The organism is Kitasatospora sp. NPDC058190 (assembly GCF_042883685.1).
In the GTDB taxonomy this organism is placed as follows: Bacteria; Actinomycetota; Actinomycetes; order Streptomycetales; family Streptomycetaceae; genus Kitasatospora.
The window spans coordinates 1-54,500 of sequence record NZ_JBHVVI010000062.1; the positions used below are offsets into that span (position 1 = coordinate 1).

Here is a 54,500-nt window from a genome sequence, read left to right on the forward strand (position 1 = left end):
TTTTTTTAATACCCCCCCGGCGGGCCGCGGGGGCGGGGGGGGTTTTCCTCCCCCCCCCGGGCCCCCCGGGCCCCCCCCCCCCCCCGGCGGGGGGGGGGGGGGGGCCCCCCCCCCCCCCCCCCCACGCCCGCCTCACGCGTAGACGTACTCCGGCTGCCACTGGTCCCGGGGCCGCTGGTGCAACTCCACGTAGACCCTGGCGATGGTCGCCGGGTCGAACCGCTCGTCGCCCGGGCGGATGAAGCCGCCGACGGTGACCGTGGTGACGTGCACGCCCGCGTCGCGCTGCTCCTCGTGCAGGGCGTGTGCGTAGGCGCGCAGCGCCGCCTTGCCGGCCGAGAGGGTGGTGTAGTCGGGGGACGGCGCGAGTGCGAAGCCGCCACCCGTGATCAGGACGGTCCCGCGACCGCCGCGGAAAGCCGGGATCACGTGACCGGCCGCGACCGTCGCGCCGATGACGTTGACCGCGAGACTGGCCGCCCAGCCCTCCGGGCTGACCGCGGTGGGGGTGTCGGGGTGGGCGTAGGCGGCGTTGTAGACGAGCACCTCCGGGGCGCTCAGGTCGGCGACGGCGGCGTCCAGCGCGGAACGCAGCTGCGCCGGGTCCGCCGCATCGGCCTGGTAGGCGTGCGCGGTGTGGCCCTCCTCGTGGAGCCGTGCGGCCAGCTCCTTCAACGTGGGGTCGGTCCGGCCGATCAGCGCGACCGCGTGACCGGCCTCGGCGAAGGCGCGGGCCACGGCCATGCCCAGGCCGGGGCCGGCACCGATGATGAGGGCACTGCCCTTGTCGGTCATGAACGCTCTCTCTCAACTCTCGGGGACGGGCACGCGGGCGGAGGCGGAGGCGGCGGCGAGCCAGGCCGCCTCCTGGCCGGGTTCCGGCATGATCCGGCCGCCTTCGAAAATGTAGCGCGACGGCACGTCACGGACGATGACGGCCACCCGCGCGACCGGACGGTCCGTCACTTCGGCGACCGACTCCGCGATGCGGACGAGCAGTCGCTGCTTGTCCGTGTCGGAACGGCCTTCCCGGATGTGACCGATGACCATCACGGCGTCCGTCGCCGGCTCCGCGGCCACGAAGTGGTCGCCGGGTGCGACGGCGTCGAAGGAGGTGTGGACGAACTCGGCCGGTGCCGCGGTCACCTCGACGTGGATCTTGGTGATCGCCTCGGCGATCCGGCGCTTGTCCTCCCGGCTCAGGCTGTCGGCCGGGGCGCTGACCTGGTAGACCGGCACGGCTGCCTCACTCCTTCGCGCTCTTGAAACCGTAGGCCTCCCAGTTGTCCAGGACGTGCTGCTGGAGCTCCGGCGACCAGTTGTGGGCGAAGTCCGAGGCCACCGGCCGCTGGTCGGCCGGGAAGCGGTCGGCGAGCAGGCAGTTGTAGACGACCTTGGTGGCGTGGTAGCTCAGCCGCTCGTGCTCGTCGAGATAGACCGGAATGATGTTCTGCGGCTGGGCGGGGAAGTGCGCCTCGCCGTGCTCCGGGTGCGAGCGGCTGGCGAACGCCCAGATGATCTGACCGGCATCGGCGATGTCGAAGTCGTGCTCGACCAGGAGCAGTTTGGGCACGCCGAAGGCGAGCTTGCCCGCGCCGAACACCACCTCGCCGACCCGCTGGGCCATGTCCTTGGAGTCCAGGCCGGAGTCCTCGTGCCAGGACGGCTTCAGCGCGACGACCCACCAGTGCGCCGCCGACTCCAGCACGCCCCAGCAGGCCGACACCGGCACCCCCGCCTCGCGCAGCACGTGCGTCATCTCGGCCGCGTGCGGCAGGCCCCAACCGGTGTGGTCCTCCTCGACCGGCGCGCCGGCGACGGCGACCGGCAGGATCGCCTCGTCGCGGTAGGTCACGGCGGTGACGTGCAGCACGGGCTTGGGGGAGTGGCTGCCGCGGTCCAGGTAGCCCGGGTACTCGCCCATGGGGCCCTCCTCGACCAGGTCGGTGCGGGAGACGTAGCCCTCGATGACGATCTCGGCGGTGGCGGGCACCAGCAGGTCCACGGTCTCGGCCGGCACCAGTTCCAGCGGCTCGCCGAAGTAGGCGCCGAGGAAGTGCGACTCGTCGTCGCCTTCCGGCAGCGGCATGCCGCCGACGTAGGGCAGGCCGGGCTCGACGCCGAGCGCGACCGCGACCGGCATGTCCTCGTCCTGTTCGGTCCACTGCGCGCGGATCATCCCCAGGTGCTGGGGCGGCGGGATCAGGCAGGCCAGGCGGTTGTGGTCGACCAGCATCATGCGGTTGATCGACCAGTTGGTCCACGACCCGTCCGGCGTCCTCGCGATGTTCATCCCGAAGGACTGGATGTAGCGGCCGCCGTCGCCGTCGTGGATCAGCGGGGTGGGGAACTTCAGCAGGTCGATCGCGTCGCCCGTCATGACGTTCTGTTTGCAGGGCGCGGCGGCCCGTTCCACCACCACCGGCGGGATCGGCTCGCGCTGCCGCGCGTCGGCCAGCGCGGTGACGATCTCGGCACCCTTGGCGTCCGCCGGGAGGCCGAGGGCCAGTGCGATGCGGCTGTAGGCGAGGCCGGGCTGGGCGGACAGCCCGCCGGGCGCCGACAGCACGCGGAAGCCCTTCTCGATGCCGGTGACGGAGTTGAAGAGCGGGGCCGGGGCCCGCAGTTCGTAGGTGCGACGGGCCACCGCGCCGAGTTCGAGCCGCCAGTCGACCTCCTTGTCGATCGGCTGGAGTTCGCCGATCGCGTCCAGGGCGTCGATGAAGGCGCGAAGGCTTTTGAGGTGATTCACGACAGTCCTCCTCGTTCGTGCCTCTGACGCTAGACACGCCCGATATCGTGGCGCTAACGCCGGTGCATCGCCGGAATCCGGTGTCTGTTCGCGCTGCCGGCCGTGCTCGTCGAGCGCTCAGCGGATGTCGTCCTGCCTGCCCGGGTGTCCGGCGGCCGTGAGGGGTTCCCGGGCTTCACGGGCGCTCTCCCGGTGGTCACCTCGGCGATCGGCGCACTGGCCCAGGACGCGGTGGACCTCGCCGAGATGCGCCGAGGCCCCCGCGGCGCGGAACATCCGGAGGGCACGCCCCAGTTGGAAGCGGGCGGTCTGATACTCACCGACCGAGGTCAGGGTGCGGCCGATCAGCAGGTAGCAGTAGCCCTGCGCGGTCAGATCGCCCAAGGGTTTGGCGGCGGCCAACGCGGCCCGCGCCTGCCGCAGCTCCTCGGGCTGGCCGCCGCGCAGCGCCAGTCCGCAGGACTGCGCGGCGGCCAGGCGCCACGCGTAGGAGTTCAGGCCACGCGCTGCCGCCTGGGCGATCAGGGTGGAGAGCACCTGCTGCTCGTCGGTCAGCCAGGCCAGGGCGGTGTCACGGTCGGCGAAACCCGTCGGCCTGAGGCCCGCGGGGAGCGGGACGTGGTCGGGCTCGACGTCCGTCGGCCGGGCGCTGCACCTGCGGTCGGCGACCAGGGCCCAGCGCAGGTAGTAGTCGTAGAGCCGGTGGCCCGCGGCCCGCTGTTCGCGCGCGTCGGTCTCGTCGTCCACCAGCTCGACGGCGAACGCCCGGAGCAGGCTGTGCATCGTGTACCGGCCGGGGGCGCTCTCGGTCAGCAGACTCATCGCCGCCAACTCGTCCACCAGCGGCGCCGCTTCGGCCAGCGGGAGGTCCGCGAGCGCCGCCGCCGCGGCCGCCGTCAGCTCCGTTCCCGGATGCAGGCCGAGGAACCGGAAGACGCGCGCGGCCGGCTCCGTGAGCCCGACGTACGACCAGGACAGCACGCTGCGCACGGTGCTGGCCTCGTCCCCGGCGCTCAGCGCGTTGAGCGCGCCGCGGTCCAACTGGTCGGCGAGCGTGGACAGCGGCGCCGCGGACACGGCGGCGCGCGCCGCCACGACGGACAGCGCCAACGGCAGGTGCGCGCAGCGCTCCGCGATGACCTCGATCGCCTGCCCCTGCCCGGACGTCCGCCGGGTCCCGAGCCTGCGCACGAGCAGTTCGTGCGCGGCGTCCGCGCTGAGCGGGGTCAGCACCAGCGCCTCGGCGCCTTCCAGTGCCACCAGGCTGCCCAGCGACCTTCGGCTGGTCACCAGCGCGCGGCAGTCCTTGCCGGACGGCAGCAGCGGCCGGACCTGGGCCGCGTCGCGCACGTTGTCGAAGACCACCAGCAGCCGCTTGTTCGCGATCAGTCCCCGGTAGAGCGCCACCCGGCCCTCGGGCGTGGCGGGAAGACGGGTTGCGGGGACGCCCAGGAAGTCGAGCAACGCGCGGACGGCGCCGTCCGTCGCGACGGGTCTGCCCTCGGCGGTGAAGCCGTTCAGGTCCAGATACATCTGCCCGTCGGGAAACCGCTCGGCGATGCTGTGTGCCCAGGCCAGGGCAAGGGTCGTCTTGCCGACGCCGGCAGGCCCGACCACGGTGGCGACGCGCACGCCGGCACCGAGGTCCAGCGCGTCGGTCGCGAGCCGGCCGTACCCGCCACGGGCATCCCGCGGAGCGGCTGCCGCTTCCGGCGGCGGTGCGGGTGCGGCCAGCAGCCGGGTGAGCTCCCGAAGCTCCTGTTCACGACCGACGACCAGCCGCGGCGGGCGCGGCAGCTGCGACAGCGGGAACCCGACGAACCGGCCGTCCGGCGTGTCGCCCTGCACCGCGTCCGTCAGGTCGTCCCGCGAAGGTGCGACGCTCGCCGCTTCAGCCTCCGTCGCGGCCCGGGCCGTTGCCGTCGCGGCAACCCGCGCTCGGGACGGCGCCCGTCCGGTCCGCGTCGCCGCCGCGGCCTCGGCCCGGACCACGGCTCGGCCACCGGGGTGGGTCAGGGCGCGCGCCCGGTGCCACACCGCCATCAGCTCGGACAGCGGGGCGTCCCGCAGGACCAGTCCGTGCAGTTCCCGCAGGCACTGCGAGGGGTCGGCCCCGATTCCGTCCCGCAGCGCCCGCCGGGCCCTGCCGTAGCAGCTGAGTGCCTCGGCGCGGCGCCCGGTGCCGTACAGGGCCACCATGGCGCGTTCGTACATCGGTTCCAGCAGCGGGTGCGCGGCCGTGAGGTCCGTCAGCCGCGGCAAGGCCCGGTCGAAGTGGGTACCGCTCAGCAGCGCGTCCAGCCGGAGCTCCTCCAGACGCAACTGGAGCGTGTCGAACGAGGGCACCCAGTCGGCCTGGAGGCGTTCGCACGGCACGTCCTCCAGGGGCTCACCGCGCCACAGGGCGAGGGCCGCGTCCGCGTGCCGCTCGCCGGAGCGCCAGTCCTCATCGCGGAGCGCCTGCCGGGCCCGGGTCTCCAGCGCCGCGGCGTGCAGGTGGTCGAGCTCGGCGTCGTCGCGGACCTCCAGCCGGTAGCCGCCGGCCGTGGTCTGCAGACGGTCGGCGACCTCCAGCAGGTTCCGGCGCAGCCGGGCCACGTAGTTGAGGATCGCCGGCTTGGCGTTCACCGGCTTGCGGTCCGGCCAGACCGCCTCCATCAGGGCACCGGTCGAGACGGTGAGGTTGGCGCGCAGTGCCAGGCAGGCCAGGAGGGTGCGCTGCTTGGGTGCGGCAACGACGAGGCGGTCTCCGCCGCCCGTCTCGACCTCAAGCGGCCCCAACACGCCCACTCGCATTTCAGGCCCTCCCCCGACCATCACGCACCACAGTAACTCGTTTTCCGTAAGCGGTGCGTGATCTTGTATCAGGTCTCGGCGGTCCCGGCGGGAGTGGTCGTCGTGGCAGCTCCGGGACCGGTTCCCCGGCGCCGGCGCGGCGCCGGTCGCTCGTAGGGCTGTGTGTGCGACCTGCCGTAGCCGAGGTTCTGCCGAGCCGTGGCAGGCCGGCTCGACCGGTACCGGTGGGACACCGCCGCACCAGGTGCGAGCTCGGCGGCGGGATCGGCCGACGCGCCGAACCGGTGCGGTGAACACCGGACGCTCAGGTCCGGTCACGCACAGGTCCGCCTCGATTCGCAGGGCGCGGGCCGGAGCGATGGTGATCCGGAAGTGTCCGGCCCGCGCCATGGGGCGCCCCACGGGTCGGCACTCCGCCTCTCACCTGCACCGACCCGCCCGCTCATCCGGGCCGACCCGCCGCCGATCCGTTCGGAACGCGGACCGGCGGTCGAGCCCGATCCGTTTGGCGTTGACAATGGGATTTGTCCCCATTGTTCCGGAGCAAGGCTGGGACCGGTTTGGTCGACCTGCGGAGAAGTCCTGATGTGCCCGAGCGGCTTTCCCGCCCGAGGCGCAGCGGGCAAGGACGCCAAGAACACGGTCGGCCGCGTGCGGGAAGGCCGAGGCGGCTGTTCAAGGGCCTGCTGAGCCTGCGCAGCCTCACCGGCCCGGTGTTCCTCCTGCAACTGGTGGTGATGCTGCTGATCGTCGTCGCCACGCTGGTGACTCTCGTGGTCGGGGCCCGGCGCGACGCCACGGCGGATGCCCAGAGCCGGACGCTCGCCGCGGCGCAGGCGTTCGCGCACTCTCCGGGGATCCTGACGGCACTGAGCGGCCCCGACCCGACCGCGGCCCTGCAGCCGTCCGCCGAGGCGGCCCGGAAGGCCGCCGGCGTGGATGCCATCATCGTCTACGGGTTGGACGGGATCACGCTCACCCACAGCGACCCGAACCAGATCGGGAAGCACGTCATCGGCCCCTACGCGCAGGCGGCGACCGGCAAGCCCTTCACCATGACCTTCCACGGATCGCTGGGCCTCTCCGTGATCTCGGCGGTACCCGTCAAGGCCGCCGACGGCTCCGTCGTCGCCATCGTCTCCTCCCCGGTCACGGTCGAGAAGGTGCGGCACAAGGTGAACCAGCAGCTGCCGGTCCTGTTCGGCGGTGCCACGGTGGCTCTCGCCATCGGCGCGTGCGGGGCGAGCCTGGTGAGCCGCCGGCTGCAGCGGCAGACCCACGGCCTGGGCCCGGCCGAGATGACCAGGATGTACGAGCACCACGACGCCGTGCTGCACGCCGTCCGGGAGGGCGTGCTGATCCTCGGCGAGGACGGCCGCCTGCTGCTGGCCAACGACGAGGCCTCCCGGTTGCTCGGCCTGCCCGCCGACTGCGAAGGCCGTCCGATCACCGAGCTGGGCCTGGGCCACCCGGTCGCCGAGCTGCTGGCCTCGGGGCGCGTGGTCACCGACGCCGTGGTCGGCTCCGGCGACCCCCTGCTCTCGGTGAACACCCGGGCCACCGACCGCGACGGGGGACCACCCGGGCGGGTCGCGACCCTGCGCGACTCCACCGAGCTGCGCGCCCTGTCCGACAAGGCCGAGGCGGCCAACGAGCGCCTCAAGGTGCTGTACGAAGCCAGCAGGACGATCGGCACCACACTCGACGTGGTGCGCTCCGCCCAGGAACTCGCCGAGGCGGCCGTCCCGAGCTTCGCCGACCACGTCACCGTCGACCTCGCGGAGCCCGTCCTGCACGGCGACGAGCCCACCGGCACCCGGATCCTCCACCTGCGGCGCGCCGGGCTGAGCGGCGTCCACCAGGACACGCCGTTCCGTGCCGTCGGTGCGACCGTTCCGGTCGTTCCCACCGCCCTGCTCGGCCGCAGCCTGCAGCACGGCCAGTCCGTGCTCGAGGCGGATCTGACCAACTCCGCCGTCTGGCACGACGACGTCCCGGACCGGGCCCGGCGCACGGTCGAGCACGGCATCCACTCGCTGCTGAGCGTGCCGCTGCTCGCCCGGGGCCAGATCCTCGGCGTGGCCGTCTTCTGGCGCGCGGCCTCACCGAAGCCCTTCGACGAGGACGACCTCTCGCTGGCCGAGGAGTTGGTCGCCCGGGCCGCGGTCTGCATCGACAACGCCCGCCGGTACACCCGCGAGCACCGGATGGCCGTCACCCTCCAGCACAGCCTGCTACCCGGCGGACTGCCCCAGCAGAGCGCCCTGGACGTCGCCTACCGCTACCTGCCCGCCGAGGCCGGCGTGGGCGGCGACTGGTTCGACGTGATCCCGCTGCCCGGCGCCCGGGTCGCCCTGGTGGTGGGCGACGTGGTCGGCCACGGCCTGCACGCCGCCGCCACCATGGGCCAGCTGCGCACCGCCGTGCACAACTTCTCCTCCCTCGACCTGCCCCCGGACGAACTGCTCGGCCACCTGGACGACCTGGTCAACCAGATCGACCAGGACCGGGCGGCCAAGGACGACGACGCCATCACCGGCGCGACCTGCCTGTACGCCGTCTACGACCCGGTCACCCTGCGCTGCACCATGGCCCGGGCCGGGCACCTGCTGCCGGCCCTGGTCCACCCGGACGGCTCGGTGGAGTTCCCCGAATTGCCCGCCGGGCCGCCGCTCGGCCTGGTCGGCCTGCCGTTCGAGAGCGCCGAACTACGGCTGCGGGAGGGCACCCGGCTGGTCTTCTACACCGACGGGCTGGTCGAGGACCGCTCCCGGGACATCGACGTCGGCCTCGAACTGCTGCGCTCCACCCTCGGCCAGGGCGACCGCAGCCCCGACGACACCTGCGAGGCGGTGCTGAACGCCCTGCTGCCGGCCAACCCGACCGACGACATCGCCCTGCTGGTCGCCCGGACCAGGGCGCTGCCCGCCGACCGGGTCGCCTCCTGGGACGTCCCGGCCGACCCGGCCGCCGTCGCCCGGGTCCGGGCCGGCGTCGCGGAACGGCTCACCGAGTGGGGGCTGGACGAGATGTCCTTCGCCACCGAACTGATCGTCAGCGAGCTGGTCACCAACGCCATCCGGTACGGCATCGGTCCGATCCGGTTCCGGCTAATCCGTGACCGCGCACTCATCTGCGAGGTCTCCGACGGCAGCAGCACCTCCCCGCACCTGCGGTACGCGGCCAGCACCGACGAGGGCGGGCGCGGGCTGTTCCTGGTGGCCCAGCTCTCCGAGCGCTGGGGCACCCGCTACACCCCCAACGGCAAGGTCATCTGGGCCGAACAGCACCTCCGCGCGAGCGCCACCCCGGCAGTGGAAGGTCCCGGCGGGATCCCGCCCGTGACCACCGAAGGACGTCTGGAGTCATCGTGACCGCATCTCGTGCCCGAGCGGCGACCGTCTCCGGCTGGCTGGTCCTCCTGGCCGTCGGCCTGGGCGCGTGCGGCCACACACCGCCCGCCGCACCCAAGAACCCGTCGGTGGCCACCTCCGCGCAGGACGTGGGCGGCATGGACGCACTGACCGCCGCGGCGAAGAAGGAGGGCACGCTCAGAGCGATCGCGCTCCCCCGTGACTGGGCCGACTACGGCGGCCTGATCGACGGCTTCGAGAAGAAGTACGGGATCACGATCACGGTCGACAATCCTCTGGGCCACAGCCAGGACGAGCTCGACGCCATCAAGAACGGGACACGGCAGAGCGCCCCCGACGTCATCGACGTGGGGGACACGTTCGCCCGGGCAGCAGGCCGGCAGAACCTGCTCGCGCCGTACAAGGTCGCCCAGTTCAGCTCGATCCCGAGCAATCAGAAGGACCCGCAGGGCCGTTGGTCCAACAACTACGGGGGCTACATCTCCATCGGCTGCGACGCGAACCGCGTCGGGGTCTGCCCCCAGACCTTCGCCGATCTGCTGAAACCCGCCTACCGGGGCAAGGTCGCGCTCGAGGGCGACCCCACCCGCTCCGGGACCGGATTCGCCAGCGTGTACGCGGCGGCCCTGGCGAACGGCGGATCGTTCGACAACATCCAGCCCGGCCTCGACTTCTTCGCCAAGCTCAAACGGGCGGGCAACCTCATCCCGGTCGATGCCACCTCGGCCACGGTCGCGAGCGGCCAGACGCCCATCAGCATCAACTGGGACTTCGTCAACCTCAACTACACCGGCCAGCTCCGCGGCCAAGGCGTCAACTGGCAGGTCTCGATCCCCTTCGACGGCAGCTTCTCCCAGTACTACGCGGAGGCGATCAACAAGAACGCCCCACACCCGGCGGCCGCCCGCCTGTGGCAGGAGTACCTCTTCAGCACCGAGGGCCAGAACCTCCGGCTCGACGGCTACGCCCGCCCGGTGCTGCTCGACGCGATGAAGAACGACGGCACCCTTGACGAGGCCGCCGCCGCAAGGCTGCCGACGGTCGAGGGAACGCCCGAGTTCCCGACGGACGCGCAGACCGAGAAGGCGCAGCAGACGGTCGCCGTGGGCTGGGCGAAGGCCGTCGCGAAGGGCTGACGCCGGGGGCGTGTCCAGTCGACGGCGTTCGTGAAAGGCCGCACACCGAGCCACCTCTCCACAGGTGGGCGGCCCCGGGCTTCCCCGGGCCGCCCACCTCGGTGGGTCCACGATCGGCCGGCCGGAATGTGCCGCTCGACCTCGCCGCCGCCTCGGGCCACCACGGCGCTCGGGTCTCGATGGCCCCGAGCCTTGCGGGTGTTACGAGACGGTCCATTCCTGGTTGGTCTTGCCGGGACCGCAGGGCCACTGGTCGACCGACGCCCCGTCGGTCGTCGAGGCTCCGACGACGTCGAGGCACTCCTTGCTGTTCACCGACACCAGCTGGACGGTGTTCGTCCCGGGGACGGGAACGACGGTCCATTCCTGGTTGGTCCTGCCGGCCCCGCACGGCCACTGGTCGACCGCGGCGCCGTCGGCGGTGGACGCCCCGGCCACGTCCAGGCACTCGCCGCTGTTCACGCTGCGCACCAGCTGCTGGGCGGGTGCGGCGAGTGGGGCGACCGTGGTGTTGGCGAAGTCCGCGTGCTGGAAGCCGTCGACGGCCAGGCCCATCTGCCCGGTGCCGTGGCTGGCGTCGGCGACCGAGGCGACCTGGGTGTGGTCGATGGACGCGGTGATGGTCTGGCCCTGCATGGCCAGCGTGAGGTTGTGCCAGGTGCCGGCGCCCGCCCCGGAGTAGCGGCCGCCGGCCAGGACGGTGACGGCGGCGGAGCGGTTCTCGGTGAACAGGCTCCAGGCTCCGGTGTCGTCGATCTTCAGGTGGTATGCCGAGCGGTCGTGGTCGACGTGGTCGATCCGGCCGAGCAACTCGGCGGAGGTGCCGGCCTGTTCGAGGTCGACGTCGGTGCTCGCCTGGTAGTGGGTCCAGGACGGGTCGCCCATCAATGTCGCCGGGGTGTAGTTCATGTCGGGGTGCCACGGGACGGCCGCCTGGGTGATGACCTGGCGCAGGCACATCGGGGTGGTCGTCCCGGCTGGGCAGGGCGCGGTCTCGAAGGCGCCGGCCCAGTCGTGGAAGTAGCGCGCGGTGGCGCCGGCGGGGTAGCCGCTGAGGTCGGCCTTGTAGGGCAGCGGGAAGGTCGCGGCCGCGGGCGGGGTGGCGGCGCCCTTGCCCTGGCCGGTGGTGGTGGTCAGGGTGTAGACGTAGCCGGGTTGCAGGGTCAGCGAGTAGCCGCCGTGGACCGGTGTGACGTCCTGGGTGTGCACGAACCACCTGGCCGGGTCGGTGGAGTTCATGTCAGTGGCCCAGACGTGCACCGTGCCGGTGGACAGGCCGCCGGCGACCTTGAGGTCGACGGTCTGGGCGGCGGTGGCGTCGGTGGTCTCGACGACGGTGCTGTAGTCGTGGCCGGACTTGAGCGTGACGTAGCTCCCGCTGTGCGGGTCACCGTTGGCGCCGGTTCCGGTCAGGTAGCCGCTGGCGCCGTCCAGATAGTGCGAGCCCGGCTTGGCGAACTGGGTGGTGTGCGCCATCACCCAGATGTCGCGGCCCACCGTGTAGTTTCCGGTCCAGGGCTGGTCGGCGCCCATCAACCCCGAGCCTGCGAACGGCAGTTCCGAGGGCCAGGAGCTGACCAGCGCCCACTTGATGTCGGAGGTCATCCTGGCGTCGACGTACTCGCGGTTGATGTTCCGGGCCAGGGCGCTCGGGTTGGGGGCGTCGCTGTCGTTGTCGTCCTCGGAGGCCCAGAGCGGCTTGTTCAGCCCGATCGCGGTGCTGCTGCCGGGGCAGCCGGTGTAGGCCGGGGTCGAGTGCCAGCAGGTGCCGTGCAGGCCGATCACACCGACGGCCTTGGCGAAGGCGGGGTCGCTCGCCATGTCGGTGGCCACCGACCAGTTCTCGTCGTCGTTGTCGGAGGCCACCAGCGTGGTGCCCTTGTAGCCGTGCTGGTCCAGGGAGGTACGCAGGTTCTCGAACCAGGTCTTGTCGTAACCGCGCTCGTTCCAACCGCCGAGGTAGCCGACGTTGAGCCCGTGGCTCTTGGCACACCCCAGCCAGGACTGGATGTAGTCGATGTTGTCCTGCGACCAGATGCCGCCGTTCAGCCAGCCCGGCGCGGCCCACTCGAGACCGTAGAACTTGATGGCGGGGTTGCGGGCCTGAGCCTGCTCCATGAGCCACCACTCGTAGCCCCGGTCGCAGTCGAGGTCGGTGGCGCTGCGCATGTGGGAGGGCTCGGGGCCGTCACTGGAGTTGGCGTCGCCGCCGATCTCCACCTTCAGCGTCTGCAGCGCGGCGCCGTAGCCGGGCTTGAAGAGGTAGTCCAGCACCTGACTGCGCTGGGGCTCGGGGTAGTCGACCAGCAGCCGCGAGGTGGCCCCGCCGCCGCTGATCGCACCGAGTCCGTCGAACGTGCGCCCCGACGCGGTGCCGTCGATGGTGATGGTCTGCGCCGCGGCCGCCGAGGCGGTCGGCGCCGGTGTGGCCGCGAGGGCGGTGGCTGTGCCCAGACAAAGGGCAGCGAGTGCGGTGATCCCTCTGCGCGGTGCGCGAGGAGGCCGGCTCATCGGGGGAGCTCCTGTCCGGTGACCTCGGAAGCCACCTGTGGGGGGAGTGGGGGTGGGGACAGCCGGCAGGCGGCAGGGCCTGTGCGGGTGGACCGTATGACGTCCTGCCGCTCCGCCGGCGAGGGTGTGCCGGAGTGGGCACGCCGGGTCGCGTCGGATCTGGTGGTGCTAGGGCAGCTTCCACTGCTGGTTGGTGGCGCTGTGGCAGTCCCAGATCTCCAGCCGGGTGCCGTTGGTGAGGACGGCGGCCGGGTCGTCGAGGCAGCGGCCGGACTGGGTGCTCTTCAGGGTGCCGTCGGGCTGGGGCGTCCACTGCTGGTTGGTGCCGCCGTTGCAGTCCCAGAGCTCGACCGGGGTGCCGTTGACCGTGCCCTGGCCGGTGACGTCGAGGCACTTGCCGTTGTGGGTGAGGGTGCCGTTGGACCAGGTCCAGGTCTGCGCGGCGCCGCCGTTGCAGTCCCAGAGCTGCACCGCGGTGCCGCTGACGCCGGAATCGGCGTTGTCGTCGACGCACTTGCCGGGCAGGGCGGAGGTGATCGGTCCGGTGTGGGTGGAAGGGGTTCCGGGGGTGAGGGCGAAGTTGTCGAACTGGTCGGTCTGGTAGCCGGTCACGCCGAGGCCGGCCTGGCCGTTGGTGAAGCCGGCGTCGGTGGCGCTGCCCACGGTGCGGCCGTCGATGCTCGCGGTGAGCGTGGTGTCCTGCATCGACAGCGCGACGGTGTGCCAGCTGCCGGTGCCCGGCGCGGTGATGGTGCCGCTGGCGAGGGTGGTGAAGTTCCAGCTGGTGTCGCTCTTGTCGATGGACCAGGCGCCGGTGTCGCTGACCCGCAGGTGGTAGGCGTTGAGGCCGTTGTCGTTGCGGCCCTGCTGGTTGACCCGGCCGAGCAGTTCGACGGTGCTGGACCGCTCGAAGAGGGTGTCGGCGGTGACGGTGTAGTTGGACCAGCTGCCGTCGCCCATCATCGTGTACGGGGCGTTGTAGGGCTCGTCGGTCCAGCGGATCGGCGTGGTCGGGGCCATCTGGCGCAGGCAGGTGCCCGTGCGTCCGCCGCCGCAGGGGACGGTCTGGAAGGCGCCGTTCATGTCGGTGAAGTACTTCGGGGAGGTGGTGGTGGCCGGGGTCTCGAAGCCGTCCTTGTAGGGCAGCTCGAGCGGGGCGGCGGCCGGCGCGGCGGCGGTGCCCTTGCCCTGGCCGGTGGTGGTGGTCACCGTGTAGACGTGGCCGGGCCGGAGGGTGAGGGTGTAGGTGCCGTGGGCCGGGGTGAGGTCCTGGGTGTGGACGAACCAGCCGGCCGGGTCGGTGGAGTTGAGGTCGGTGTCCCAGACGTGGACCCGGCCGGTGGACAGGCCGCCGGTGACGGTGAAGCTCGCGGTCTGGGCGGCGGTGGCGTCCATGGTCTCGATGACGGTGCTGTAGTCGTCGCCGTTCGGCGACTTCAGCGTGACGTAGCTGCCGTTGGCGCGCGCGCCGCCGAGGTAGCCGCCGGCGGAGTCGATGTAGCGCCAGCCCGGCTTGGCGAACTGGGTGGTGTGCGCGGTGACCCAGGTGGTCTTGCCGATGGTGTAGTTGCCGGACCAGGGCTGGTTGGCGATCGACATGCCGTCGGTGGAGAAGTACAGGTTGGGGTAGAGCGCGGCGATGACCGGCCAGTTGATGAAGGAGGTCATCTTGCCGTCGAGGTAGTCGCGGTTGATCGCGCGCGCCACCGACGCCGCGCCCCCGTTGGCGTCCTCGGAGCCGTTCTCGCTCGCCCACAGCGGCTTGCCCAGGGACTGGGCGTTCGTGGTGCTGGGGCAGGAGTTGAAGGCGCCGAGGTAGCCGCACGGGTAGTGGACGCCGACGATGTCGACCGCGTTCTTGAACGCCGGGTCGGTGGCCATGGCGTCGGCCACGTTCCAGCCGTCGTCGGCGGCGACGACCTTGGTGCGGTAGCCCTTCGCCACCAGGGTGCTCTTGAGGTTCTCGTACCAGGTCTTGTCGAAGCCGCGCTCGTTCCACCCGCCGAGGTAGTCGACGGTCAGGTGGTGCTGGGTGGCACAACCCATCCAGTCCATCAGGTAGTTGATGGTGTCCTGGGACCAGAAGTCGCCGGAGCCGTGGTCGATCCAGCCGGGGGCGCCCCAGGAGAGGCCGTAGAACTTGATGTCGGGGTTGCGGGCCTTGGCCTGCTCGGCCAGCCACCACTCGTAGCCCTGGTTGCAGTCGACGGTGCCGGCGGTGTGCTCGATGCTGGGCTCGGCGCCGTCGGTGGAGTTGGTGTCGCCGCCGATCTCCAGCTTCAGCACCTGCAGTGAGGCGCCGTAGCCGGGTTTGAACAGGTAGTCGAGCAGCTGGCTGCGCTGTGGCTCCGGATAGTCGACCAGCAGGCGGGAGTTGCCGCCGCCGCCGGAGATGGCGCCGACGCCGTCGAAGGCGAGGCCCGGTTTGGTGCCGTCGACGGTGATGGCCGTGGTGGGCGTGGCAGGGGCGGCCTGGGCGACCGGTGGCGTGGCCAGGCCGCCGAGCGCGCCCAGCAGCGCCAGGGCTGCGCTCAAGGCGGTGCGGCATGTTGACGACAGGCGTCTGCGACCCATGGGGGGACTCCAGGGGGGACGGTGGGGGTTTCTGTTTGGTGCTGCTCAATATGGAGACGAGATGAGCAATAGTCAACAAGTTCTAACAGAAACCCACGTCCGGCCCGTTCGACGGCGAGGATGTGTCACCGGACACCCGGGGCGCGGCGCGGACCCCCGGATGTCCGGCGGCAGCCGCTGCGGCTGCCGGGCAGGGCTACTTGACGGAGCCGGCGGTGAGTCCGGACACGACGTGGCGTTCGATCACCGCGAAGAGCACGACGACCGGCACGATGGCCACCAGCGAGGCGGCGAACACGTAGTTCCACTGCACGCTGTAGGCGCCGATCATGTTGTTGATGCCGACGGTGAGCGGTTGCCGGTCGGGCGAGTTGGTCAGGGTCAGGCCCATGATGAACTCGTTCCAGGCCGAGATGAAGGTGAAGATCACGGCGGTGACCACGCCCGGCAGAGCGAGCGGCAGGGTGACGCGGAACAGCGCGCCGATCCGGCTGTTGCCGTCGATCATCGCGGCTTCCTCCAGCTCCATCGGGATGGAGCCGATGTAGGCGCTGAGGATCCAGATCGCGAAGGCCAGGTTGAACGCGGCGTTCGCGAGCACCAGGACGATGGGGGTGTCCAGCAGGTCGAGCGCGTAGAACTCGCGGTAGAGGCCGACCTGGAGGGCGGTGGGCTGGAACATCTGCGTGACCAGCACGAGCAGCAGGAACGCCTTGCGGCCGCGGAAGCGGACCCGGGCGGTGTAGTACGCGGCGGGCAGGGCGACCAACAGCACCAGGAGTGTCGAGCCGCCCGCCACCAGCAGGGTGATCTGGAGGTTCTGGCCGAGCGTGGTGTCGGTCCAGACCTTGGTGAACGAGGACCAGTCGAAGTGCGTCGGCAGGTAGGAGTTGTCGCGCAGCTGGTCGGCGGGACGTCCGCCGGTGATCAGCATCTCGACGTACGGCAGCAGGAAGAGCGCGGCGAGCGCCCAGGCCAGCGTGGTGAACAGGACGGTGCGGGCGCGCGGACGGCGGGCCGTCGGCGGCAACTGAAGGGTGGTCATCAGCTCTCCTCCCCGTTCCAGCGGCTGACCCTGAGGAAGACGATCACCATGAGGATCACGACGGCGAAGTTGACCACGGACATGGCGGCGGACTCGGCGACGTCGTAGCCGCGCAGCATGTACATGAACACGGTGGTGGTGGCGGTGTCGGCGTTGGGGCCGCCCTGGGTCATGCCCCAGATGACCGGGAAGGAGTTGAAGACGTTGATCAGGTTGATCACCAGGCCGACCAGGAAGGCGGGGCGCAGCAGCGGCAGGGTGATCTTGCGGTAGGTCTGCCAGGGGGTGGCGCCGTCGACCCGGGCGGCCTCGTAGACCTCGGCGGGGACGGTCTGGAGGCCGGCGAGCAGGGTGTAGGTGGTGAACGGCAGCGAGACGAAGACGGCGACGAGGACCAGCCAGGGCTTGGCGTGGGCGGCGTCTCCCAGCCAGGCCTGGGGGTGGTCGATCAGGCCGAGGTCGAGCAGCAGCCGGTTGAACACGCCTGCGACCTGGTCGAGCATCCAGCGGAAGCCGATCGCGGTCATCAGCACGGAGGCGGCCCAGGGGGCGATGAGCGCCCAGCGGGTGACTCGGCGGCCGGGGAAGTTCTGGTTGAACAGCTGGGCCAGGGCGAGCGAGATCAGCATGGTCAGGCCGACGACGGCGACCGTCCACACGGCGGTCCAGGTGAGGACTCCGGGCAGCCGGGGGTCACTGAAGAGCTTGTGGTACTTGACCAGTCCGGCCGGGCCGTGGTCCGTGCCCGTGGTGTCGATCTTGCGCAGCGAGGTGCTGACCATTTCGATGACGGGCCACACGACCACGCCCAGGATGAGCACGACGGCCGGGGCCAGCCAGGGCAGTGCCCCGAGTCGGGAGAAGAGGGAACGGCGCCTGGCAGGCGGGCCCGCGGGTGCGGCCGGGGGGCCCGCCTTCGGCGCGGCCGGCCGGGAGGGGGCACCCGGCCGGCCGTCTGTGGTGCTGCGAGATGACACGGTGTGGATTCCTTACGCCGTCGCGCCGGTCACTCGCCGGCCTGCTGGGCGGCCTGCTGGAGTGCGTCGAGGGTCTTCTTCGGGTCGCTGACCGCGCTGCCGATCTGGGTCTTGACCTGCGCGGAGACGGCGGGCCAGGTCGGGTCGCTGAGCGGGTAGAAGGTGGCGGTGGGCAGGATCTGCAGGAACGGCGTCAGCGCCTTCTCGTCCGGGTCGGCCTGGAGCGCGGTGAGCGCGGACTGGGTGACCGGCATCAGGCTGTACTCCTTGTCGAACTTCACCGTGTTGTCCTTGCTGTAGGCGAAGTCGAGGAAGGCCTTGATCTGGTCCTTGTGGCCGCCCTTCTTGAAGGCCATCACCCAGTCGGCGACGCCGAGCGTGGCCTTGCCGGTGCCGTCCTTGCTGGGCATCGCAGTCCAGGTGACGTCCATGGTCTTGACATCGTTCAGCTGGGTGGGGATGCCGTTGAGCATGCCGACCTTGCCCGACGCGAAGTCCTTCGCGAGGTCCGTGCGGTTGACGGAGGCGGGGCTCTGCTCGGTCAGGCCCGCGTCCGCCCAGCTCTTGAGTTGGGTGAAGGTGTCGATGTTGGCCTGCGAGTTGATGGTGTACTTGCCCTTGTCGTCCTGGTAGCCGCCGTGGTTCTCCAGCATCCAGATGAACGACTCGCCCTGGGCCTCCTCCTTGCCCAGCGGCACACCGAGCGGGATCTCGACGCCGGCGTTCTTCAGCGCGGTGGCGGCGGCGGTGAGGTCGGCCCAGGTCCTGGGCGGGTTGGCCGGGTCGAGGCCGGCCTTCTTGAAGAGCGCGTTGTTGATCAGGAACATCCGGGCGCTGGAGACGAACGGTATGCCGTACTGGGTGCCGTCCTGTTCGCCGGCGTGCGCCATCGAGGGGACGAAGTCGCCTGCGGTGCTGCTGGAGAGGACGTCCTGGGCGGGGTAGAGCTGGCCGTTCTTGGCGAAGTCGGCGTAGCCGCCGGTCTGCAGGATGTCCGGCTGGTTGCCGTTCTGCACCATCGTCTTGACCTGGGTGTCGAGGTCGTTCCAGTTGATGACCTGGAGGTCGACCTTGATCTTCGGGTTCTGCTGCTCGAAGGCGGAGATCACGCCCTGCCAGTACGCCTGACTCGGGTTCTGTCCGTTGGAGCCGTAGTCGGCCGCGACGAACTTGATCGTGGTGACGCCGTCGGCGGAGGTCGAGCCGGAGTTCGACCCCTTGCTGCACCCCGACAGGGCGAGCGTTCCGGCCACGGTGGCCGCCGACAGGGTGAGAAGACGCCGCTTCATCTCTGATACCGCCTTTGCAGCTGGGGCCGACCCCGAGGAGGCCCTGGTGGGGGATGGTGCGTTTTGCGCGAAGATGCGATTTTTGGTCGATATTTCGTCAATATCGCGCATCGGTTTCACCAGAGTGTGCACCGTCGGCATCCTGGCAGGCCAGGCGTGTTACCGAAGCGTTGCAGTCGAGACGTGGGCGGTGTGAGGGCCGGGTCCGCATCTTGACGCGCGCTGCTTGGCCGCCCGAAGCTGCTCCGCACGTGACTGAAGCTGCTTGATTCACCAAACATCAGAGCATCTTCAGTCAGAGTGGAAGGAACCCCCACCTGTGACCAGACAATCCCTGTCGTCGCACAAGGCCATGTCGCTCGTCGCGGCGACCGCCGTCCTGGCGGGCGCCGCGCTCGGCGCCACGCCCGCAGCCGCCAACGACGGTGTCGGCGCGCCGTCCGCCAACTACACCGCGTCGGCCGCGCCCAACGGCCCGATCGGTGCGCTGCCCCCGATGGGCTTCAACAACTGGACCCGCGCCCAGTGCACGCCGCAGGCCCCGCTCGACGGCTCCGCCCCGTCGACGTACTCGTTCCAGCAGTACATGGAGGACAACGCCAAGGCGCTCTCCGACACCGGCCTGATCGGGGCCGGCTACAAGACCGTCACCGTCGACGACTGCTGGATGTACCGCAACAGCGCCGGTTACCTGCACGGCGCGCTCAACTGGGGCGGCGCCACCGACGTCCGCAACACCGCCCAGCAGCCCGGCTTCGACTACGAGCTGACGGGCTACGGGAACTACCTGCACAGTCTCGGCGCCAAGTTCGGCATCTACGAGACCTCCGGCACCCACACCTGCTCCACGTACCCGCCGACCGCGCCCAACCTGCCCAACGGCAGCGAGTACCACGAGCAGAACGACGCCGACTCCTTCGTCTACTGGGGCGTCGACGAGCTCAAGTACGACAACTGCGGCCAGCAGGAGCCGGTCCGGACGCTGGACACCCGGATGTCCGGTGACCTCGCCACGGCCGTGGCGAACGCCAACCAGGCGGGCAGGCCGACGCCGAACGTGATGTTCGACATCTCCGCCCCGGCCGGCTACGGCAACGGCCCGGCCAAGTTCGCCGAGATGGAGTGGGTGCGCTCGCTCGGCCAGTTGTGGCGGGTCGGTCCGGACATCTGGAACTACGGCGACGGCTTGAATCCGTGGAACCAGCAGATCCGACCCGGCGGCTACAACATCGGCGCCTACCAGAGCTTCGACTACGGCGTCGAGATGAGCCGCTACCAGGGCCCGGGCAACTGGAACGACGCCGACATGCTGATGATCGGCGACAACGGCATGACCACCGCCGAGGAGCGCAGCCAGATGTCGCTGTTCTCCGCGCTGGCGGCACCGCTGGTGATCTCCACCGACGCCCGCAAGTTCGAGCCCGCCTACCTCGCCGCCCACCCGGCCGAGGCCCCGCACCTGAAGGCGTCGATCGGCATCCTCGGCAACTCCGAGGTCATCGCCGTCGACCAGGACCCGCTGGGTGCCGGCGGCTACCGGGTGGCCGGTGGCGGCGCGAACGCGGACGGCACACCGGCCGCGGACAGCGGCATCGACGTCGTGGTCAAGCCGCTCGCGGACGGCAGCCGCGCGGTCGTGGTGCTCAACAAGGGCGCTTCGAGCGCCGATTACACGGTGAACCTGAACTCCCTGGGCTTCAACACCACCGGCGGCCGGTACACCGTCCGCGACCTGTGGGCGCACCGCACCAGCACCTCGGCCGGAACCGTCGGGCTCACCGTCGGCCCGCACGACAGCGCGATGTTCAAGATCACTCCGCCCAGCGGTGCCACCGTCACCCCGCGCGGCCAGATCACCGTCTCGCGTGACGACTGGGGCAAGGCGTCGCTCTGCCTGGACAACTACGCCTCCGGCACCACCGCGGGCAACCCGGTCGACGTCTACCCCTGCACGGGCAACGGCAACCAGCAGTGGCAGCTGAACGCCGACGGCTCCGTCCGGCTCCTCCAGGCGGGCGCCGCCAACCTCTGCCTGACCGCACAGAGCGGCAGCACCACCGGGGCGCTCAACGGGAAGCAGGGCCAGTGGGTCGGCGTCGCGGCCTGCGGCTCGGCCCCTGGCCGGCAGAGCTGGACCTACAACCGTGACGGCAACCTGAAGCTCGCCGGAACCAGCTCCTGCCTGGACGTCTACGGCGGCACCACGACGGCGTCCGGCACCCCCGTCGACCTGTACCCCTGCGGCGCGGCACCGAACGCGATCCAGACCAACCAGACCTGGGCCGCACCGTTCAACACCCCGCCAGGGGCTTGACGGACGACGTGGTTCCGGCCGTGCGGGCGGGTTCGGCGGACCCCACCCGCACGGCCCACCCCGCCGCGGACCCGGCCGTCAGACGCAGTGGACGTCCACCCCGCGGGCGGCGAAGCGCTCGACGAGCTCGTCCGGCGCCTCGGCGTCGGTGACCAGCACGGCGATCGCGTCCGTGTCGCAGACCCGCGCGAACGCGCGCCGGCCCAGCTTGGTGGAGTCGGCCACCACGATCACCCGCTCCGCCCGTTCGGCCATCGCGCGGTTGGCGTTCGCCTCGCTCTCGTCGTGGGTGGCCGCGCCGAACCGGGGGTCGACGGCGTTGACGCCGAGGATCACGCAGTCCAGTGAGATCGCCTGCAACATCATGGTCGCCAACGGGCCGATCAGCTCATAGGACTGGGGCCGTGCCACGCCGCCCGTGACCACGGTCTTCACGTACGGGCGCACCGCCAGCTCGTTGGCGATGTTGATCGCGTTGGTGACGACGGTCAGTGCCGTCTGGCCGCCGTACCCGGCCAGATCGGTGCGGACGGCGAGCTCGCGGGCCACCTCGGAGGTGGTGGTGCCGCCGTTGATGCCGACCACCGAGCCGGACGGGACGAGTGCGGCGGCGGCTTTGGCGATGCGCTGCTTCTCGCCGGCCTGGCGCGCGGTCTTGTAGCGGAGCGGCAGATCGTACGCGACTCCGCTCAGCACCGCGCCACCACGCGTGCGGGTCAGGACCTGCTGGCGGGCGAGCTCGTCCATGTCCCGTCGCACGGTGGCCGCGGAGACGTTCAGCAGCTCGGCCGCCGTCGCCACGTCGATCCGGCCCCGGTCGCCCAGGATCTCGAGCAGGCGGGACCACCGCTCGTGCGGGCCCATCATCACTCCCTCACCTCGGATGTTTCGAACACGAGCCCATCGCTGCCGATCACCGGTGAGCGGCGGGCTGACGCTTCCGGTGACCAGTATTGCTCATAGATGACGTATTGAGCTATGAATAGATCAGTTTCAAGCATTCGCTTGCAGTCCTGAGCGGACGCCCGGGGCGGGCCGATGCCCGAGTGCCGCCCCGAGCCCCTACCGAGGAGAGCCCTGAATGAGCCACGTCGAGCAGGAGATCGCCAGTCAGCCGGAGTGCTGGCGCCGGGCCCTGGAACTGGAGCCCGCGGGTCTCCCGGAGAAGGCCGAGCGGGTGGCCGTGATCGGCTGCGGCACCTCGCTGTACATCGCGCAGGCGTACGCGTCGTTGCGTGAGGCGGCCGGGCTGGGGGAGACCGACGCGTTCGCGGCCTCGGAGTTCCCGGCCGCGCGCGGCTACGACCGGCTGGTCGCGATCAGCCGGTCCGGGACGACGACCGAGGTGCTCGCCGCCCTCGCTCGTGCCGGGCACATTCCGAGCGTGGCGCTGACCGGTGATCTCGACACGCCGATCCGCACGGCGGCGAACGCCGTGGTGGACCTGGAGTTCGCGGACGAGAAGTCGGTGGTGCAGACCCGTTTCGCCACCACGGCGCTGGCGCTGCTGCGCGGCCACCTGGGCCTGGCCCCGGCGGACCTGCCCGAGCAGGCGGCGCGGGCGCTGGCCGAGCCCCTGCCCGAAGGGGCCGTCGGCGCGGGCCAGTTCACCTTCGTCGGGACCGGCTGGACGGTCGGTCTGGCCAACGAGGCGGCGCTCAAGCTCCGCGAGGCCTCCGGTGCCTGGACCGAGTCCTACCCGGCGATGGAGTACCGGCACGGTCCGGTCAGCATCGCCGCCCCGGGCCGGGTGGTGTGGTTCTTCGGCGAGCCGCCGGCCGGGCTGCTGGAGCAGGTCCAGGGCATCGGCGCGGTGACCTCCGTGACCGACCTGGACCCGCTGGCGGACCTGGTGCGCGCCCAGCGCCTGGCCGTGGAGCTGGCCGAGGCCGGCGGTCTGGACCCCGACCGGCCGCGCAACCTGACCCGCTCGATCGTGCTGGCCCAGCCGTGACCGGAGTGATCGCCCTCGATGTCGGTGGCACCTACATCAAGGGCGGCGCGGCCGGCGAGGACGGCATCCTGCACGAGAGCGACCGCTGGTTCACCGGTGCCGAGCGCGGCCCGGACGCGGTGCTGGAGACGGTGCTGGCGGCGGCTCGTGAGCTGGCCGACCGGCACGCTCCGGCAGCGGCGGGCATCGCGGTGCCCGGCATCGTCGACGAGACCGCGGGGACCTCGGTGCTGGCCGCCAACCTCGGCTGGCGCCAACTGCCGCTTCGGGACTGGCTCGCCGAGGAGTTGGGCCTGCCGGTGGCGCTGGGCCACGACGTGCGCGCCGGCGGCCTGGCCGAAGCACGGATCGGCGCGGGCCGCGGCAGCCGGGACTTCCTCTTCGTCCCGGTCGGCACCGGCATCGCGGCGGCGCTCATGTCCGACGGACGGGCGGTGACCGGCAGCCACGTACGGGCCGGGGAGCTCGGACACCTGGTGGTCCGCCCCGGCGGCCAGGCCTGCCCGTGTGGTGGCCGGGGCTGTCTGGAGACCGTCGCCTCCGCGGCCGCCGTCGCCCGCCGCTACACCGCCGCCACCGGGGAGGACGGAGTCACCGCCAAGCACGTCGGCGAGCGCGCCGCCGCCGGGGACCAGGCCGCCGTCACGGTCTGGAACGAGGCGATCGAGGCGCTCGCCGACGCCCTGACCGCCGCCGTCACGCTGCTCGACCCCGAGCGCATCGTGATCGGCGGCGGCCTCGCCCGCGCCGGCGGCCCCTACTTCACGCCCCTGCGCGCGGCGGTCGCCGAACGACTCACCTTCCAGACGATGCCACAGATCCTCCCCGCCGAACTCGGCCACGAAGCCGGCTGCCAGGGCGCCGCCCTCCTCGCCCACGACCTGCTGGCCCACGACCCGCCGCAGCGAAAGGCCGGCCAGTGATCCTGACCGTCACGCTCAACGCCGCCCTCGACGTCACCTACCGGATCGACCGGCTGCGCCCGCGAGGGAGCAACCGGGTGCGGGCGACGGCCGAGCGGGCGGGCGGCAAGGGCGTCAACGTCTCGCGCGTCCTGCACGCCCTCGGCCACCCGAGCGTCGTCACAGGACTCGTCGGCGGCCCCACCGGCCAGGCGATCCGCGCCGAACTCGCCGCTGCCGGCCTGACCGATCGCATGCTGCCGATCGCGGGCGAGTCCCGGCGGACCGTGGCCGTGGTCGAGGAGAACGTCGGGGACACCACGATCCTGCTCGAACAGGGCCCGGTGGTCGGCCCCGAGGAGTGGGCGCGGTTCCTCGACCACCTCGACGAGCTGCTACCGGAGGCGGCGGCGGTGGTCCTCTCCGGCAGCCTGCCACGCGGCGTCCCCGACGACGCCTACGCATGTCTGCTCGGGCTCGCGCGCGCACGAGGCGTCCCGGCGGTGCTCGACGCCGACGGAACGGCCCTGCGTGCGGGGCTGTCCGCCGGACCGGCCCTGATCAAGCCGAACGCCGACGAACTCGCCGCCGCCACCGGCCTGACCGACCCCGTCGCCGCGGCCCGCGCGCTGCACGCCGCCGGCGCCGGCGCGGTGGTCGCCTCGCTCGGTGCCGACGGCCTCATCGCCGTGACCCCGCAGGGGAGTTGGCGCGCCCGCTCGCCCGAACGGCTGGTCGGCAACCCCACCGGCGCCGGCGACGCGGCGGTTGCCGCACTCACCCTGGGCCTGGTCACCGGTGCCCCCTGGCCCGACCGGCTCGCCGAGGCCGTGGCGCTGTCCGCGGCCGCCGTCGCGGCACCGCTCGCCGGCGACTTCGACCCCGACGTCCACCGGGCCCTGCGGCCCCGGGTGGACGTCCAACCCTTCGCACCCTTCGCACCCTTCGCAGCCGAGGAGTTCAACCCGTGCCCCTGACCGGAACCGGCGACATCGTCACTCCCGCGGCGAATGCCGCGCGCGGCATCGGTGCGTTCAACGTCATCCAGCTCGAACACGCCCAGGCCATCGTCACGGGCGCCGAGGCCGCCGGTGCCCCGGTGGTCCTGCAGCTGAGCGAGAACGCCGTCCGCTACCACGGGGCGCTGACCCCGATGGCCTCCGCCGTGCTCGCCACCGCCCGCACCGCCTCGGTGCCGGTCGCCGTCCACCTCGACCACGCCACCTCCAGCGACCTCGTCGCCGAGGCCCTCCAACTCGGCTTCTCCTCGGTCATGTTCGACGCCTCCGTACTGCCCTACGAGGACAACGTCCGCGCCACCGCCGAGGTGGTCGCCCGCTGCCACGCGGCGGGCGTGTGGGTGGAGGCCGAACTCGGCGAGGTCGGCGGCAAGGACGGCGTCCACGCCCCCGGCGCCCGGACCGACCCCGCCGAGGCCGCCGCCTTCGTCGCCGCCACCGGCGTCGACGCCCTCGCCGTCGCCGTCGGCACCTCCCACGCCATGCTCACCCGCGACGCCGTCCTCGACTACGACCTGATCGCCGAACTGCGCGCGGCCGTCCCCGTCCCCCTGGTCCTGCACGGCTCCTCCGGCGTCGCCGACGAACACCTGACCCGCGCCGTCGAACACGGCATGACCAAGGTCAACATCGCCACCCACCTCAACCAGGTCTTCACCACCGCCGTGCGCCGCACCCTCGACGACGACCCGTCACTTGTCGACACCCGTCGCTACCTCGGCTCCGGACGCACCGCCATGGCGACCGAGGTCACCCGCCTGCTGCGTGTCCTCAAGGCGCCAACGGCCTGACACTGCCGATGAGCTGAGGCCCGTCCCCGACGGGACGGACCTCGCTGTCGTGCTGTTCGGGGCGCGGCTCGGACCTGCTCATGGAAGGAGCTGCCACCGATGGGGATCGGGTCCGTGCCGGTCGTCAGCATGAGTGGCCGCGGCCCGGGGCGGCCGGGTGGTGCGCCACCGGCTGAGCGACGACCGCGTCGGGCGGTTGCTCGACCTGCTCGACACCGCGGTCGGCGCACCCTGCTGCTGGGCCCCGCGCACCTCGGGCGCGGGACTCGGCAGCAGGGCTGGGGGCAGCACGAGGCCCCGCCGGTGTCCGGCCCTCCGCGACAGAGGCCAGGACACCGGCGGGGCACGCTTGGTCACACCGCGTGGTGTGTGTGGAACCCCTGTCCGGTCTTGCGGCCGAGCAGGCCCGCCTCGACCATGCGGGAGAGCAGGGGCGGGGGCGCGTAGAGCGGCTCCTTGTACTCCTCGTACATCGACCGCGCGATCGCCTCGACGGTGTCCAGGCCGATGAGGTCGGCGAGTTGGAGGGGGCCCATGGGGTGGGCGCAGCCGTGGACCATGCCGGCGTCGATGTCCTCGGGGGTGGCGTGGCCGGCCTCGGCCATCCGGATCGCGGACAGCAGGTAGGGCACGAGCAGGGCGTTGACGACGAAGCCGGCCCGGTCGCGGGAGTGGACGACGTGCTTGCCGAGGATGTCGCGCGCGAAGGCCTCCACCCTCGTCAGCACGGCCTGGTCCGTGTGCAGGGAGGAGACGAGCTCGACCAGGGGCATCACCGGGGCCGGGTTGAAGAAGTGCAGCCCGAGGACGTGGGAGGCGCGGCCGGTGGTGATGCCGAGGCGGGTGATCGGGATGGACGAGGTGTTGGTGGCGAGGATCGCGTCGTCGTCGGCGAGGATCTTGTCGAGGGTGGTGAGCACGTCGGTCTTGGCATGTTCGGCCTCGACGACGGCCTCGACGACGAGTTGGCGGTCGGCGAGCGCTTCGAGGTCGTCGGCGAACAGCAGGTGGGCCCAGGTGTCCTCGCGGTCGGTCGGACTGATGCGGCCGCGGTCGACGGCGCGGTGCAGGGAGCGGTCGATGCGGCCGCGGGCGGCCCGGAGCGCGGCCGGGTCCTTCTCGCAGACGATGGTGTCCAGGCCGGCGCGGGCGAAGACCTCGGCGATGCCGGAGCCCATCTGTCCGGCGCCGACGACGGCGATGCGGCGGATGTCGTTCATGGCTGCCTCCGAAGTGTGCGGGCGGGTCAGGCCGCGGCGCTGACGCGGACGAGGTGGCGAGCGTAGGCCTCGGTGGTGAGGAAGGCGGGGAGGTCGTCGCCGAGGGCGGTCTCCTCGAGGATCCGCACCGCGTTGTCGAGCAGTTCGGGATCGACGCCTTCGGATATGAGGGTGGCCCGCTCGCGGTCGATCAGCCGGCGGACCAGGTCCGGGGTGGCGAGCGAGCCAACGGTCAGCCGGGTGCAGTGGTGCTGCCACTGCCAGATCTGGCAGCGGGCGATCTCGGCGGTGGCGACGTCCTCCATCAGGCCGAAGACGGCGACCGCCCCGGCGCCGCCGAGCCACGCGGTGAGGTAGCGCAGGGCGACGGCGACATTGGAACGCAGCCCGTGGTCGGTCGGCAGGCCGGGGGAGAGGCGGTGAACGGCGAGCAGGTCGGCGGCGGTGACCTCGACGTCCTCGCGGGTGCGGTCGAGCTGGTGGGGGCGGTCGCCGAGGACGGCGTCGAAGGCGGTGCGGCAGGTGGCGACGAGGCCGGGGTGGGCGACCCAGGAGCCGTCGAAGCCGTCGCCGGCCTCCCGCTCCTTGTCGGCGCGAACCTTGGTCAGGGCCGCCTCGTTGGCGGCCGGGTCGCGCTGGGGGATGGCGGCGGCCATGCCGCCGATGGCGTGGGCGCCGCGACGGTGGCAGGTGTGCACGAGGAGGTCGGTGTAGGCGCGCATGAAGGGCTGGGCCATGGTGAGGGTGGCGCGGTCGGGGAGCACGTACCGGGGGCCGTGGTGGGCGAAGTTCTTGATGAGGCTGAACAGGTAGTCCCAGCGGCCCGCGTTCAACCCGGCGGCGTGGTCGCGCAGTTCGTACAGGATTTCGTCCATCTCGAACGCCGCGGTGATGGTCTCGATCAGGACGGTCGCGCGGATCGTCCCGTACGGGATGCCCAACTCGGCCTGGGCGAAGGTGAAGACGTCGTTCCAGAGCCGGGCTTCGAGGTGGTTCTCCAGCTTCGGCAGGTAGAAGTACGAGCCGGAACCGGCCGCGATCTGCGGTCGGCCGCAGTGGAAGAGGTAGAGGCCGAAGTCGACCAGCGCGCCGATGGCCGGGCGGCCGTCGATCAAGAGGTGCTGCTCGTCCAGGTGCCAGCCGCGGGGGCGCACGACGATGGTGGCCGGGTTGTCCCCGACCCGGTACCGCTTGCCCTCGGGGGTGGTGTCGTCGATCCGGCGCTCGATCGCGTCGATCAGGTTGAGGTGGCCGTTGACGAGGTTGTGCCAGGTGGGGGAGGTGGCGTCCTCGAAGTCCGCGAGCCACACCTTGGCACCGGAGTTGAGGGCGTTGACGGTCATCCGGCGCTCGGGCGGGCCGGTGATCTCCACCCGGCGGTCGGCGAGGCCGGGGCCGGCGCCGGCCACCCGCCAGGTGGGGTCCTCGCGGACGGCGCGGGTCTGCGGGAGGAAGTCCAGGGTGCCACCGGACGCCAACTTGGCGGCGCGGCGCCGGCGTTCGGTGAGCAGTTCGGTGCGCCGGGCGGTGAACTCGTCGTGCAGACGGGCGAGGAAGGCGAGGGCCTCGGGGGTGAGGATCTCCTCGAAGCGGTCCTCGTGTTCTCCGAGGACCTCGACGCGACTGGACTGGCTCATCCGGTTCTCCAGGAAGCAGGCGGTGACGGGTGGGGCCCGGGGCCTCGTCCCTCAACGAGGCCCCGGGCGGGTGGGCGGCACGGAGCTCCCTCGCTCCGCCGTGCGAGCCGCCGGGGGTGGCACGGTCCGGCGGGCTCGGGTCGAGCCCGCCGGACGGCCTGGCATCAGTGGAACTGCTCGGCCTCGGTGGAGCCGGTCAGCGCGAGGGTCTCGGCGTTCGGGTTGAGCGCGGTGGAGACCAGGCCGAAGTACCCGGTGCCGACCTCGCGCTGGTGCTTCACGGCGGTGTAGCCGTCCGGCACGGCCGCGAACTCGGCTTCCTGGAGGTCGACGTAGGCGGTCATGCCGTGCTCGGCGTAGCCGCGGGCGAGCTGGAACATCGAGTGGTTGAGCGCGTGGAAGCCGGCCAGGGTGATGAACTGGAAGCGGTAGCCCATCGCGCCCAGCTCCCGCTGGAACTTGGCGATCTGGTCGTCGTCCAGGGCGGTCTTCCAGTTGAAGGACGGCGAGCAGTTGTAGGCGAGCATCTTGTCCGGGTACTCGGCCTTGACCGCCTCGGCGAACTCCCTGGCCTGGGCGAGGTCCGGGGTGCCGGTCTCCACCCACAGCAGGTCCGCGTACGGCGCGAAGGCGAGCCCGCGGGAGATGACCGGCGCCATGCCGGGCTCGACGCGGTAGAAGCCCTCGGCGGTGCGCTCGCCGGTGCAGAAGCGGGCGTCGCGCTCGTCCACGTCGGTGGTGAGGAGGTTGGCGGCGAGCGCGTCGGTGCGGGCCACGATCACGGTGGGCACGTCGGCGATGTCGGCGGCCAGGCGGGCGGAGTTGAGGGTGCGGATGTGCTGGGCGGTGGGGACGAGCACCTTGCCGCCCAGGTGGCCGCACTTCTTCTCCGAGGCCAGCTGGTCCTCGTAGTGGATGCCCGCGGCGCCGGCCGCGATCATGCCCTTGGTGAGCTCGAAGGCGTTCAGCGGGCCGCCGAAGCCGGCCTCGGCGTCGGCGACGATCGGCACCAGCCAGTCCGGGCCCTCGTTGCCCTCGGCGGCGTCGATCTCGTCGGCCCGCAGCAGGGCGTTGTTGATCCGACGCACCACCTGGGGAACGGAGTTGGCGGGGTAGAGGCTCTGGTCGGGGTACGTCTGGCCGGCCTGGTTGGCGTCGGCCGCGACCTGCCAGCCGGACAGGTAGATCGCCTGCAGCCCGGCCTTGACCATCTGGACGGCCTGGCCGCCGGTGAGCGCGCCGAGCGCGTGGATGTAGTCCTGCTCGTGCAACTGCTGCCACAGGCGCTCGGCCCCGCGCCGGGCGAGGGTGTGCTCCTCGCGTACGGTGCCCGAGAGACGGACGACGTCGGCCGCCGTGTACGTGCGCTCGACGCCGGCCCAGCGGGGGTCGGACGCCCACCGCGCGGCCAGCTCCGCCGCCTGCTGCTCCTGCTGCTGCCGAACCGACTGGGTCATGGTGATCCGCTCCCGGGGACGTCTTGCGAAGGATGTGAGGCACCTCTCACCACGGTGACGAGAGGGCGGCCGGGCGGTGCCGGGCTGCGGTGGAACACCGCGGGACGTGGTCGCCCGGACAGCGGATCACAGAAGTTGACCTGCCATTTCGGCGCTGTCCTGCGCGCCTCCCGGCCGCAGGACCGACTCTGGCACCCGGTGGCGCCGCCGTCACCGATGGAGCCGTGCCAATTTCTGCGAAGCGTCGTCGGCGAATCTGCGAAGCCTGCGAAGATCCTCTCCGCGCCATCCCGGCTAGGCTGCCCCCCACGAGGCCGACCCGTCGGCCGATCGTCGACGTGGGGGGAGACCAGGACGATGGGGAAAGCCTTCGCAGGCGCCAGACTCCGTCGGCTCAGGGAGGAACGCGGACTGAGCCAGGCCGCCATGGCACGACTCGTCGACCTCTCGGCCAGCTACCTCAACCAACTGGAGCACGACGCCCGCCCGTTGACCGTCCCTGTCCTGCTGCGCCTGACCGAGGCGTTCGGTGTCGAGGCCGGATACTTCGCCCCGCCGGACAGCGCCCGGCTCACCGCCGAACTGCGCGACTCCCTCGGGGACGAGATCGCGGCCGGCCGCATCACTCCGGGCGACCTCGACGAGGTCGCCGCCCGCCTGCCCGCCGTGGCCCGGCTGCTGACGGACCTGGGACGCGGGCGCCGCGCCATGGGCGAACAGCTCGCCGTCCTCGCGGGCGACCGGGGCCCCGGCGTCGACGCCGCCCGCACGCCGCACGAACAGGTCCGCGAGTTCTTCTACCGCCGCCAGAACTACGTCCACGAACTCGACACCGCGGCCGAGGAGTTGGCGGGCGACATCCGGCTGAGGCGCGGCGGGGCCAGAGCGGTGCTGGCCGAACGGCTGACCTCCGCGCACGGCGTCCGGATCGCCGTCGGCGGGGACCAACTCCACCAGTACGACCCGCGGCAACGGACCCTGTGCCTGTCGGACCGGCTGCGCCCCGGCCAGCAGGCCTTCCGCCTGGCCACCCAACTGGCGTACCTGGAGCACGACGCGCTGCTCACCGAACTTGCCGCCCAGGACGCCCCGGAGGGCTCGGCGGCCCACTCGCTCACCCGGATCGGCCTGGCCAACTACTTCGCCGCCGCCCTCGTCCTGCCCTACGCCGCCTTTCACGCCGAGGCCGAGTCGGCGCGCTACGACATCGAGCACCTCGCCGACCACTTCGGCGTCGGCTACGAGACGGTCTGCCACCGCCTCAGCACCCTGCAGCGCTCCGGCCTGCGCGGGGTGCCGTTCTCCTTCGTGCGCGTCGACCGCGCCGGCAACGTCTCCAAGCGGCAGTCCGCCACGGCCTTCCACTTCTCCCGCACCGGCGGCACCTGCCCGCTGTGGAACGTCTACGACGCCTTCGCCGCACCGGGCCGAGTCCATGTCCAGGTCGCCGCCATGCCGGACGGCCGCCGCTACCTGTGGACCGCCCGTGCCGTCACCCGCTCACCCGGCGGCTGGGGCCGGCCCGGCAAGACCTTCGCGCTCGGCCTCGGCTGCGAGATCCGCCACGCCGGCCGGCTCGTGTACGCCGCCGGCCTGGACCTCGGCGACGAAGCCGCCGCCACCCCCATCGGCCTCGGCTGCAAGGTCTGCGAACGCCCCGCCTGCCCCCAGCGCTCGGCCCCGGCCATCGGCCGGCCCCTGGCCGTCGACGAGCACACCAGCACGTTCATCCCGTACTCCGTACGTGTCGACCTGGAACGCTAGGACACCGAGGCACTGGTGTTCGGCCCGGCCTGCCTCGACGGTGTCGAAGCACACCGCAGCGACGACGCGAACCGCCAACCCGCCGCCGGGGACCCGCCGAACCGCCTCGCAGGCAGGCGTACGAATTCCGTAAGCAGCAATCGCCACCAGGTCGGGTGGTGCGCGCTGTGTCATGGAGGGGTGCGACACAACCCTTCCTCCTCGCCCTCTCCGCCCTCCACGCGGCGGTTCGATCTGCCGTTGCCCACGCCGCCGGAGGCACTGCGGAGAGGCCCGCTGCGCGGGGGCACCTTCCGGTCCCCGCTGCACGATCCACGCACCGCCGTGGTGATCGGCCGCTGGCTCGGTGCGGCGCTGCTGGTCTGCTTCCTGACCGGGCTGTACAGCCATGTGCTGCAGGACCCGCCCGCCTGGCTGCGCGATCACCTGTCCGCCCGCCCCGCGGGCCTGTACCGGTTCACCCAGGGCGCGCACGTGATCAGCGGTATCGCCGCGATCCCCTTGCTGGGCGCCAAGCTGTGGACCGTCTACCCGCGACTGTTCGAGTGGCCGCCCGCGCGCGGCGTACGGCATGCGCTGGAGCGGCTGGGCATCTTTCTGCTGGTCGCGGCGATCGTGCTGGAGCTGTTCACCGGGCTGCTCAACACGCTGCAGTGGTACGTGTGGCCCTTCCCGTTCCGGCAGACGCACTTCTGGCTGGCGTGGATCGCGGTCGGCGGCCTGCTGCTGCACCTGGCCGTCAAGGCGCCCGAGATCGCGGCCCACTGGCGTCGGCCACGACCGGAACTGCCGCAGCGCCGCGGCTTCCTGACCGCCGTGACCGCCTCGGTGCTGACGGTCACGGCGGTCACGGCCGGGCAGACCGTACCCTGGCTGCGCCGGATCGACCTGCTGGCGCCGCGCCGTCCGGACATCGGCCCGCAGGGCCTGCCCGTCAACCGGACCGCCGCCGCGGCCGGCACCGCACAGCCGCCCGCCAACTGGCGGCTGAAGGTCATCGGCCCCGCATCGTACGAGCTGACGATGGATGAGCTCCGGGCCATGGACCAGCACGAGGCCGTGCTCCCGATCTCCTGCGTCGAAGGTTGGAGCGCCTCGGCGCACTGGGCCGGGGTACGCATCCGGGATCTGGTGGCGCGGGCCGGAGCACCGCCCACCGCCCGGCTGCGGATCACCTCCCTGGAGGTGGACGGCCCTTACCGGGAGACGGAGATGGAGGCCGCCTACGCCGCCGATCCGCTGACGCTGCTGGCGCTGCGGGTCAACGGCGAAGTGCTGGACACCGACCACGGCTACCCGGCCCGGGTGATCGCCCCGGGCCGCCCAGGTGTGCTGCAGACCAAGTGGGTGGACCGGATCGAGGTGATCGTATGAGGGCGGCGGCCGCGCTGCGGACGGTGACCGCGCTCCTCGCGGTGGGGGTGATCGGCTACGGCGTCCACGGACTCCTGCACGACCACGACATCCGGGACCCGCTGGACGTCCTGGAGTGGGCGGTGGGCGGCGTCGTGCTCCACGACGGGCTGTGGGTGCCGCTTCTCTGCCTGGCCGGGGCCGCCCTGCCGAAAGCACCGTGGACGGTGCGCGGCGGCCTGATCGTAGCCGCCGCACTGACCGCCGTGGGACTGCCGGCCGTCCTGCACGCGGGAGCCGACCCCAACCCGACCGTGCTGCCCTTGCCCTACACGCGCAACCTGCTCCGGCTGCTCGCAGCGACGGCCGTGGTCACGCTGCTCCTGGAGGCGGTCAGGAGGGCACGCCGGGCAGACCGGTAGCCATGAACAACAGCAGACCGGCCGATCGGCGCGGAGGTCGTCGCGGATCTCCCAGCGGGTGCCCGGACGGCGGGACCGGTGCGGGAGCGCGAAGGCGACTTCGACGACCCAGCGGCGGACGCCCGGGCCGGAGCCGTGGTCGGTCCCCCTGCGCGGTCCGGGCGGATGCCCGGACCGCGCAGGTCACGGCGGTGGGTGTGGTGGTCGTAGCCGCGGACGGCGTACCGCACATCGGGGCGTCGCCCCGCAGGCGCAGGCAGCCGGGTGAGCCGGGTACGCCGCGCTCGCCGCGTGGTGCGGTCCTAGGCTGGTCGGTAGGAGCCACTCGGCAGAAGTCCCCATCAAGCGGGGGACGGGCGAGACCGCACTGGAGGTGTCCCATGGTGTCTCCTGCTTCCTCAGCGACCGGTGCGGGCGGGAAGCCCGCGGTGCGCCACTGCTGCCCGAGTGGCACGGTGACCTTCGCCGGTGTGCTGGTGTTCATCCTTGCGCTCTTCAACGGCCTGAACGGCGTCGCCGCGATCAACCGGTCGCACGTCTTCGTCGCCGGCGCCCACATCGTCGTGGGCGATCTGCGGGCCTGGGGCTGGACCCTGCTGGTGCTAGGGATCCTGCTGGCCCTGATCGCGGCCGGCATCCTGGCCGGCAGCCAGCTGGCACGCTGGGTCGGCGTGGCCGTGCTGTCGCTCAACGCCTTCTCGCACATGTGGGTGGTGGCCAGTTACCCGCTCTGGTCCGTGCTGATCATCGTCCTGGACATCCTGGCGATCTACGCGCTCTGCGTGCACTGGGGCGACCAGGAGCACGAGGAGGCGACGCGGTAGCCGACCTCGACGGCGACGACCACGGCGGTGAACGGGGTCGGTACGGGCCGAGGCGGTGCTCGACGAGCGCCGCGCTCCACCGAGGCGCCGGGCTCAGCGGAAGGCGTCGGCATGGCGCTCGCACCAGTCGCGGAAGGTCCTGGGGGCGGTCCCGGTGATGTTCTCGACGTCGTCGGTGACGAATCCGGCGCGACCGGAGCGGAGAAACTCGTGCAGGCGCTCGATGAGGTGCGCCTCCGCGGGCGGAGTTCCCCGCTGAACGGCAGCCTGGGCGAACTCGTGGGGAGTGACGTCCTCGAAGTCGATCGAACGCCCGGTCACCGCGGCGATGATCTCGACCTGCTCGCGCGAGGTCAGGCCCTCCGGACCGGTGAGGAAGTACCCCTTCCCCACGTGACCGTCCTGGGTGAGGGCGACCACGGCGACGCGTGCGATGTCTTCCGGGTCGATCACGCCGCGCCGACCGTCACCGGTCGGGTCGACGACCTTGCCCGCACGGACGGAGTCGCGCCACCAGAGGGCGTTGGACGCGAAGGAGTTGGGCCGCAGGTAGGTCACACCGAGGCCGGACTCGCGCAGGACCTGCTCGCGAGCCGCGACGATGGCTCCCATGGGGTTCTCCTCCAGCGGCAGCAGGCGCGCGCCGACGGAGGAGAGCAGGACGATCTTCGGCGCCGCCGCGTCTCGTGCGGCGTCGATCACCGTCCTGGTCTGCTCGGTCCCGCCTCCGACCTGCATCAGGAAGACGGCCTCGACGCCCTGAACCGCCTTGGACACGCCGGCGGGGTCGTCGAGATCGCCGACGGCGAGCTCGATCCCCGCCGGGAGGCCGGCCGCCCGGGAGGGGTCGCGCACCAGCGCCCGGACGCTGTGGCCCAGCGCGTGCAGCTGCCGCGCGACGGGGCCGCCGACGTTGCCTGTTGCTCCAGTGACGAGAATCATCGAAACACTCCCTCTTCGGCTGCTCAGCGGCGCTGAGGTGTGGTGCCCTGTCATCAGGGCCCGCAGGTGCGCCCTCGCTCCGGCGACAACCACTGTGGCACCGCCGGAGCACAACTGACCGGCCCGACTCGTCCCACCCGGCGCGCGAGTGCCGGCTGCAGGCGTGAACGCAGGTCACGGCCGGTGCAGCGGCAGCCCTGGAGTCGAATTCGAATTGATTCGAGTGTGTGGGTCAAGCTGAGGCGCTGTCAATCCCCGCGGTCGCGGTGAGCCGACCCGTCCGGCCATCGGGTCGGTCGCCGGGGGTCGGGGGCATGTGAACTGACCACTCGAAGCGGCCGTGTCGGCTCCGGCGCGCGGGCGAGGTCAGGCTGCCTGCCGTTGTAACTCGAATCTGTTCGAGTTTTATAAGGGCGGCCGGGCCGGCGTCAACCCTTCCGACGGGACGGATCAACTCGCAGGTGGGAAGCGCGGATTCGTGTTCGGTGTCGAGTTGAACTTGCCGCTGACGACACCTTGACGGCGACCTTCCGGTGGCTAAACTCGAATCCATTCGAGTTTGGATCCGCCGCGACGGACCGGCGGCGGCCCTTCAGAACGGAGAGACCATGACGGACAGGCATGACGCCGTGGTGATCGGTGCGAAGCCCGCCGGAGGTGCCGCATGACGACGCGGCGCGTGGTCTTCATCGGCGCGGCCGGCGAAATGTGCCGGGTGGCCGTCGAGCGCTTCGCCCGGGCGGACGGCGACTGGCGGCTCACCCTCTGCGACATCCGGCCCGAGATCCTCCACCCCCTGGTGAAGCGGCTGCCGGCCGGTCGCGCCACGGTTCAGAAGCTGGACCTCTACGACCGCACCGGCCTGATGGACGTCCGTCCCGCCACCCCCGGGGCGGAGTACGTCTCCAGGTAGGCGGTCACGAGCCGGCGCGCCTCGTCGATCGTCGCGTCGTCACCGGTCGGCGAGGTGTGGAAGGCGATGTCGAACAGCCGGTGACCGGCCGCGAAGGCGAGCTCCAGCACCAGCGGCGGGGTGTCGGCACGCAGCAGGTCCCGCTCGACCAGGAAGGTCCGCAGCCGCTGCGCCCGAGTCCGGTCGAAGTCGCGGACCAGTTCCTCCAGCCGCTCGCTGCGGCCCGCTCGGCGTGAACCTCGTCGCGCACCCGCGCACGATCGCCCTCCTCGGCCCCGACCTCGACGAGGCGATCGCCCAACTGCGCTACGGCACCGTTGCGTTGAATGCCTGGACCGGCCTCGGCTACCTCACCGCGACCGCCACCTGGGGTGCCTTCCCCGGCCACACCCTCGACGACGTCCAGAGCGGCATCGGCGTCGTGCACAACGCCCTGCTCCTGGACGACCCGGAACGCACCGTCGTCCAGGGCCCGTTCCGCCCGGCACCGCGCTCCCTCCTGCACGGCGAACCGGCCATCTCCCCCAAGCCCCCATGGTTCGTCGGCAACCGGACGGCGGCCACCACCGGCCGCCTGCTGGCCGACTTCGCCGCCGACCCCCGCTGGTCCGCGCTGCCGGCGATCTTCGCCTCCGCCCTGCGCGGCTGACCGCGCGCCCCCTCTGGAGAACAATCATGCTCAACCTCGCTGTACTGCTGGAAACCACCGCCCGCGACCAGCCCGAGCGCACGGCCGTGGTGCTGGGCGACACCCGTCTGACGTACGCCCAGGTCGACGCCGAGGCGCGCCGGGTCGCGGCGGCGCTGGCGGCGCGCGGCATCGGCCGCGGCGACCGGGTCGCGCTGAGCTGTCCCAACCTGCCGCTGTTCCCGGTCGTGTACTACGGCATCCTCAAGGCCGGGGCGACGGTCGTCCCACTGAACGTGCTGCTCACCGAGCGGGAGATCGCCTACCACCTGACGGACTCCGGGGCGAGGGCGTACTTCTGCTTCGAGGGCACGGAGCAGCTGCCGATGGCGGAGGCCGGCCGCGCGGCCTTCGCGTCCTCACCGGCCTGCGAGTACTTCGTCCTGCTCACCGCGGGCACCGCGGACCCGACGGAGTGCGGTGAGGCGACGCTGGCGGACTTCACCCGCGGCCTGCCCGCCGAGTTCGACACCGTACGGACCGACGAGACGGACACCGCCGTCGTCCTCTACACCAGCGGCACGACGGGCCGCCCCAAGGGCGCGGAGCTGACGCACAGCAACATGGTGCAGAACGCGCTGGTGGGCACCCGGATCTGCGACGCCGACCCGTACGACGTCCACCTGGTGGCGCTGCCGCTGTTCCACGCCTTCGGCCAGACCGTCCAGCTGAACGCGGGCTTCGCCTCCGGCGCGACCCTGGTGCTGATGAGCCGCTTCGACGCGGCGACGGTCCTGGAGCTGATGGAGCGCGAGCTGGTCAGCGTCTTCGCGGGGGTGCCGACGATGTTCTGGGCGCTGCTGACCTGCGAGAGCGCGGAACGGTTCGACCTGGCCGCGATCGCTGCGGCGCTGCGGCTGTGCATCTGCGGCGGATCGGCACTGCCGATCGAGGTGCTGAAGGGCTTCGAGGAGCGGTTCGGCGTGCCGATCCTGGAGGGCTACGGCCTGTCCGAGACCAGCCCGCTGGTCTCCTTCAACCGGATCGGCCTCCCGCGCAAGGTGGGCTCGATCGGGCTGCCGGTGTGGGGAGTCGAGGTCCGGGTCACCCGCTCCGACGGCACGGAGGCGGACGTCGACGAGCCCGGCGAGCTCCAGGTCCGCGGCCACAACGTCATGAGGGGATACCTCCACCACCCGGAGGCGACGGCGGAGGCGATCGACCCGCACGGTTGGTTCCGCACCGGCGACATCGGCCGCCGCGACGCCGACGGCTACCTCTCGATCATCGACCGCACCAAGGACCTGATCATCCGCGGCGGCTTCAACGTCTACCCCCGCGAGGTCGAGGAGGTGCTGCACACCCATCCGGGCATCAGCCTGGCCGCCGTGGTCGGCGTCCCGCACCCGAGCCACGGAGAGGAGGTCAAAGCGTACGTCGTCCGCCGGCCCGGCGCGACGGTCACCGAGCAGGAGATCGTCGCGTGGAGCCGGCGGAACCTCGCGGGCCACAAGTACCCCCGGCTGGTCGAGTTCCGCCCGTCACTACCGACGACCGCCACCGGCAAGATCCTCAAGCGCGACCTCGCGGTCGACTGATCGCCACGAGGCCCTCCCGCCGGTCAGCAGTCGTGATGCTCCTGGCGGGAGACGACGCGACTGCTGACCGGCGGGTGTCACCGCCCGGGCCGCAGGGCCGCGGCTGCCGTCCGGCCGAGCCAGACGCCCAGCAGCGTCTGGACCAGACCGATCAGCAGGGTGGCCGCGACCACCAGTGCGGCCAGCGCCGGCAATCCGGCCAGGGCGGCCACCGTACGGGCGGTGCCGGCCACCGCCTCGCCGGAGGCGGCGCGCCACAGGAGTGGGGCGCCCCAGCCGACGAGGGCGGCCACCGTTGCGGTCAGGACGGCCGTCCGGGCGCGCAGGCCGCGTACCGCCGTTGCCGCGCCGATGAGCAGACCGCACGGGAACGGCAGGTACCAGAGCCCCCAGAGCGAGCCGACGGCCACCAGGACGGTGGCGCCGACCAGCCCGGCGGGGAGGGCGAGCGCGGTGGCCCGCCGACCGTCCGTCGCCTCGCTCGGGAGTGCCGGCCGCTCCTGCGAGGACTGCTTCTGCGGGGACTGCTCCTGCGGGGACTGCTCGTGCGGGGACTGCTTCTGAAGTTCCGTCACGGCGCTCACGCTCCCGGTCGCAGGGTCCACACCTTGGTGGAGGCAGGTTGGTCCGCGGCCATCAGCAGCGGCAGGTTACGGCCCTCCCACCAGTACGGGACGAAGTTCCGGTACCAGGGCGACGCCGGGTTCTCGCTCTGTCCGCCCGGGTAGACGGCCTGCGCGGTGGCGCTGCCCTGCCCCGTCCAGCCGACCACCATGCGCCAGCTCGGGCCGAAGGTGGAGGTCATGCCGCCGTCGGCCGCGTTGACGGTCCAGCGGTCGCCCTCGGCGGGCTCGGGGCCGTAGCCGATCGCGTCGGCGCCGGTCAGCGACGGGATCTGTCGGGCGTGCACGCGGTCCCAGGTCCAGGTGGTGGGGTCGGTCCCGAGGTCCTGGGAGAGCTCCGAGACCGCCTGGGTGAACGCGGTGCGCATGGCGTCCGTCGCCGTGCGGGGCGGGCCGCCCGGGGAGGTGAACGCCGGGTTGGTCGGGTCGTGCAGGGTCCAGGCCTCCAGGTTCTCGTCAAGGCTGGGAAGCGCGCTGGAGACCTTCAGGTAGAAGCGGTCCCGCTCGACCGGCACCTTGGACTGGTCCCACCAGGGCTGGAAGGTCGTCTCCAGGTAGTCGTTCCAGAAGGTCCACCAGATCGGCCCGCCGGCGACGCCGGGCCGCATGGTGCAGTCCCAGCGGTTGAGGACGTCGAGCGCCGCCTGCTGGCGGGCGTCGAGCTTGGTGCCGGCCAGGGCCTCCTTCAGGTGCGGCAGCATCACGGTGGCGAGGTAGTCCGTCACGTCGTTCTGCAGCGTGGTGAAGTCGGCGCCGGTCATCGCCTGGTGGCTCTCCAGGAACTGGTAGATCCGGTTCGCCCGGTAGCCGTTGTCGAAGGAGTTGAGGGTGGTGCCGATGTAGTACGGGTAGTCGGCTGAGACCGGGCGCTGGTTGGCCGTCGCCACCACGTGGTTCGGCGGGTTGTAGACCTGGGGGGTGGCGTCGAACGGGATGGCGCCGACCACGTCGTACTCGCCGGTGCCGGGCATCGGGAACCAGGGGTTGCCGCCCTTGGTCAACGGGAAGTACCCGGCGGAGACCACGCCGATGTTCCCGCTGCCGTCGGCGTAGGCGAAGTTGAGCGTGGGGGCGTGCCAGTCGGCCAGCGCGGTGCGGAACTCCTGGTAGTCGTGGGCCTTGTTGACGGAGAGCAGCACCGCCAGGTCGGGGGAGGGGACGTTGCCCATCCAGCTGACCGAGGTGGTCTGCCCGGCCCGGGTCAGTACCGGCCCGTGCACCGTGAGGTCCACGGCGAAGTGCTCGGTGTCCCCGCCACGGACCGGGATGGAGTACTCCAGCCGCTCCATGGGGTGCCAGGCGTTGTTCCAGTAGTACTGGCCGGGGTGGTCGGGGCTGGTCTGCTCGCTGTAGAAGACCGTCGACTGGTTCTGCGCGTCCGTCAGGGACCAGGAGATGTTCGCGTTCCGGCCGATCAGCACGCCGGGCATGCCGGCCATGCTGGCGCCGGTGACGTTCGTCTCCGGAGAGGACAGCGCGATCTGGTACCAGTACGAGGGCAGGGTCATCGGCAGGTGCGGGTCGCCGGCCAGCATCGCGTTGCCGCCGGCCACCGCCGGGCCGTTCGCCACCCAGGCGTTGCTGTCCGGGAAGGAGTGGATCTGGGTGGCCGGGAGCGCGCGGATGGTGTCGAGCAGGGTCCGGGCCGCGGTGGCCTCCCCGGCGGGGTCGGCCCCGCCGGTCGGCGCGACCGGTGCGGGGCGCGGCTGCGAGCGGTTGGCGGCGGCGTGGCCGTCCGGCCCGGCGGTGTTGACGTTGGCGGGCAGCGGCGCGATGCCGAGGTCACGGTACGGCCCGGTGTCGTACGGCCGCTGGTCGTTGGGCGCGTGCACCGGGAACCAGTCCATGGTGCGCTGCTCGCCGAGGGAGTCGCGGAAGATCGCGTAGTCCAGCGGGGTGCTGGTGAAGTCCATGCTCTGGGTGAGGACTTCCTGGATGACCAGGCTGTCCACCGGCGTCCAGTCGGCCGGGTAGACGCCGGTGAGGGAGAAGAGGGCCGGCCACTGTCCGTTCTGGCGCAGCTCGGAGATCCAGGCGTTGACCCCTCGGCTGTAGCTGGTGAGGGCGCGGCCCGCAGGGCTGTCGGGCGGGGTGGCGGCCCACTCGGCCTCGGCGGTGCGCAGGAGTCCCATCTGCAGCTCGAAGCGGTCGGATTCGAGGCTGGCCGGCCCGTTGAGCTCGGCCAGCCGGCCGCGGCCCGCGCGCCGTTCCAGGTCGAGCTGGGCGAGCCGGAACCGGGCGTGCAGGTAGCCCTGGGCCTGGAACAGGTCGTTGTCGGAGGCGGCCTTGACGGTGGGGACGCCGTTGTCGTCGAAGGCCACCGTCACCGGCGAGCTCAGGCCGGTCAGGGTGAGGGTCTCGGTGTGGGGGAGTTCGGCGCCGGCCGCGGAGTCCCACACCCCGGCCCCGGGGACGAGGGCTTTTCCGAGGGCGGGGACCGGCCCGATGCCCAGCGCGAGCAGCGCGAGGACCAGGCCGGAGACGATGGCTGCCACCGCCGCGTGGGTGGCTGTGCGTATTCGCCGCGGCAAGTTGACTCCAGAGGTGCGGGGTTGGGTGGATGTGTGGTGGTGGGGGGCGGAGCCCCTCCCGGGTCCTCAGGACCAGAAACTGTCCATCCGGCGGTGGATGCCCTCGACGGTGGCCCGGAGTTCGGCGTGCCCGGCCGCGGAGCCGTAGACCGTCCCGATCAGCCATTCGGTGCCGGCCCGCCAGTCGGCCCGCCAGGACGGGTCGATCCGGGCATCCACCAGGTCCACCCCGGGGATGGCCTGGAGGTCCTCGACCAGCTCGCTGTCGCCGGGGGCGAGCCCGTCGGTGGGCGGCGAGAGGAAGTACTGGAAGGCCACGGCGGGGCAGTTCGCGCCGAGGGCGAGCACCGGCGCGGGCGGGGCGAACTCGCGGAGGGCCAGCCGCACGGCGAGGGTGAGCAGGTCCGTCCCGGCCGAGCGCTTGAGGACGTCCGAGACGTGCCCGCCCAGGCGTCCGTTGACCTCGATCAGCCGCGGTCCGTCGGGGGTGAACTTGATCTCGGTGTGGGTGACTCCCTCGCGGATGCCGAGCGCCCGCAGTGCGCTCTGCTCCAGGGCCACGACCTCCTCGGCCAGGCCGTCCGGGAGCAGGGCCGGCGTGAAGTAGCCGGTCTCCCGGAAGGGGTGGGCCAACGGCAGCTTGCCGGTGACCGCGATGGTGCGGATCTCGCCGTCCCTGATCGCGGACTCGACCGAGACGTAGTCGCCCCAGAACTCCCCCACCACGGTGGGGTCGCTCACCAGGTACTCCTCCAGGACGAACACCGCCGGAGTCGCCGCGTCGCGAGTGAACTCGGTGTACCGGTCGGCCAGTTCACCAGCGCTGCTAACCAGGCAGGTGTCCACGCTGCCGGCCCCCGAGCGGGGCTTGAGCACGGCGGGCAGGCCGGTCGCGGCCAGCGCCGGCCCGAGGTCGGCGGCGGAGTGGACCGTCCGGCAGACGGTGGCCTGCACTCCGGCTGCCGCCAGCGCCTCCCGCTGGCGGAACTTGTCGACGAGGACCTCCACGGTGGCGCGGTCGTGGAACGGCACGCCGCACCGCTCGGCCACGGCGGCGGCCGTGCGCAGCAGGCGGTCGCTGAAGGTGATCACGCCGGAGGCGCCGAACTCGACGGCACGGTCGCACAGTTGCCGCTCGGTCAGGCCGGCGGTGTCCACCACGGTGGCCGACTTCGGCAGGGTGGCCAGGTCCGCGGCCGTCCTCGGGTCGCCGAGGTCGGCGAGGAAGACCACCGTGCACACCCGCCGCGCGGCGGTCAGGACGCCGCGCGGCGTCGCCGAACCCCGGCCGTAGACGACCAGGAGCACCGGCAGCGCGGCGGCGGAGGTTCGGGTCTGCGGGTCGGTGCGGTCCACGCTCAGCGCTCCTGCGGCCGGATCGGGGTGAACGCCGCCCGTTCGGCGGCGACTGACTGGTGCTCCCAGGCTTCCCGGTCGCGCAGGTAGCGGGGCCGGTCGGCGACGATGGCCCGGGTCTCGGCCGAGCCGGCCGAGAGCCGCCAGCGCACCGACCCGGTGACCCGCGCCGAGCAGACCTCGACGAACGCCTGGCTGGCCGCGCGCAGCTCGCCGAACCAGCGGCCCTCCAGGGCCTCGCGGACCCACAGCTGCTCCTGGTGCATCTTCTCCCGCAGCAGCTCGGCCGAGAGGGTGGCCGTCTCCAGGTGGCGGCGCGAGCGCAACAGCAGCCAGGCGGCGGGCATCTCGCGGATCTCCAGCACCTTCGGCCCGTGGCCCAGGTGTTCGAGTCCGCTGTAGCGGCCCAGTCCGTGGGCGCCGACCAGGTGGTTGAGGGTGTCGATCAGCTCGGTCAGCGACAGCCGCCGGCCGTCCACGGCGACGGGTCGGCCGGCCTCGAAGGCGACCTCGACCGTCTCCGGGGCCTCGGCGGGGCGCAGTGCGCTCCACCGGTAGAGCTCCTCGGGCACGGCGTGGTCCTCGGGGTCGTCGAGGATCCCCGACTCGAACTCCCGGCACCACAGGTTGGAGTCGCCGCTGACCAGCCGCCCGCTCAACTGCTCCAGGCCGGCCTCCTTGAGCTCGCGCATCTTCTGGTGCCGGTCCACCGGGTCCAGGTCGTACGGGCTGCCGTAGTGGCCGGCGAAGCCGAGCAGTTCGAGGGCGCCGTTGAGTCGGCGCAGCGTGTTCTGGGAGCGGTTGGCGGTGTGCAGCACCGTGGTGGCACCGAGTTCGTGTGCGGTCCGGACGGCGACCTTGGCGATCAGCGGCCGGCTGAGCGTGGAGCTGACGGGATGGGTGTCGAGGTAGACGGCGTGCGCGGCGATGGCCGGGCGGACGAAGTCCTCGGCGAACTCCTGTCTGCCGTCGACCAGGTGGAGCCGGATGCCGAGCAGGTCGGCGATCCGCTGCTTGTGCTCGCTGCTCTCGTCCTCGCCGAGGTCGACGCTGACGGCGTGGATGTTGCGGGCGCCGGCCCGGACCAGGCGGTGCAGCAGGTAGCTGCTGTCCAACCCGCCGCTGAACAGGGTGACGACGGGGGCGGACGGGTCGCGGGCGATGGCGTCGAGCTCGCCGAAGGAACGGAGGACCTGCGAGGTCATCGCGCCGATCCCTCCACCCCGTGCTCGGCCAGGGCGGCGGTGAAGCCCGCGATTGTCGGCTCGTCGAACGCGAGGTCCATCGGGACCTCGACGCCGAGCAGCGACTCCAGCTTCCGTACGGCGCGCACCACCTTGAACGAGTCCCCGCCGATGTCGAAGAAGTCGTCGTCCGGGCCGATCGAGGGCAGCCCGAGGACCTCGCACCACACCCCGGTGACCACGGCGGCCAGGTTGTCACCGGCCGGAGCCTGCGGCCCGGTGGCGGTGGTGCCGGCGGCGCTGACGGTGGGCAGCACCTCCCCGGCCCGCTCGGTCAGCAGGGCGCGGTCCAGCTTGCCGTTCGCGGTCAGCGGCATGGCGGCCAGGGTGGTGAACGCCGCCGGAACCATGTACGAGGGCAGCGCGCCGCGCAGCGTCTCGCGCACGGCGGCGGTGACGGCAGCGGGCTCGGGGTCCCCTTCGAGCACCAGGAAGCCGACCAGGCGGGCGTCGCTTCCCTTGCCGTGGGCGACCGCCGCCGCCTGCCGGACCCCGGGCACGCGCAGGGCGGCGGACTCGATCTCACCCAGTTCGATCCGGTAGCCGCGGATCTTCACCTGGAGGTCGACCCGGCCCAGGAACTCCAGGCCGCCCACCGGGTGGGTGCGGACCAGGTCGCCCGAGCGGTAGAGCGGGCCGGAGCCGTCGCCGAGGTGGTCCGGGACGAACCGCTCCGCGGTGAGCTCGGGACGGTTGAGGTAGCCGAGGGCCAGGCCGGCGCCGCCGATGTAGAGCTCGCCGGGCTCGCCGTCCGGTACGGGCTTGCCGTCCTCGTCCAGGATCCACAGCGTGGTGTCCTCGATCGGCGGGCCGATGTAGACGGTGTCCAGGTCCGGATCGCGCGGGGGCACCCAGGCGGTGCAGTAGATGGTGCACTCGCTCGGCCCGTAGAGGTTGGTGAGCGGCGCGGTGGACTGCGCGTGGAAGCGGCGGACCAGCTCGGGCGCGAGCGGCTCGCCGCCGGTGAGGACGCGCCGCAGGCCGTCGAAGCGCTCCTCGGGCCCGCGGGCCAGCAGGAACAGCTCCAGCAGCGAGACCACGCAGTAGAAGATGGTGATCTCGGCCGAGCGGATGGTCTCGGCGAGGTAGTCGGCGTCGCGCTGGCGGCCGGGGGCGGCGATGACGACGGTGGTGCCGGTGATGAGCGGCCAGTACACCTCGATCAGGAACATGTCGAAGCTGCACGCGGTGTGGTGCAGCATCCGGTCGGACGGGCCCAGGCCGTGGCTGCGCTGCAGCGCCCGCAGGCGGGTGGTCACCGCGCGGTGCGGGATCAGCGAGGCCTTCGGCCGGCCGGTGGAGCCGGAGGTGTAGATGACCACGGCGGGCTGCTCGGCGAGGTCGGCCGCGGGCTCGAACGGGACGGCCGGTTCGGCCGCCGCGCACTCGGTGACGGTGACCACCTCGATGCCGAGGTCGACGGGGAAGCGGGAGCGCAGTTCGGGGGTGGTGATCAGCAGCCGGGGCTCGCAGTCGGCCAGCATGTCGAGGGTCCGGGCCACCGGGTCGTTGACGTCGAAGGCGACCTGGGCGGCGCCGGCCAGGACGACGCCGGTCACGCCGATCACGAAGTCGGCCGAGCGCTCCAGGTAGACCGCGACCCGCTCGCCCGGGCGCACGCCCCGCTCCCGCAGCAGCGAGGCGACCCGCACGGTCCGGTCCCGGAGCTCGCCCGCGGGCAGCACCCGGTCGCCGTCGACCACGGCGGGGTGCGCCGGGTCGGCGTCCCACCGGGACAGCAGCAGGGTGTCGAGCCGGCGTTGGTCGTCGTCGAGAAGCGTGGCCGTAGTGCTAGCCATGGCGGTTCATGTCCAATCGGTGTGGTTGGTGCAGGGGCGTCCCGGCCGGGACCGGCCGGGACGCCGGTCGGTTCACTGGCCGGTGGCGTCGGGGGCCGGGCCGATGGCCGCGCTCAGTTCGCGGACCGTGGCCGCGTCGAAGAGCAGCTCGATGTCGAGCTCGCGTCCGAGCTCCGCCTCCAGCCGGGAGAGGAGGCGCAGGGCGCGCAGCGAGTCGCCGCCCAGCTCGAAGAAGTCGTCGTCCGGACCGACCTCCGGCAGCGCCAGGACCTCGGCGAACAGCCGGGTCACCAGCGCCTCGTGGTCCGCCGCCCCGGCGGGCCGGGCGGCCGGCGCGGCCTCGTCGCCGGACTGTGCCGGGGTGGGCAGGGCGAGCAGGTCGGTCTTGCCGGCCGGGGTGAGCGGCAGCTCCGCGAGGACGGCGACCGCCTCGGGGACCATGTACGAGGGCAGCGAGCGGCGCAGCTCGGCCTGGAGCCCGGGGGCGTCGAGCGGGGCGTCCCGGTCGGCCGGCACCACCCAGGCGACCAGGCGGCCCTCCCGTACGGCGACCGCGGCGGCCGCCACCGTGGGCAGGGCGAGGAGCACCTGCTCGATCTCGCCGGGCTCGATCCGGTAGCCGCGCAGCTTGAGCTGGCGGTCCATCCGGCCGAGCAGCTCGATCCTGCCGTCGGGCAGGCGGCGGGCGTGGTCACCGGTGCGGTACATCCGGCCGCCGGTGAACGGGTCGGTGACGAACCGCTCCGCCGTCAGTTCGGGCCGCCGCCAGTAGCCCTGGGCCACGCCGTCGCCGCCGATGCACAGTTCGCCGACACAGCCGACCGGCAGCAGCGCGCCGTCGACGGTGTCCAGCACGTGCAGCACGGTGTTGGAGATCGGCCGGCCGACGGTGACCCGGGTGGTGTCGGCGGTGATCGGCTCGACGCTGGAGTACACGGTGGTCTCCGTCGGTCCGTACATGTTCCACACCGAGGAGCCGCGCTCGGCCAGCGGCGCGGCCAGGTCCGCGGGGAAGGCCTCGCCGCAGCTGTAGAGCCGGGGCCGGCCGGCGCCCTGCCAGCCGGAGTCCAGCAGCGCCCGGTATCGGGAGGGGGTGGCCTGCAGCGCGGTGATGCCGTGCTCCAGGCTGTAGCGGTCGACCTCCCGGCCGCTCAGCCCGAGGGCCTGGCCGCCCACGTGGACCGTCCCGCCGACCGCGAGCGGCACCAGCAGTTCGGCCAGCGAGGTGTCGAAGCTGAGCGTGGTGAGGGCGAGGAAGCGGGTGTCGCCGTCCAGGCCGGGGTGACGGCGGGCCAGGCTGTCCACCAGGTTCGCCAGGGCCCGGTGGCCGACGGCGACGCCCTTGGGGCGGCCGGTGGAGCCCGAGGTGAACATCAGGTAGGCGAGCCCGTCCGGGTCGGTGTCCGGGCGTTCGGCGGCGGCCGGCTCGGCCGAGAGGTCGACGGTGGCGAGGTCGACGACGGTGCCGTCCCAGCCGGCCAGCGCGGGTGCTCCGGTCGCGTCGGCGAGCACCACGGCCGGCGCGGCGTCCTCGAGGACGAGGCCGATCCGCTCCACCGGGTGGGCCGGGTCGAGCGGGACGAACGCGGCCCCGGCGCGGGCGACCGCCAGCATCGCGGTCACCAGGTCGGCGCCACGGCCCAGACAGATGCCCACCCGGCCCCCAGGGCGCACCCCCTGCTCGGCCAGCCGCCGGGCCAGGGCGCCGGCCCGCAGGTCCAACTCCCGGTAGCTGTACCGGTTCTGCGGGTCGACCACAGCGGGGTGGTCGGGCCGGCTGCGAACCGCCTCGTCGATCAGCCCGGCCAGCAGGGCGGCCGGCTCGCTGCGGTCGACCTCGCTGCCGTTCCAGGTGTCGAGCTGCCGGGCACGGGTCGCCTCGGGGACGGCCAGCAGCTCTCCGACGGGGAGGCCGGGCTCGGTGGCGAAGCGGGTCAGCACGGCGACGACGTGGTCGAGCAGCGCCCGTGCCTCGTCCGGGGTGATCCGGCCGGCGTCCACCACCGCCTGCAGCTGCAGGTCCGCCGCGGCCCGGACGACCAGGGTGACCGGGTAATTGGTCCGGGTCTCGTAGCGGACGTCATCGACCGTGACCGCGCCGTGGGAGAGCACCGCCTCGGTCCGGTCCGGGTAGTTCTCGACCACCACGACGGTGTCGAAGAGCGGTACGCCGGGGGCGCTCTGGGCCCAGCGCTGGATGTCGGTCAGCGCGGTGTGCTGGTGGTCCAGCACGGGGTGGCGGGTGGCGGCGTGCCGGGTCAGCCACTCGTCGCCAGGGAGTTCCCGGTCGATCCGCACCCGCACCGGGACGGTGTTGATGAACATGCCGAGCATCTGCTCCGCGCGGTCGAGGCCGACCGGGCGCCCGGAGACGGTCACGCCGACCACCACGTCGTCGCGGCCGGAATGGCGTGCGACCGTCCCCGCCCAGGCCGCCTCGACCAGGCCGCTGAACGTGGTGGCCCGGGCGGCGGCCAGGCGCCGGAGCGTGGCGAGGGTCCCGGCGGGCAGCGCCGCCCGTACGGTGTGGAACTCGCCGGACGGCTTGGCGCCCGGACGCATCCCGGGCAGGCTCAGCGCTGCCGGTTCGCGGTGGCCCGCCAGGTAGTCCGTCCAGAACGCCCGGTCACGCTCGGGCTCCTGGCGGCCCAGCCAGGCGATGTAGTCGCGGAAGAGCGGCGGCGCGGGCAGCTCGGCGGTGTCGCCGGACAGCCCGGCGGTGACCTCGGCCAGCAGCAGCGCGGCGGACCAGCCGTCCAGCAGCAGGTGATGGTACGTCCACACCACCAGGTGCTCGCCGGGCAGGCGCAGCACCAGCAGCCGCATCAGTGGCGGCCGGGTCAGGTCGAAGCGCTCGCGGGCCCGCTGCTCCAGCTCCTCGGCGACGGCTGCCGCGCGGGCCGGCTCGTCCAGGCCGGTCAGGTCGCGGAACTCGATCGGCAGCTCCGCCTTCGGCAGCACCACCTGGTGCGGGGTGCGGATCCGCTCCCGGACGAAGGCCGTGCGCAGCACCGGGTGCCTGGCGATCGCCCGCTGCCAGGCGGCGCCCAGCACGGCGAGGTCCAGCTCGCCGCGCACCCGGAAGGTGGTCAGCTCGACGTACAGGCCGTGCTCGGGGGAGGTGGTGCTGTGGTAGAGCATCCCCTCCTGGGTGGGCGAGAGGGGATAGATGTCCTCGATGTCGTTCACTTGGTGTCCTCTCCTGACCGGAACAGGGCGAGTACCCGGGCCAGATCGTCTTCGCTGAGGTCCGCGTCCGAGAAGGCCTCGCGCGACCCCTGCGACGGGGCCGGGTCGGGTCCGGCGGGAGCGGTGGGCGGGGCGGGGGTGTCGGGCGCGGGCTCGGCGGCCGGTTCGCGGTCCGCGCGGAGCCGGGCGGCGAGCTGCCCGACGGTGGGGTGGGCGAAGAGGTCGCCGGGGGAGACGGCCAGCCCGATCCGCTGGAGTTCGCCGGTGATCTGGACGATCAGCAGGGAGTCGCCGCCGAGCTCGAAGAGGCTGTCCTCCGGGCCGATGTCGGGCACGCCCAGCAGCCGGGACCAGACCGCGGCGATTCGCTCCTCCAGCTCCTCGGGATCGGCCGGCGCGGCGTCCTGCGGCGCGGCGGCGGCCGTGGCGCCGACGGCGGCCCGCGGGGCGGTCCGGCCGGCCGCACGGGGGCTGACCAGCACGTGCGGGAGGTGACGGTTGGCCAGGATCCGGTCGAACGCCAGCAGGCCCTCGCGGGTCGGGATCCCGATCTGCTCGGCATCGACGGCCGGACCGGCCGCGGTGTCCGGGCCGGGGGCCGGGGCCGGGCGCAGCACGAAGCCCTCGACGAGCACACTCGGCGCGCCGTCCGGCTCGGCGACGACCACGTCGACGACCAGCGTGCCGCTGATCCCGGCCGCACCGGAGCGGCGCTGGACCCGGACCACGGCGTCGGGGCCGAGCGGGCCGAGCACCACCAACCGTCGGTAGGCCACCGGCAGGTGGCTGCCGGTCCGGGCGGTGACGGCGCCGGTGGCGGTGTCCAGCAGCGCGGGATGCAACGGGTGCGCGGCCAGGTCGCCGTGGAAGGGCTCGGGCAGGCGCAGCCGCAGCATCGCCTCGTGCCCGCCCTCGCGGACCTCCACCACGCTCTCCCAACGCGGCCCGGTGCGCAGCCCGCTCGCCCCGCCGGGCACCTGGTCGGCGGACCGGGCGGCGGGGGCGCAGCGCCCTGCGAGCCCGTCGAGGTCGAGGCGCTCGGGGGAGCCGCCGCGGTACGGCGCGATCCGGCCCTGGGCGTGCGGCCTGGACGGCGCGGCGTCGGAGCGGACCTCCCACAGGTGCCCGCCGTCGGGCGCCGGACGCAGCCGCAGGGTGACCTGCGGTGGCTGGTCGGCGGGAATCCGCAACGGGTGGGTGAAGACCGCATCCAGCTCGACCGGCCCGTCCCCGAACGCCAACCGGTGCCCGGCGACGGCGAGTTCGAGCAGTGCGGTGCCGGGCACGACCGGAACGTCGCCGATCCGGTGCTCCTCGGCCGGCCAGCTCGTCTGCTCCGCGTGGCGCAGCCGCAGTTCCACCGCCCCGTCCGGCTCGGTGCGGCGGGCGTCGAAGAGGGCGTGGTCCAGCGCCTCGCCGCTGTCGAGCCGGTCGCGCAGCCCGGAGCGGACCGCCATGCCGGTCTGCGACCAGCGGTCCCAGCCGATCGACACCGCCGCCCGGGTGCCGGTGGCGAAGCTGTCCAGGAAGGCGTTGGCCCCGGTGTAGTCGGCCTGGCCGACCGCGCCGGTGACCGTCAGCGCCGAGGAGCAGAGCACCAGCAGCGGCCGGTCACGGGCCGTCAGCCGCTCCAGCAGGACGGTGCCGAGCACCTTGGGGGCGAGCACCCGCGCCATCTCCTCAGGGCCGCGCAGGGCGGCGACGCCACCACCGGGCACCCCGGCGGCGTGCACCACCCCGACGATCGGGCCGTACGCGGCCCGGACGGCGTCGAGCGCGGTGGCCAGCGCGGCCTCGTCGGTGACGTCGGCCTGGACGAGGCAGAGCCGGGCGCCGTGGGCGGTCAGCCCGGCGAGGGCCTCGGCCAGCTCCGGCGGGCAGCTCCCGGCGGGCGCCGAGCCCTCGGGGCGCAGGCTGCGCCAGCCGTCACCGTCGGGGATCGCGCGACGGGTCAGCAGGACGAGAGTCCGGTCGGCCTCCTCGGCGAGCCGGCCGGCCACGGCCAGGCCGACCCCGCCCAGCCCGCCGGTGACCAGCCACGGGCCGGACGGCGCGGCGGGCTGCGGTGCGGCCGGGTCGGTGAGGACGGGCCGGTCCGGGACCGGCACCAGGTGCGCCCGGCCGCGGACGGCCGTCAGCGGTGCCGGGGCGTGCTCGGAGCACAGCTGCGCCACCACGGCCTCAGCTGCGAGGGCCAGCTCGGCGGGCTCCCGGGACGGGCAGTCCAGGTCGAGCGCCTGCGCGGTGAGCCCGCGCACCTCCTGCGGCAGCACCCGGACCGCGCCGAGCCCGGCGGCGGCCTGCGGGGTGCGTGCGGGCTGTCCGTGCACCCCGTGGGCGGCGTCGGTCACCAGCAGCATCCGCAGCGGCCGACCGGGGAACACCTCGCCCAGGGCGCGGGCCAGTTGGATCGGGACGGCGAGCGAGCGCAGGGCGCCCTCGGCCGCCTCGCCCGGGGTGGCCCGCTCCAGCGGCGGGTCGTCCAGGGCCCAGCAGGAGACCACCGCGTCCGGCGGGGTGCCGCGCTCGCTCAGGGCGGCGGCCAGCGCCGGGAAGGCGGCGGGGTCGTCGGGGTCGAGCGTGAACGAGGCGCCGTCCGCGGTGAACCCTCCGCCGCGGGCGCGGACCAGGGCGACCTCGGCACCGGCCGCGGTGAGCCGCTCGGCGACCGGCCCGGCCAGACCGGACTCGTCGGCGAGCAGCAGCACCGACGGCGGGACGGACCCGGTGCCGGACGGCGGGAGGGCTGGGGTCCAGGACAGGACGTGCAGCCAGGAGTCCACGCCGTCGGAGGTCGGCGCCAGGGCGGCCTCGGCGGGCCCGGCGGCCCCGGCGGGCACCGTGGGTTGGGCGTCCTCGGCGGGCTCGAACCAGTGCCGGACGGGCTCGAACGGGTAGCCCGGCAGGGAGACGTGCCGACGGCCGCCCCGCTCGCCGAGGGCCGACCAGTCGACCTCGGCACCCCGCTCCCACAGCCGGGCCAGCGCGGTGAGCCGTGCGGGCGGCTGCTGCGGTCCGGCCGCGGCGGCGTCCAGGGCGGGCAGGGCCGGCCGGTCGTTGCCCAGGGTCCGGACGGCGAAGCCGGTCAGGCCCCGGCCGGGGCCGAGCTCCAGCAGCGGGCCGTCGCCCGGCAGTGCGGCGAGCGCGTCGGCGAAGCGGACGGTGTGCCGCAGCTGGCGCGCCCAGTACTCCGGCGAGGCGGCCTCCTCCGCGGTCAGCTCACGCCCGGTCAGGCCGGAGACGATCGGCAGGGCGGGCGCCTGGACCGGGACGCTCGCCACCAGCCGCGCGAACTCCGCCAGCAGCGGCTCGGCGTCCCGAGAGTGGAAGGCGTGCCGGACCGCCAGCGGCCGGGCGGCGACGCCGAGCGCGGCCAGCCGCTCGGCCAGCCGCGCCACCGCGTCGGGGGCGCCGGCCACCACACAGCGGTCCGGCGCGTTGACCGCGGCGAGCTCCGGGCCGTCGGGGTCGTCCAGCAGCGCGCGCAGTTCCGGCTCGGGCAACGGGACGCTCAGCATCGCGCCGGGCGCCATGGTGCCCATCAGGCGGCCCCGTTCGGCCACCAGCCGGGCGGCACCGGGCAGTTCGAAGACCCCGGCGGCGCAGGCGGCCGCGAACTCGCCGACGCTGTGCCCGGCCAGCGCGACCGGCCGGATGCCGAGCGCCGTCCACCACGCGGTGAGCGCGTACTCCACCGCGAACAGGGCCGGCTGGGCGACCTCGGTCCGGTCGAACAGGTCCGCGTGGGCCGGGTCGAGCAGCAGCGCCCGCAGCGGCGCCGCGGTCCACGGCCGCATGGCGTCCAGGCAGCGGTCGAGCGCGGCGCGGAAGACCGGCTCGGCGCGGTAGGGCTCCGCGGCCATGCCCGGGCGGCCGGCGCCCTGTCCGGGGTACAGGAAGGCGACCCCCGGGCCGTTCCCGACGGCCCGGACCGGACGGGAACGCACCTGGTCCCGTTGCCCGGCCAGGACGGCGCGTCGCCACGCGTGGGGCTTGCGCCTGGTCTGCAGGGTGAACGCGGCGTCGGCCCTCGCGGGCGCGGTCGGCCCGGCCAGTGCCGCGCCGAGCCGCTCGGTGGCCCGGTCGAGCGCCTGCTCGGTGCGGGCGGACACCGGCAGCAGCTCCCACTCGGCCGTCGGCCCGGCGGGTACGGTCGGCAGCGGGGGAGCGTCCTGGAGGATCAGGTGGGCGTTCGTGCCGCCGATGCCGAAGGAGCTGACCCCGGCGACCCGGGCGCCGTCCGCACCGGGCCACGGCTCGGCCTCGGTCAGCACCCGGAACAGGCTCGGGTCCAGTTCGGGGCTGGGGCTCTCGAAGTGGACGGTCGGCAGCAGCGTGCGGTGCTGCAGCGCGAGCACCGTCTTGATCAGCCCGGCCATCCCGGCGCAGGTGTCCAGGTGGCCGACGTTGGACTTGACCGCGCCGAGCACCCGGCGGGAGTCCGGGGCGTCGCCGAACACCCGGGCCAGCGCGGCGAGTTCGATCTGGTCGCCGAGTGCCGTCGCGGTTCCGTGCGCCTCGAGGCAGGAGACCTCGCCGGGCGTGACCCCGGCCACCGACTGGGCCGCCGAGATGACCCGGACCTGACCGTCCAGGCTCGGTGCGGTGAAGCCGACCTTGCGGTTCCCGTCGTTGTTGACCGCCGAGCCGAGCAGGACGGCCCGGACGGTGTCGCCGTCGGCGACGGCGTCGGCCAGCCGCTTGAGCACCACCACGCCGACGCCGCTGCCGAAGACCGTCCCGGTCGCCGCGGTGTCGAACGGACGGCAGTGCCCGTCGGCGGAGAGGATCCCGCCCTCCGCGTGCAGGTAGCCCAGTCCCTGGCCGACCCCGGCGGAGACGGCCCCGGCCAGCGCCACGTCGCACTCGCCGCTCAGCAGCGCCTCGGCCGCCAGGTGGACCGCGACCAGGGCGGAGGAGCAGGCGCTCTGCACGCTCAGGCTCGGGCCGGTCAGGCCGAGCCGGTAGGAGGTCTGGGTGGCGAGGTAGTCCTTGTCGCCCGCGGCCAGCCACTGGACCTCGGCCCGGTCGGCCAGGTGGGACGCGCGGGGCAGCAGTTGGTGCGTCAGGTAGGAGTTGAAGCCGGCCGAGGCGTAGACGCCCACACCACCCTCGACCCGGTCGGTCAGCTGTCCGGCGTCCTCCAGCGCGGCCACCGTGCACTGCAGGAACAGCCGGTGCTGGGGGTCCATCAGCTCGGCGTCCCGGGGCGGGATGCCGAAGTACTCGGCGTCGAACTCCTCCAGGCCCTCCAGCACGCCGCCCGCCCCCACGAACCGCGGGTCGGCCAGCCGTTCGGCGGGGACGCCCAGGGCCGCCAGCTCCTCGGGGGTGCGGAAGGTGATGTTCTCCCGGCCCGCGACCAGGTTGGCCCAGAAGGTCCCGGCGTCGGGGGCGCCGGGGAACCGGCAGGCGAGGCCGGTGACGGCGATCGCGTCCGGCAGGTCGGGCGCTGCGGTGGCCGGGCCCCCGGGGGCGTGGGTGGACATCGGACTTTCTCTCCTTACGGGGTGGTGATCGACGCGGCTCACGGGGCCGGCGGCCGGGCCGGGCAGGGGGTGCCCTG

At 72.7% G+C, this 54,500-nt stretch carries 36 protein-coding genes; 14 read left to right on the top strand and 22 right to left on the bottom strand.

Annotation, left to right across the window (positions count from 1 at the left end; genetic code table 11):
• Nucleotides 1–132: 132 nt before the first annotated feature.
• From ACFVWU_RS26090 to ACFVWU_RS26105, 4 genes are all read right to left on the bottom strand, one after another.
• Nucleotides 133–795 carry an SDR family oxidoreductase gene (locus ACFVWU_RS26090; protein ID WP_387625346.1) on the bottom strand — a complete coding sequence of 221 codons (663 nt, stop codon included), beginning with the start codon at nucleotides 793–795 and terminating at the stop codon, nucleotides 133–135.
• Nucleotides 796–807: 12 nt separating this feature from the next.
• Nucleotides 808–1,239 (bottom strand): tautomerase family protein, encoded by a 432-nt coding sequence (locus ACFVWU_RS26095; protein ID WP_387625348.1) that lies wholly within the window; start codon nucleotides 1,237–1,239, stop codon nucleotides 808–810.
• 7 nt (nucleotides 1,240–1,246) lie between these two features.
• Nucleotides 1,247–2,752 carry a UbiD family decarboxylase gene (locus ACFVWU_RS26100; RefSeq protein WP_387625350.1) on the bottom strand — a complete coding sequence of 502 codons (1,506 nt, stop codon included), beginning with the start codon at nucleotides 2,750–2,752 and terminating at the stop codon, nucleotides 1,247–1,249.
• A gap of 117 nt (nucleotides 2,753–2,869) precedes the next feature.
• The gene (locus ACFVWU_RS26105; protein ID WP_387625352.1) at nucleotides 2,870–5,548 is read right to left on the bottom strand and encodes a BTAD domain-containing putative transcriptional regulator; all 2,679 of its coding nucleotides are present in this window, start codon (nucleotides 5,546–5,548) and stop codon (nucleotides 2,870–2,872) included.
• 713 nt (nucleotides 5,549–6,261) lie between these two features.
• On the opposite strand from ACFVWU_RS26105, the gene ACFVWU_RS26110 reads away from it, so the two are divergent.
• Nucleotides 6,262–8,922: a SpoIIE family protein phosphatase gene (locus ACFVWU_RS26110; RefSeq protein ID WP_387625354.1), complete on the top strand. Its 2,661-nt coding sequence runs from the start codon at nucleotides 6,262–6,264 to the stop codon at nucleotides 8,920–8,922.
• The gene (locus tag ACFVWU_RS26115; protein ID WP_387625356.1) at nucleotides 8,919–10,058 is read left to right on the top strand and encodes an ABC transporter substrate-binding protein; all 1,140 of its coding nucleotides are present in this window, start codon (nucleotides 8,919–8,921) and stop codon (nucleotides 10,056–10,058) included. The genes ACFVWU_RS26110 and ACFVWU_RS26115 overlap by 4 nt, the downstream gene beginning before the upstream one ends.
• A 201-nt stretch (nucleotides 10,059–10,259) precedes the next feature.
• On the opposite strand, the gene ACFVWU_RS26120 is transcribed toward ACFVWU_RS26115, so the two are convergent.
• The 5 genes from ACFVWU_RS26120 to ACFVWU_RS26140 all read right to left on the bottom strand — a co-directional run bounded on the left by ACFVWU_RS26120 (nucleotide 10,260) and on the right by ACFVWU_RS26140 (nucleotide 18,454).
• On the bottom strand, nucleotides 10,260–12,569 hold the full coding sequence (locus ACFVWU_RS26120; RefSeq protein WP_387625358.1) for an RICIN domain-containing protein: 2,310 nt from the start codon (nucleotides 12,567–12,569) through the stop codon (nucleotides 10,260–10,262).
• Nucleotides 12,570–12,737: 168 nt separating this feature from the next.
• A complete protein-coding gene (locus tag ACFVWU_RS26125) occupies nucleotides 12,738–15,104 on the bottom strand; it encodes a ricin-type beta-trefoil lectin domain protein (protein ID WP_387625360.1) in 2,367 nt (788 codons plus the stop codon).
• Nucleotides 15,105–15,339: 235 nt separating this feature from the next.
• Complete coding sequence (locus ACFVWU_RS26130) at nucleotides 15,340–16,188, bottom strand: carbohydrate ABC transporter permease (RefSeq protein ID WP_387625362.1); 849 nt, start codon at nucleotides 16,186–16,188, stop codon at nucleotides 15,340–15,342.
• Nucleotides 16,188–17,165, bottom strand: a complete 978-nt coding sequence (locus ACFVWU_RS26135) for a carbohydrate ABC transporter permease (RefSeq protein ID WP_387625364.1) — start codon at nucleotides 17,163–17,165, stop codon at nucleotides 16,188–16,190. The genes ACFVWU_RS26130 and ACFVWU_RS26135 overlap by 1 nt, the downstream gene beginning before the upstream one ends.
• Nucleotides 17,166–17,194: 29 nt before the next feature.
• The gene (locus tag ACFVWU_RS26140) at nucleotides 17,195–18,454 is read right to left on the bottom strand and encodes an ABC transporter substrate-binding protein (RefSeq protein ID WP_387625366.1); all 1,260 of its coding nucleotides are present in this window, start codon (nucleotides 18,452–18,454) and stop codon (nucleotides 17,195–17,197) included.
• Between the two features lie 319 nt (nucleotides 18,455–18,773).
• Between ACFVWU_RS26140 and ACFVWU_RS26145 the strand changes: the two genes are divergently transcribed.
• Nucleotides 18,774–20,768 (top strand): ricin-type beta-trefoil lectin domain protein, encoded by a 1,995-nt coding sequence (locus ACFVWU_RS26145; RefSeq protein WP_387625368.1) that lies wholly within the window; start codon nucleotides 18,774–18,776, stop codon nucleotides 20,766–20,768.
• A 78-nt stretch (nucleotides 20,769–20,846) separates the two neighbouring features.
• Here ACFVWU_RS26145 and ACFVWU_RS26150 read toward each other — a convergent pair whose 3' ends face one another.
• Nucleotides 20,847–21,632, bottom strand: a complete 786-nt coding sequence (locus ACFVWU_RS26150; RefSeq protein WP_387625413.1) for a DeoR/GlpR family DNA-binding transcription regulator — start codon at nucleotides 21,630–21,632, stop codon at nucleotides 20,847–20,849.
• Nucleotides 21,633–21,849: 217 nt separating this feature from the next.
• Here ACFVWU_RS26150 and ACFVWU_RS26155 point away from each other — a divergent pair, with 217 nt between their 5' ends.
• The 4 genes from ACFVWU_RS26155 to ACFVWU_RS26170 are packed head-to-tail and all read left to right on the top strand — an operon-like array spanning nucleotide 21,850 to nucleotide 25,434.
• Nucleotides 21,850–22,722 (top strand): SIS domain-containing protein, encoded by an 873-nt coding sequence (locus ACFVWU_RS26155; protein ID WP_387625370.1) that lies wholly within the window; start codon nucleotides 21,850–21,852, stop codon nucleotides 22,720–22,722.
• Complete coding sequence (locus ACFVWU_RS26160) at nucleotides 22,719–23,645, top strand: ROK family protein (RefSeq protein WP_387625372.1); 927 nt, start codon at nucleotides 22,719–22,721, stop codon at nucleotides 23,643–23,645. Before ACFVWU_RS26155 ends, ACFVWU_RS26160 begins: the two co-directional genes overlap by 4 nt.
• Nucleotides 23,642–24,601, top strand: coding sequence for a 1-phosphofructokinase family hexose kinase (locus ACFVWU_RS26165; RefSeq protein ID WP_387625374.1), 960 nt, complete (start codon nucleotides 23,642–23,644; stop codon nucleotides 24,599–24,601). The genes ACFVWU_RS26160 and ACFVWU_RS26165 overlap by 4 nt, the downstream gene beginning before the upstream one ends.
• Nucleotides 24,592–25,434, top strand: coding sequence for a ketose-bisphosphate aldolase (locus ACFVWU_RS26170; RefSeq protein WP_387625376.1), 843 nt, complete (start codon nucleotides 24,592–24,594; stop codon nucleotides 25,432–25,434). The genes ACFVWU_RS26165 and ACFVWU_RS26170 overlap by 10 nt, the downstream gene beginning before the upstream one ends.
• A gap of 353 nt (nucleotides 25,435–25,787) precedes the next feature.
• Here the strand turns inward: ACFVWU_RS26170 and ACFVWU_RS26175 are convergent, their stop codons facing one another.
• The 3 genes from ACFVWU_RS26175 to aceA form a co-directional block, all read right to left on the bottom strand.
• Nucleotides 25,788–26,654, bottom strand: coding sequence for a 3-hydroxybutyryl-CoA dehydrogenase (locus tag ACFVWU_RS26175; RefSeq protein ID WP_387625378.1), 867 nt, complete (start codon nucleotides 26,652–26,654; stop codon nucleotides 25,788–25,790).
• Between the two features lie 26 nt (nucleotides 26,655–26,680).
• Complete coding sequence (gene aceB / locus ACFVWU_RS26180) at nucleotides 26,681–28,291, bottom strand: malate synthase A (protein WP_387625380.1); 1,611 nt, start codon at nucleotides 28,289–28,291, stop codon at nucleotides 26,681–26,683.
• Nucleotides 28,292–28,455: 164 nt separating this feature from the next.
• Nucleotides 28,456–29,748 carry an isocitrate lyase gene (aceA, locus tag ACFVWU_RS26185; RefSeq protein ID WP_387625382.1) on the bottom strand — a complete coding sequence of 431 codons (1,293 nt, stop codon included), beginning with the start codon at nucleotides 29,746–29,748 and terminating at the stop codon, nucleotides 28,456–28,458.
• Nucleotides 29,749–30,105: 357 nt separating this feature from the next.
• Here aceA and ACFVWU_RS26190 point away from each other — a divergent pair, with 357 nt between their 5' ends.
• From ACFVWU_RS26190 to ACFVWU_RS26205, 4 genes are all read left to right on the top strand, one after another.
• Complete coding sequence (locus ACFVWU_RS26190) at nucleotides 30,106–31,512, top strand: short-chain fatty acyl-CoA regulator family protein (RefSeq protein WP_387625384.1); 1,407 nt, start codon at nucleotides 30,106–30,108, stop codon at nucleotides 31,510–31,512.
• A 240-nt stretch (nucleotides 31,513–31,752) separates the two neighbouring features.
• Nucleotides 31,753–32,886 (top strand): molybdopterin-dependent oxidoreductase, encoded by a 1,134-nt coding sequence (locus tag ACFVWU_RS26195; protein WP_387625386.1) that lies wholly within the window; start codon nucleotides 31,753–31,755, stop codon nucleotides 32,884–32,886.
• Nucleotides 32,883–33,287 (top strand): hypothetical protein, encoded by a 405-nt coding sequence (locus tag ACFVWU_RS26200; protein WP_387625388.1) that lies wholly within the window; start codon nucleotides 32,883–32,885, stop codon nucleotides 33,285–33,287. Before ACFVWU_RS26195 ends, ACFVWU_RS26200 begins: the two co-directional genes overlap by 4 nt.
• 455 nt (nucleotides 33,288–33,742) lie before the next feature.
• Nucleotides 33,743–34,111, top strand: coding sequence for a hypothetical protein (locus ACFVWU_RS26205; protein WP_387625390.1), 369 nt, complete (start codon nucleotides 33,743–33,745; stop codon nucleotides 34,109–34,111).
• A gap of 93 nt (nucleotides 34,112–34,204) precedes the next feature.
• Here the strand turns inward: ACFVWU_RS26205 and ACFVWU_RS26210 are convergent, their stop codons facing one another.
• Nucleotides 34,205–35,053: an NAD(P)H-binding protein gene (locus ACFVWU_RS26210; RefSeq protein ID WP_387625392.1), complete on the bottom strand. Its 849-nt coding sequence runs from the start codon at nucleotides 35,051–35,053 to the stop codon at nucleotides 34,205–34,207.
• 664 nt (nucleotides 35,054–35,717) lie between these two features.
• Here ACFVWU_RS26210 and ACFVWU_RS26215 point away from each other — a divergent pair.
• Nucleotides 35,718–35,966 (top strand): hypothetical protein, encoded by a 249-nt coding sequence (locus ACFVWU_RS26215; protein ID WP_387625394.1) that lies wholly within the window; start codon nucleotides 35,718–35,720, stop codon nucleotides 35,964–35,966.
• Here ACFVWU_RS26215 and ACFVWU_RS26220 read toward each other — a convergent pair.
• On the bottom strand, nucleotides 35,900–36,175 hold the full coding sequence (locus ACFVWU_RS26220; protein ID WP_387625415.1) for a hypothetical protein: 276 nt from the start codon (nucleotides 36,173–36,175) through the stop codon (nucleotides 35,900–35,902). The genes ACFVWU_RS26215 and ACFVWU_RS26220 overlap by 67 nt on opposite strands.
• Before the next feature lie 23 nt (nucleotides 36,176–36,198).
• Between ACFVWU_RS26220 and ACFVWU_RS26225 the strand changes: the two genes are divergently transcribed.
• Entirely contained in the window at nucleotides 36,199–36,615 is a 417-nt protein-coding gene (locus tag ACFVWU_RS26225; protein WP_387625396.1) for a hypothetical protein, read from the top strand.
• 26 nt (nucleotides 36,616–36,641) lie between these two features.
• Nucleotides 36,642–38,192: a long-chain fatty acid--CoA ligase gene (locus ACFVWU_RS26230; RefSeq protein WP_387625398.1), complete on the top strand. Its 1,551-nt coding sequence runs from the start codon at nucleotides 36,642–36,644 to the stop codon at nucleotides 38,190–38,192.
• Between the two features lie 77 nt (nucleotides 38,193–38,269).
• Here the strand turns inward: ACFVWU_RS26230 and ACFVWU_RS26235 are convergent, their stop codons facing one another.
• The 7 genes from ACFVWU_RS26235 to ACFVWU_RS26265 form a co-directional block, all read right to left on the bottom strand.
• On the bottom strand, nucleotides 38,270–38,767 hold the full coding sequence (locus ACFVWU_RS26235; protein WP_387625400.1) for a hypothetical protein: 498 nt from the start codon (nucleotides 38,765–38,767) through the stop codon (nucleotides 38,270–38,272).
• 5 nt (nucleotides 38,768–38,772) lie between these two features.
• Complete coding sequence (locus ACFVWU_RS26240) at nucleotides 38,773–41,310, bottom strand: penicillin acylase family protein (RefSeq protein ID WP_387625402.1); 2,538 nt, start codon at nucleotides 41,308–41,310, stop codon at nucleotides 38,773–38,775.
• 102 nt (nucleotides 41,311–41,412) lie between these two features.
• Nucleotides 41,413–42,702, bottom strand: a complete 1,290-nt coding sequence (locus ACFVWU_RS26245; RefSeq protein ID WP_387625404.1) for an acetyl-CoA carboxylase biotin carboxylase subunit family protein — start codon at nucleotides 42,700–42,702, stop codon at nucleotides 41,413–41,415.
• A 2-nt stretch (nucleotides 42,703–42,704) separates the two neighbouring features.
• A complete protein-coding gene (locus ACFVWU_RS26250; protein ID WP_387625405.1) occupies nucleotides 42,705–43,907 on the bottom strand; it encodes an argininosuccinate synthase-related protein in 1,203 nt (400 codons plus the stop codon).
• Entirely contained in the window at nucleotides 43,904–45,745 is a 1,842-nt protein-coding gene (locus ACFVWU_RS26255) for an amino acid adenylation domain-containing protein (RefSeq protein WP_387625407.1), read from the bottom strand. Before ACFVWU_RS26255 ends, ACFVWU_RS26250 begins: the two co-directional genes overlap by 4 nt.
• A gap of 72 nt (nucleotides 45,746–45,817) precedes the next feature.
• On the bottom strand, nucleotides 45,818–48,934 hold the full coding sequence (locus ACFVWU_RS26260; RefSeq protein ID WP_387625409.1) for an amino acid adenylation domain-containing protein: 3,117 nt from the start codon (nucleotides 48,932–48,934) through the stop codon (nucleotides 45,818–45,820).
• Nucleotides 48,931–54,423 carry an SDR family NAD(P)-dependent oxidoreductase gene (locus ACFVWU_RS26265; RefSeq protein WP_387625411.1) on the bottom strand — a complete coding sequence of 1,831 codons (5,493 nt, stop codon included), beginning with the start codon at nucleotides 54,421–54,423 and terminating at the stop codon, nucleotides 48,931–48,933. The genes ACFVWU_RS26260 and ACFVWU_RS26265 overlap by 4 nt, the downstream gene beginning before the upstream one ends.
• Nucleotides 54,424–54,500 lie beyond the last annotated feature (77 nt).

Excerpts from the sequence above, each read along its gene's own strand:
- ACFVWU_RS26140 (WP_387625366.1), bottom strand. The coding sequence starts at position 18,454 with ATGAAGCGGCGTCTTCTCACCCTGTCGGCGGCCACCGTGGCCGGAACG.
- ACFVWU_RS26200 (WP_387625388.1), top strand. The coding sequence starts at position 32,883 with ATGAGGGCGGCGGCCGCGCTGCGGACGGTGACCGCGCTCCTCGCGGTG.
- ACFVWU_RS26155 (WP_387625370.1), top strand. The coding sequence starts at position 21,850 with ATGAGCCACGTCGAGCAGGAGATCGCCAGTCAGCCGGAGTGCTGGCGC.
- ACFVWU_RS26105 (WP_387625352.1), bottom strand. The coding sequence starts at position 5,548 with ATGCGAGTGGGCGTGTTGGGGCCGCTTGAGGTCGAGACGGGCGGCGGA.
- ACFVWU_RS26230 (WP_387625398.1), top strand. The coding sequence starts at position 36,642 with ATGCTCAACCTCGCTGTACTGCTGGAAACCACCGCCCGCGACCAGCCC.
- ACFVWU_RS26130 (WP_387625362.1), bottom strand. The coding sequence starts at position 16,188 with ATGACCACCCTTCAGTTGCCGCCGACGGCCCGCCGTCCGCGCGCCCGC.
- ACFVWU_RS26090 (WP_387625346.1), bottom strand. The coding sequence starts at position 795 with ATGACCGACAAGGGCAGTGCCCTCATCATCGGTGCCGGCCCCGGCCTG.
- aceA (WP_387625382.1), bottom strand. The coding sequence starts at position 29,748 with ATGACCCAGTCGGTTCGGCAGCAGCAGGAGCAGCAGGCGGCGGAGCTG.
- ACFVWU_RS26250 (WP_387625405.1), bottom strand. The coding sequence starts at position 43,907 with ATGACCTCGCAGGTCCTCCGTTCCTTCGGCGAGCTCGACGCCATCGCC.
- ACFVWU_RS26215 (WP_387625394.1), top strand. The coding sequence starts at position 35,718 with ATGACGACGCGGCGCGTGGTCTTCATCGGCGCGGCCGGCGAAATGTGC.
- ACFVWU_RS26190 (WP_387625384.1), top strand. The coding sequence starts at position 30,106 with ATGGGGAAAGCCTTCGCAGGCGCCAGACTCCGTCGGCTCAGGGAGGAA.
- ACFVWU_RS26175 (WP_387625378.1), bottom strand. The coding sequence starts at position 26,654 with ATGAACGACATCCGCCGCATCGCCGTCGTCGGCGCCGGACAGATGGGC.
- ACFVWU_RS26265 (WP_387625411.1), bottom strand. The coding sequence starts at position 54,423 with ATGTCCACCCACGCCCCCGGGGGCCCGGCCACCGCAGCGCCCGACCTG.
- ACFVWU_RS26255 (WP_387625407.1), bottom strand. The coding sequence starts at position 45,745 with ATGGCTAGCACTACGGCCACGCTTCTCGACGACGACCAACGCCGGCTC.
- ACFVWU_RS26120 (WP_387625358.1), bottom strand. The coding sequence starts at position 12,569 with ATGAGCCGGCCTCCTCGCGCACCGCGCAGAGGGATCACCGCACTCGCT.
- ACFVWU_RS26150 (WP_387625413.1), bottom strand. The coding sequence starts at position 21,632 with ATGGGCCCGCACGAGCGGTGGTCCCGCCTGCTCGAGATCCTGGGCGAC.
- aceB (WP_387625380.1), bottom strand. The coding sequence starts at position 28,291 with ATGAGCCAGTCCAGTCGCGTCGAGGTCCTCGGAGAACACGAGGACCGC.
- ACFVWU_RS26210 (WP_387625392.1), bottom strand. The coding sequence starts at position 35,053 with ATGATTCTCGTCACTGGAGCAACAGGCAACGTCGGCGGCCCCGTCGCG.